The 57671-nt window shown below is 41.9% G+C and carries 55 protein-coding genes, 1 CRISPR repeat array and 1 other annotated feature (1 of these 57 running past the window's edge); of the genes, 49 read left to right on the top strand and 6 right to left on the bottom strand.

Going from position 1 to position 57671, the window contains the following annotated elements; all coding sequences use genetic code 11:
- On the top strand, window positions 1–579 hold the 3' portion of the coding sequence (locus tag UR08_RS06045) for an acyltransferase (protein WP_115752784.1). Its footprint begins 237 nt before the window's first position; the window shows 579 of its 816 coding nt (coding positions 238–816); the start codon falls outside the window, past its left edge; the stop codon is at window positions 577–579.
- A gap of 36 nt (window positions 580–615) precedes the next feature.
- On the opposite strand, the gene UR08_RS06040 is transcribed toward UR08_RS06045, so the two are convergent.
- Complete coding sequence (locus UR08_RS06040; RefSeq protein WP_115752783.1) at window positions 616–2325, bottom strand: Rqc2 family fibronectin-binding protein; 1710 nt, start codon at window positions 2323–2325, stop codon at window positions 616–618.
- Between the two features lie 132 nt (window positions 2326–2457).
- Between UR08_RS06040 and UR08_RS06035 the strand changes: the two genes are divergently transcribed.
- From UR08_RS06035 to UR08_RS05975, 13 genes are all read left to right on the top strand, one after another.
- A complete protein-coding gene (locus tag UR08_RS06035; RefSeq protein WP_115752782.1) occupies window positions 2458–3333 on the top strand; it encodes a YicC/YloC family endoribonuclease in 876 nt (291 codons plus the stop codon).
- 24 nt (window positions 3334–3357) lie between these two features.
- Window positions 3358–3972 carry a guanylate kinase gene (gmk, locus tag UR08_RS06030; RefSeq protein WP_115752781.1) on the top strand — a complete coding sequence of 205 codons (615 nt, stop codon included), beginning with the start codon at window positions 3358–3360 and terminating at the stop codon, window positions 3970–3972.
- Window positions 3973–3976: 4 nt separating this feature from the next.
- Entirely contained in the window at window positions 3977–4180 is a 204-nt protein-coding gene (gene rpoZ / locus UR08_RS06025) for a DNA-directed RNA polymerase subunit omega (protein WP_115753733.1), read from the top strand.
- A 128-nt stretch (window positions 4181–4308) separates the two neighbouring features.
- A complete protein-coding gene (gene coaBC / locus UR08_RS06020) occupies window positions 4309–5511 on the top strand; it encodes a bifunctional phosphopantothenoylcysteine decarboxylase/phosphopantothenate--cysteine ligase CoaBC (RefSeq protein WP_115752780.1) in 1203 nt (400 codons plus the stop codon).
- Window positions 5512–7905, top strand: a complete 2394-nt coding sequence (gene priA, locus UR08_RS06015; protein ID WP_115752779.1) for a primosomal protein N' — start codon at window positions 5512–5514, stop codon at window positions 7903–7905.
- Between the two features lie 9 nt (window positions 7906–7914).
- Window positions 7915–8856, top strand: a complete 942-nt coding sequence (gene fmt / locus UR08_RS06010) for a methionyl-tRNA formyltransferase (RefSeq protein WP_115752778.1) — start codon at window positions 7915–7917, stop codon at window positions 8854–8856.
- The gene (rsmB, locus tag UR08_RS06005) at window positions 8857–10182 is read left to right on the top strand and encodes a 16S rRNA (cytosine(967)-C(5))-methyltransferase RsmB (RefSeq protein WP_115752777.1); all 1326 of its coding nucleotides are present in this window, start codon (window positions 8857–8859) and stop codon (window positions 10180–10182) included.
- 21 nt (window positions 10183–10203) lie between these two features.
- On the top strand, window positions 10204–10962 hold the full coding sequence (locus tag UR08_RS06000) for a Stp1/IreP family PP2C-type Ser/Thr phosphatase (RefSeq protein ID WP_115752776.1): 759 nt from the start codon (window positions 10204–10206) through the stop codon (window positions 10960–10962).
- Window positions 10959–12983, top strand: coding sequence for a Stk1 family PASTA domain-containing Ser/Thr kinase (gene pknB / locus UR08_RS05995; protein ID WP_115752775.1), 2025 nt, complete (start codon window positions 10959–10961; stop codon window positions 12981–12983). The genes UR08_RS06000 and pknB overlap by 4 nt, the downstream gene beginning before the upstream one ends.
- The gene (gene rsgA / locus UR08_RS05990) at window positions 12940–13881 is read left to right on the top strand and encodes a ribosome small subunit-dependent GTPase A (RefSeq protein WP_115752774.1); all 942 of its coding nucleotides are present in this window, start codon (window positions 12940–12942) and stop codon (window positions 13879–13881) included. Before pknB ends, rsgA begins: the two co-directional genes overlap by 44 nt.
- 2 nt (window positions 13882–13883) lie before the next feature.
- Window positions 13884–14540, top strand: coding sequence for a ribulose-phosphate 3-epimerase (rpe, locus tag UR08_RS05985; RefSeq protein WP_115753732.1), 657 nt, complete (start codon window positions 13884–13886; stop codon window positions 14538–14540).
- A gap of 53 nt (window positions 14541–14593) precedes the next feature.
- Window positions 14594–15235 carry a thiamine diphosphokinase gene (locus UR08_RS05980; RefSeq protein WP_115752773.1) on the top strand — a complete coding sequence of 214 codons (642 nt, stop codon included), beginning with the start codon at window positions 14594–14596 and terminating at the stop codon, window positions 15233–15235.
- 21 nt (window positions 15236–15256) lie between these two features.
- Complete coding sequence (locus tag UR08_RS05975) at window positions 15257–15592, top strand: hypothetical protein (RefSeq protein ID WP_115752772.1); 336 nt, start codon at window positions 15257–15259, stop codon at window positions 15590–15592.
- Between the two features lie 128 nt (window positions 15593–15720).
- Here the strand turns inward: UR08_RS05975 and rpmB are convergent, their stop codons facing one another.
- Window positions 15721–15909 (bottom strand): 50S ribosomal protein L28, encoded by a 189-nt coding sequence (rpmB, locus tag UR08_RS05970; protein ID WP_036096174.1) that lies wholly within the window; start codon window positions 15907–15909, stop codon window positions 15721–15723.
- 296 nt (window positions 15910–16205) lie between these two features.
- On the opposite strand from rpmB, the gene UR08_RS05965 reads away from it, so the two are divergent.
- The 17 genes from UR08_RS05965 to UR08_RS05885 all read left to right on the top strand — a co-directional run bounded on the left by UR08_RS05965 (window position 16206) and on the right by UR08_RS05885 (window position 33570).
- A complete protein-coding gene (locus tag UR08_RS05965; protein WP_036070467.1) occupies window positions 16206–16571 on the top strand; it encodes an Asp23/Gls24 family envelope stress response protein in 366 nt (121 codons plus the stop codon).
- Window positions 16572–16629: 58 nt separating this feature from the next.
- On the top strand, window positions 16630–18246 hold the full coding sequence (locus UR08_RS05960) for a DAK2 domain-containing protein (RefSeq protein ID WP_115753731.1): 1617 nt from the start codon (window positions 16630–16632) through the stop codon (window positions 18244–18246).
- A 38-nt stretch (window positions 18247–18284) separates the two neighbouring features.
- Window positions 18285–18947, top strand: coding sequence for an L-serine ammonia-lyase, iron-sulfur-dependent subunit beta (gene sdaAB, locus UR08_RS05955; RefSeq protein WP_115752771.1), 663 nt, complete (start codon window positions 18285–18287; stop codon window positions 18945–18947).
- Window positions 18948–18965: 18 nt separating this feature from the next.
- Window positions 18966–19856, top strand: coding sequence for an L-serine ammonia-lyase, iron-sulfur-dependent, subunit alpha (gene sdaAA / locus UR08_RS05950; protein WP_115752770.1), 891 nt, complete (start codon window positions 18966–18968; stop codon window positions 19854–19856).
- Entirely contained in the window at window positions 19846–21897 is a 2052-nt protein-coding gene (recG, locus tag UR08_RS05945) for an ATP-dependent DNA helicase RecG (protein ID WP_115752769.1), read from the top strand. The genes sdaAA and recG overlap by 11 nt, the downstream gene beginning before the upstream one ends.
- A 169-nt stretch (window positions 21898–22066) precedes the next feature.
- Window positions 22067–22657 (top strand): transcription factor FapR, encoded by a 591-nt coding sequence (fapR, locus tag UR08_RS05940; RefSeq protein ID WP_115752768.1) that lies wholly within the window; start codon window positions 22067–22069, stop codon window positions 22655–22657.
- Window positions 22654–23661: a phosphate acyltransferase PlsX gene (gene plsX / locus UR08_RS05935; RefSeq protein WP_115752767.1), complete on the top strand. Its 1008-nt coding sequence runs from the start codon at window positions 22654–22656 to the stop codon at window positions 23659–23661. The genes fapR and plsX overlap by 4 nt, the downstream gene beginning before the upstream one ends.
- A complete protein-coding gene (fabD, locus tag UR08_RS05930; protein WP_115752766.1) occupies window positions 23658–24593 on the top strand; it encodes an ACP S-malonyltransferase in 936 nt (311 codons plus the stop codon). The genes plsX and fabD overlap by 4 nt, the downstream gene beginning before the upstream one ends.
- The gene (gene fabG, locus UR08_RS05925) at window positions 24594–25340 is read left to right on the top strand and encodes a 3-oxoacyl-[acyl-carrier-protein] reductase (RefSeq protein WP_115752765.1); all 747 of its coding nucleotides are present in this window, start codon (window positions 24594–24596) and stop codon (window positions 25338–25340) included. It abuts the gene before it with no gap.
- Between the two features lie 61 nt (window positions 25341–25401).
- Window positions 25402–25641 carry an acyl carrier protein gene (locus UR08_RS05920; RefSeq protein WP_115752764.1) on the top strand — a complete coding sequence of 80 codons (240 nt, stop codon included), beginning with the start codon at window positions 25402–25404 and terminating at the stop codon, window positions 25639–25641.
- 172 nt (window positions 25642–25813) lie between these two features.
- Window positions 25814–26503, top strand: a complete 690-nt coding sequence (gene rnc, locus UR08_RS05915) for a ribonuclease III (RefSeq protein ID WP_115752763.1) — start codon at window positions 25814–25816, stop codon at window positions 26501–26503.
- 21 nt (window positions 26504–26524) lie between these two features.
- A complete protein-coding gene (gene smc / locus UR08_RS05910) occupies window positions 26525–30085 on the top strand; it encodes a chromosome segregation protein SMC (RefSeq protein WP_115752762.1) in 3561 nt (1186 codons plus the stop codon).
- Between the two features lie 14 nt (window positions 30086–30099).
- Entirely contained in the window at window positions 30100–31095 is a 996-nt protein-coding gene (ftsY, locus tag UR08_RS05905; RefSeq protein ID WP_115752761.1) for a signal recognition particle-docking protein FtsY, read from the top strand.
- A 112-nt stretch (window positions 31096–31207) separates the two neighbouring features.
- Window positions 31208–31540, top strand: coding sequence for a putative DNA-binding protein (locus UR08_RS05900; RefSeq protein ID WP_115752760.1), 333 nt, complete (start codon window positions 31208–31210; stop codon window positions 31538–31540).
- A gap of 12 nt (window positions 31541–31552) precedes the next feature.
- On the top strand, window positions 31553–32911 hold the full coding sequence (gene ffh, locus UR08_RS05895) for a signal recognition particle protein (RefSeq protein ID WP_115752759.1): 1359 nt from the start codon (window positions 31553–31555) through the stop codon (window positions 32909–32911).
- 140 nt (window positions 32912–33051) lie between these two features.
- The gene (gene rpsP, locus UR08_RS05890) at window positions 33052–33324 is read left to right on the top strand and encodes a 30S ribosomal protein S16 (protein ID WP_115752758.1); all 273 of its coding nucleotides are present in this window, start codon (window positions 33052–33054) and stop codon (window positions 33322–33324) included.
- Window positions 33325–33339: 15 nt separating this feature from the next.
- Window positions 33340–33570: a KH domain-containing protein gene (locus UR08_RS05885; RefSeq protein WP_115752757.1), complete on the top strand. Its 231-nt coding sequence runs from the start codon at window positions 33340–33342 to the stop codon at window positions 33568–33570.
- Between the two features lie 56 nt (window positions 33571–33626).
- Here the strand turns inward: UR08_RS05885 and UR08_RS05880 are convergent, their stop codons facing one another.
- Window positions 33627–36434, bottom strand: coding sequence for a bacterial Ig-like domain-containing protein (locus UR08_RS05880; protein ID WP_165849953.1), 2808 nt, complete (start codon window positions 36432–36434; stop codon window positions 33627–33629).
- Window positions 36435–36640: 206 nt separating this feature from the next.
- Here UR08_RS05880 and UR08_RS05875 point away from each other — a divergent pair, with 206 nt between their 5' ends.
- The 11 genes from UR08_RS05875 to UR08_RS05825 all read left to right on the top strand — a co-directional run bounded on the left by UR08_RS05875 (window position 36641) and on the right by UR08_RS05825 (window position 46734).
- Window positions 36641–37381: a gamma-glutamyl-gamma-aminobutyrate hydrolase family protein gene (locus UR08_RS05875; RefSeq protein WP_115752755.1), complete on the top strand. Its 741-nt coding sequence runs from the start codon at window positions 36641–36643 to the stop codon at window positions 37379–37381.
- Between the two features lie 51 nt (window positions 37382–37432).
- The gene (locus UR08_RS05870) at window positions 37433–37993 is read left to right on the top strand and encodes a YdcF family protein (protein ID WP_115752754.1); all 561 of its coding nucleotides are present in this window, start codon (window positions 37433–37435) and stop codon (window positions 37991–37993) included.
- 69 nt (window positions 37994–38062) lie between these two features.
- Window positions 38063–38449 carry a YlqD family protein gene (locus tag UR08_RS05865; protein WP_115752753.1) on the top strand — a complete coding sequence of 129 codons (387 nt, stop codon included), beginning with the start codon at window positions 38063–38065 and terminating at the stop codon, window positions 38447–38449.
- A gap of 9 nt (window positions 38450–38458) precedes the next feature.
- Window positions 38459–38977, top strand: a complete 519-nt coding sequence (rimM, locus tag UR08_RS05860) for a ribosome maturation factor RimM (protein ID WP_115752752.1) — start codon at window positions 38459–38461, stop codon at window positions 38975–38977.
- Complete coding sequence (trmD, locus tag UR08_RS05855; protein ID WP_115752751.1) at window positions 38977–39723, top strand: tRNA (guanosine(37)-N1)-methyltransferase TrmD; 747 nt, start codon at window positions 38977–38979, stop codon at window positions 39721–39723. Before rimM ends, trmD begins: the two co-directional genes overlap by 1 nt.
- A 139-nt stretch (window positions 39724–39862) precedes the next feature.
- The gene (gene rplS / locus UR08_RS05850; RefSeq protein ID WP_115752750.1) at window positions 39863–40207 is read left to right on the top strand and encodes a 50S ribosomal protein L19; all 345 of its coding nucleotides are present in this window, start codon (window positions 39863–39865) and stop codon (window positions 40205–40207) included.
- Between the two features lie 312 nt (window positions 40208–40519).
- A CRISPR array of direct repeats spans window positions 40520–40887; the repeat unit is 37 nt; unit sequence TGTTTTAGAGCTATGTTATTCTGAATGGTTCCAAAAC.
- Between the two features lie 319 nt (window positions 40888–41206).
- Window positions 41207–43234: a BglG family transcription antiterminator gene (locus tag UR08_RS05845; protein WP_115752749.1), complete on the top strand. Its 2028-nt coding sequence runs from the start codon at window positions 41207–41209 to the stop codon at window positions 43232–43234.
- Entirely contained in the window at window positions 43231–43512 is a 282-nt protein-coding gene (locus UR08_RS05840; RefSeq protein ID WP_115752748.1) for a PTS sugar transporter subunit IIB, read from the top strand. The genes UR08_RS05845 and UR08_RS05840 overlap by 4 nt, the downstream gene beginning before the upstream one ends.
- A 13-nt stretch (window positions 43513–43525) precedes the next feature.
- Window positions 43526–44893, top strand: coding sequence for a PTS ascorbate transporter subunit IIC (locus UR08_RS05835; RefSeq protein ID WP_115752747.1), 1368 nt, complete (start codon window positions 43526–43528; stop codon window positions 44891–44893).
- Between the two features lie 15 nt (window positions 44894–44908).
- Window positions 44909–45754, top strand: coding sequence for a transketolase (locus UR08_RS05830; RefSeq protein ID WP_115752746.1), 846 nt, complete (start codon window positions 44909–44911; stop codon window positions 45752–45754).
- A gap of 20 nt (window positions 45755–45774) precedes the next feature.
- Entirely contained in the window at window positions 45775–46734 is a 960-nt protein-coding gene (locus tag UR08_RS05825) for a transketolase family protein (protein ID WP_115752745.1), read from the top strand.
- Window positions 46735–46790: 56 nt separating this feature from the next.
- On the opposite strand, the gene UR08_RS05820 is transcribed toward UR08_RS05825, so the two are convergent.
- Entirely contained in the window at window positions 46791–48398 is a 1608-nt protein-coding gene (locus tag UR08_RS05820; protein WP_115752744.1) for a bacterial Ig-like domain-containing protein, read from the bottom strand.
- A gap of 77 nt (window positions 48399–48475) precedes the next feature.
- Window positions 48476–49180 (bottom strand): hypothetical protein, encoded by a 705-nt coding sequence (locus UR08_RS05815; RefSeq protein WP_115752743.1) that lies wholly within the window; start codon window positions 49178–49180, stop codon window positions 48476–48478.
- Window positions 49181–49603: 423 nt separating this feature from the next.
- Here UR08_RS05815 and UR08_RS05810 point away from each other — a divergent pair, with 423 nt between their 5' ends.
- The 5 genes from UR08_RS05810 to rplT all read left to right on the top strand — a co-directional run bounded on the left by UR08_RS05810 (window position 49604) and on the right by rplT (window position 54548).
- A complete protein-coding gene (locus UR08_RS05810) occupies window positions 49604–49873 on the top strand; it encodes a DUF5960 family protein (protein ID WP_115752742.1) in 270 nt (89 codons plus the stop codon).
- Window positions 49874–50129: 256 nt separating this feature from the next.
- Window positions 50130–53090, top strand: a complete 2961-nt coding sequence (locus UR08_RS05805) for a beta-glucosidase (protein WP_115752741.1) — start codon at window positions 50130–50132, stop codon at window positions 53088–53090.
- Window positions 53091–53192: 102 nt separating this feature from the next.
- Window positions 53193–53336: a sequence feature (ribosomal protein L20 leader region), on the top strand.
- 69 nt (window positions 53337–53405) lie between these two features.
- The gene (gene infC, locus UR08_RS05800; protein ID WP_115752740.1) at window positions 53406–53921 is read left to right on the top strand and encodes a translation initiation factor IF-3; all 516 of its coding nucleotides are present in this window, start codon (window positions 53406–53408) and stop codon (window positions 53919–53921) included.
- 22 nt (window positions 53922–53943) lie between these two features.
- The gene (gene rpmI / locus UR08_RS05795; RefSeq protein WP_115752739.1) at window positions 53944–54144 is read left to right on the top strand and encodes a 50S ribosomal protein L35; all 201 of its coding nucleotides are present in this window, start codon (window positions 53944–53946) and stop codon (window positions 54142–54144) included.
- Window positions 54145–54188: 44 nt separating this feature from the next.
- Window positions 54189–54548, top strand: coding sequence for a 50S ribosomal protein L20 (gene rplT / locus UR08_RS05790; RefSeq protein ID WP_115752738.1), 360 nt, complete (start codon window positions 54189–54191; stop codon window positions 54546–54548).
- Window positions 54549–54587: 39 nt separating this feature from the next.
- Here rplT and UR08_RS05785 read toward each other — a convergent pair whose 3' ends face one another.
- A complete protein-coding gene (locus UR08_RS05785) occupies window positions 54588–55343 on the bottom strand; it encodes an exodeoxyribonuclease III (protein ID WP_115752737.1) in 756 nt (251 codons plus the stop codon).
- A gap of 154 nt (window positions 55344–55497) precedes the next feature.
- Between UR08_RS05785 and pepT the strand changes: the two genes are divergently transcribed.
- Both pepT and UR08_RS05775 read left to right on the top strand, forming a co-directional pair.
- Entirely contained in the window at window positions 55498–56730 is a 1233-nt protein-coding gene (gene pepT / locus UR08_RS05780; protein ID WP_115752736.1) for a peptidase T, read from the top strand.
- Window positions 56731–56832: 102 nt separating this feature from the next.
- On the top strand, window positions 56833–57408 hold the full coding sequence (locus tag UR08_RS05775; RefSeq protein ID WP_420812315.1) for an HD domain-containing protein: 576 nt from the start codon (window positions 56833–56835) through the stop codon (window positions 57406–57408).
- Window positions 57409–57671 lie beyond the last annotated feature (263 nt).

Below are 57671 nucleotides of genomic sequence, written 5' to 3'. Positions count from 1 at the left end.
CATCATGACAATGTGCTTCATTTTGGCCGAGATAATTCTTTCAGCGGACAAACGCGGATTATTCTTTCGGAGCAAAAACATTTATTCGTAGGCGATGATAATATGTTTTCCTACGATGTGCTGTTCCGGAATGCCGATCCACATTTGATTTATGATATGGAAACGAAAAAACGGCTGAACCCTAGCCAAAGCATTTTTATCGGCGATCACGTTTGGATTGGGCAAGAAGTAAAGTTTTTAAAAGGAACGAAAATCGGATCAGGTGCGATCGCGGCAGGCTTTGCAGTTTTGACGAAGAAGTTTCCCTCTAATGCGAGCGTGGGCGGGAACCCCGCGAAAGTGCTGAAGCGCAATTTGTTTTGGACGAGACCAGCCGTCCATGCCTTTAAAGAACAAGAAACCCGAAATGCTCTTTTTCAAGAAACGGACGATTTTAGCTTCAAACGGGCTGCGGATACCTTTTCGTTTGCCAAGCTAGATGCCGAACTTGATGCCCGCAAAACCCCACAAGACCGGCTTGCCTTCTTGAAGCAACTTTCCGAAACAAAAACCAAAAATCGGTTTTTCATTGGGAAATAAAAATCCCCTGCCGCAACACTTGCGGCAGGGGATTTTTCAGACTTCACGAAGTTTCAGCACCGTATCCTCATCAGGCGTTGTAAAGTAAGTCGTTTGATTATCATAAATGACGTATCCAGGTTTAGAACCATTCGGCTTCTTGACATTTTTAACCAGTGTGGCATCAACAGGAACACTTCCTGAAAGACGTGCTTTCGAGTAGAAAGCCGCGATCATCGCCGCTTCCTTGATCGAGGTTTCATCCGGATCAGTCGACTGGATAACAACATGCGAGCCGGGCAAGTCTTTCACGTGGAACCAGAGCTCCTGGTTCCGCGCTAGTTTATTCGTTAAATACTCATTTTGCTTGTTGTTTTTCCCAACCAAGATCGAAAGTCCCGTTGAAGAACGGTATTTGTCGAGTTTTGGCGCAGCATTTTTCTTTTTCGACTGTTTGACCTTTTTCAGTCGCAAGTAGCCTTCCTCCGCTAGTTCTTGCCGAATTTCTTCAACATCTTCAGGCTCGGCCGTCTCTAACTGTGACAAAATTTCATCGAGATAAGCATTTTCTTCGTTGGTTTGCTTGATTTGTTCGTTCACGTGAGAAACCGAATTTCGAAGTTTTTGATATCGCGTGAAGTAGCGTTGCGCATTTTGTGACGGTGAAAGCTGAATATCAAGCGGAATCACGATGTCCGGCAGCTCTTCTTCGTAAAAGTTTTGAACCGTCACATCTTTCATCCCTTTTTTGACGAGATGCAGATTGCTTGTAAGCAGTTCGCCCATGATCCGATAACGGTCTGCTTTTTCCGAGTCTTCAAGCGTTTGTTCTAGCTTTTTCAGCTTTAAATCGTTTTTGGCTTTTTCCGTCGAAAGCATTCGCTCAAGATCGTGCCCCATTTGATGGACGCGGTCACGCCGTGCTTTGCCACTGTAAAAATGGTCGAGTAGCGCGCTTAGCGAAGAGAAAGTTTGGCTGTCTGAAACAGAAGTGAGCGGCATAAAATAGTAATCGCTTTTTCCAGCTCGAGTAAATTCAATTGGAGAAGCATTTTTCCCCAAGAATCGGTTGGTTTCGGCTAGAACACTTGAAAAGGCTTGAAATAAATCGCCCATTTCCCGGTAGCGAAGCTCGATTTCCCACGCGAGAAGTGGACTAAATCCAGCGAACTTTCCAACCAGTTGCTTGGAAAGATTCGCATCTAAATCAAAACTTTCCGACTCAAAATCTTCACGTGTCACTTCGAATGGATCTTTCTTGTCGCCTGTTGGAGGGAGCTTGTACGGAACTCCAGGAAGCAAGGTCCGATAGCTATTTTGAGCTGGCGAAAGGTGCTTGATGCAATCAATGATGGTCTCTTTCTCACGGTCAACGAGTGTAATATTACTGTGCCGTCCCATAATTTCAATATAGAGATCTAGATAACGCTTTTCACCGATATCATCTTTACTTAAAATTTCAAAGATGAGAATTCGTTCGTTTGGAATTTGTTTGATATTCTGAATAATAGCTCCTTCTAAATGTTTGCGGAGCAGCATGCAAAACATGGGTGGTTCTGCCGGGTTTTGCGGGATATCGCTTGTCCACTGAAGCCTTGCATAACTTGGGTGGGCAGAAATAAGAAGCCGCTTATTTTCGCGGTTTTTACGAATATAAAGAATCAGTTCATGCGGAAAGGGTTGGTGAATCTTCATGATTCGACCACTTTCGGCATTTTCGCTGATTTCTTGAGTGATTGATTTTAAGAACATTGCATCAAAAGCCATTGTTTTTTCTTCCTTTACCAAAGTAGTCTTGTTCTATTGTAGCATAAAATCGTTCACTTCACGTTTAACTAGGATTTCAGCGGTAGTTTTGCTATAATAATGGAGTGAAAAAGGATTGAGGTGGCGAAATAAATGGTCAAAAGTATGACAGGATTCGGACGTGCTTCAAAAGAAACAGAAGATTTCAAAGTAACGATTGAGTTAAAAGCAGTGAACCATCGCTATTTAGAAACGGTCTTCAGACTTCCAAGGCAATTTCATCATTTAGAGGCTTCACTGAAAAAAGTGATTACGCAAAAAGTGAAGCGAGGCAGGCTAGAATGCTTTTTTTCTTTTGAAGGAGCAAAAGTGGCTGAAAAGCACCTTGCCGTGGACTGGGAATTACTTGACCATTATGTTCGTTTTTTGAGGCAAGCTAAGGAACGCTATGCGATCCAAGAAGAAGTGGATTTGGAAGCGCTCCTCGCTGATCCGGCGTTTTTAACGGTCAGTGAATCGAGCGAAGCTGATCCCGAGCTTCCTGCCCTCATCACGTCAGTTCTAGAAAAGGCAGTGGCTCGGCTAGATGATATGCGGGCTGAAGAGGGAACGGAACTCGCGCTTTACTTTAAGGAACATTTGGTGAAGCTTGAGCGTTTGCTCGAATCAGTGAAAGAGGCCATTCCAGAGACGGAAAAAGCGTATCGTGAAAAACTGGAAGATCGGCTAGCCAAATTAGTTGGCGCAGATTTCGATGAGAAGCTTGTGCTGAGTGAGCTTGCTCTTTTGTTAGAAAAAGCGGATATCAATGAAGAAATTGAAAGATTTGCTAGCCATTTGAAGCAATTTTATAGTATACTTACGCAGGAAGGCGCGATTGGGAGAAAACTTGATTTTTTGATTCAAGAAATGAACCGAGAAGTCAATACGATGGGCTCAAAGGCGATGTCGCTTTCAATCACGCAATGTGTTGTAGAAATGAAAACAACACTTGAAAAAATCCGCGAACAAGTTCAAAATGTGGAATAGATGAAGAAATGAGGGAAACAAAGCATGGCAGAAAGAGGTCTGTTGATCGTTCTTTCGGGTCCGAGTGGTGTCGGAAAAGGCACGGTTCGCGAAGCGATTTTTAAAGATCCGGAGACAAAATTTGAATATTCGATTTCGATGACAACAAGAAAGCCACGTGAAGGGGAAAAAGAAGGCGTCGATTATTACTTTAGAAACCGCGAACAATTTGAAGTGGCGATCGAAGAAGGGCGCATGCTTGAATATGCGGAATATGTCGGTAATTATTACGGCACGCCGCTTGATTACGTCGAAGAAAAACTTGCAAGTGGTGTGGATATTTTTCTTGAAATTGAAATTAAAGGCGCCATGCAAGTGAAAAAACGTATGCCCGAAGGAATCTTCATCTTTCTTACGCCACCTGACCTTGCGGAACTTAAGAACCGTTTGATTGGTCGGGGAACGGAACCACTTGAAGTCATTAATGAGCGCATGGAAACGGCTCGTGCTGAGATTGAAATGATGGCTTCGTATGATTATGCTGTTGTAAATGATGTTGTGAGTGAAGCGGTACGCAAAATTAAAGGTATCGTTGAAACGGAACATTTAAAAACGGAACGGGTACTTCACCGTTACCAAAATATGCTGGAGGGGTTTTAAAATGATGTTATATCCATCAATTGATAATTTGCTTTTAAAGATTGATTCCAAATACTCGCTTGTAACGGTTTCTGCAAGCCGCGCTCGCGAAATGCAAGCGACAAATGATCCGGGTGTCCTACCAAGTTATGAGTCACATAAATATGTGGGCAAAGCGCTCGAAGAAATTTATGCTGGCAAACTGGTTTTAGATGACCACGAAGTATAAAAACAAAACTCCGCATGTAAATGTTGCATGTGGAGTTTTCCTTTATCTTTAAGGAATTTTGTTTCGTTTTTCTTTGGCTGAATCATGTTATAATAACAGTAAACTTTTGAGCTGTAGAGGTGAAAATCATGAACGGAAAAAATATTTTACTAGCAGTGTCTGGTGGCATTGCCGTTTATAAAGCAGTTGCATTAACGAGTAAACTTACGCAAGCGGGGGCAAATGTCAAAGTGATGATGACCCGTCACGCGCAGGAATTTGTTCCGCCGCTTTCTTTTCAAGTCCTATCCAAAAATGATGTCTATACGGATACCTTTGATGAAAAGGATTCTTCCGTTGTGGCACATATTGATTTAGCAGACTGGGCGGATCTTGTGATTGTTGCCCCAGCGACCGCAAATCTCATTGGGAAAATGGCGAATGGAATCGCCGATGATATGGTGACAACAACCCTTCTTGCAACGGAAGCTCCTGTTTGGGTAGCACCAGCCATGAACGTGCATATGATCAAGCATCCAGCTGTCGTTCGAAATATCGAGCGTTTATACCGAGACGGGGTGCGCTTTATTGAGCCAGAAGAAGGCTACCTCGCATGTGGCTATGTCGGAAGAGGGCGACTTGAAGAACCGGAAAAAATCGTTCAACACATCAACCACTTTTTTCAAGAAGAAGAGAAAAGTTTATTTGGCAAGCGAATTTTAGTGACCGCTGGCGCAACTCGCGAAAAAATCGATCCCGTGCGTTATTTAACGAATCGTTCGAGTGGAAAAATGGGCTTTCAAGTAGCTGAGCAAGCTGCACTGCGTGGGGCTCATGTGACGGTTGTGACGGCTGTAAAGGACCCACTGCTTCCAAGTCAAGTTGAAGTGGTTGCCGTTCATTCCGCAGAAGATATGTATCAAGCGGTAATGGAGCGGGCAGATAAACAAGATGCTTTTGTGATGGCAGCAGCCGTTGCAGATTATACACCAGCTCACGTATTCGACCAAAAAATGAAAAAAACACCTGGCGATCAAACCTTTGAAATGAAGCGAACAAAAGATATTTTGGCCGAAGTGGGGCAAACGAAGCGAGCAGATCAAGTGGTGATTGGCTTTGCTGCTGAAACAGAAAACGTAGCAGAAAATGCGCTTCGCAAGTTAGAAGCGAAAAAAGCGGATTATATTGTGGCGAATGATGTCTCACGTGAAGGAGCTGGCTTTGAAGGAGATACGAATATCGTGACGATTTACGGAGCAGACGGAAGCGAGGAAGCTTTGCCCCTACTAGAAAAACGTGAAGTTGCTGAAAAAATCACGGAAAAATTGGCAAGAAAATTGGGGCGTGCTTAGATGAGCCAAGTAGCAAAAGTCATCGTCGACGTTCCGGCTAGACAAGTTGATCGCCCGTTCGACTACTTGATCCCAGCTGAGCTTTCAGAAATTATTCAAGTAGGAACGCGCGTTTCTGTACCTTTCGGTAACCGAAAGGTACAGGGCTTTGTTGTTGCGATCCAGTCGGAAGCTGATACAGATAAATTAAAGGCGATTGATGCCGCGATGGATATTTTGCCGGTGCTCAATCAGGAACTACTTGAGCTTGGTGACTGGATCGCTACTGAAACGCTGTCTTTCCGAGTATCGGTTTACCAAGCCATGCTTCCTGCGGCACTACGCGCCAAATATGAGAAATATTTTATTCGGCTTGATGAAAGCGACGGAGAACTTGAAGCTTTATTTGAAGGGGCAGAGACACTCGATTTCAAAAAGGCCGAACAAAGCGAATTGCTTCCTGCGCTAAAACGTTACTTACATGACGGTGAAATCGAAATCGCTTATCAAGTAAAAAATAAAGCAGTAAAGAAAAAAGCAAAAGTAGTGGAGCGGCTTGCAAGCGTCGCAAAGATTGATGAAGCGATCGCAAGTCTTCCCAAAAATGCTAAGGCCAAAGCACGCGTTCTTCTTTTCCTTGCCGAGCAAGAAAATCCGCGTTTACCGCTTGCTGAGCTTCGAGAAAAAACAAACGCTTCGGCGAGTACAATTACGGGTCTTGAGAAAGATGGCTTTATTCAAATTACAGAACAAATTGTGGCTCGTGATCCTTATAAGGGGAGAACGTTTGAACAAAGTGAGCCGCTTCCACTAATGCCAGCTCAGCAACAAGCACTGGATGCGATTTTGGAAGCTGAAAGTGCTGAAACCTTTTTGCTACATGGGGTAACCGGAAGTGGAAAGACTGAAATTTATTTGCAATCCATCGCTCAAGTGCTTGAACGTGGAAAAGAAGCGATTGTGCTTGTTCCAGAGATTTCACTAACGCCGCAAATGGTCGAGCGATTTAAGAGCCGTTTTGGCGAGGAAGTCGCTGTTTTGCATAGTGCGCTTTCCCACGGCGAAAAATACGACGAGTGGCGTAAAATCGAACGAGGCGAAGCAAAAGTTGCAGTTGGCGCGCGTTCGGCGATTTTTGCGCCATTTGAAAATATTGGGATCATCATTATTGATGAAGAACATGAATCGAGTTATAAGCAAGAAGAAAATCCGCGCTATCATGCTCGTGATGTGGCGATTTGGCGGGCGGAGCGTTATGGTTGTCCCGTTGTGCTTGGGAGTGCAACCCCTTCGCTTGAATCTTTCGCCCGTGCGAAGAAAAACGTCTATACGTTACTTGAACTGCCAGAACGCATCAATCAACAAGTTTTACCTAAAGTAGAAGTTGTCGACATGCGGGAAGAATTGCGAAGCGAAAATCGGACAGAGTTTTCAGTAGATCTGCTTGAGAAAATAAAAGAGCGTATCGCGAAAAAAGAACAAGTTGTGCTTTTGCTCAATAAGCGCGGATACGCATCATTTGTGATGTGCCGGGATTGCGGTTTTGTGATGGAATGCCCGAACTGTGATATTTCTCTTACGTATCACCAAGCTGGAAACCGAATGAAGTGTCACTATTGTGGTCATGAAGAGCAAGTTCCTTCAAATTGTCCTTCTTGCGGAAGTGAACACATTCGTTATTTCGGAACAGGGACACAAAAAATTGAAGAAAGTCTAACCAAACTTATTCCAGAAGCAAGAATTATTCGCATGGATGTTGACACTACACGCACAAAGGGAGCACATGAAAAGCTGTTAACGCGCTTTAAAAATCAAGAAGCTGATATTTTACTAGGAACGCAGATGATTGCAAAGGGGCTTGATTTCCCGAATATCACACTAGTAGGTGTCTTAAATGCAGATACGATGCTATTTTTACCAGATTTTAGAGCTGCGGAACGAACTTTTCAATTGTTGACACAAGTAAGTGGACGAGCTGGTAGACATGAGCTTCCTGGAGAAGTCGTGGTTCAAAGCTATGCACCTGAACACTATAGCATTCAGTTTGCAAAAGAACATGATTACTTAGGGTTTTATCAACACGAAATGCGAATGCGAAAACGCGGGGCTTATCCGCCTTTTTACTATCTCACATTGATCAGTGTGAGCGATCAAAATGAACGAAAAGCGATTCAAACGATCCAAGAAATGAGTCGTTATCTACAAACGAAACTAAGCGGTGGATCATTGATACTTGGACCAGTTCCGAGCACGATCAGCCGGATCAATAATAAATATCGCTATCAGTGTATGATTAAATATAAAGTAGAACCTGAACTAAAAAAAGAACTAAAAACGCTGCTCGATCATTATCAAAAAGAACAGGCTAAAGGACTCACGATTTCAATTGATGTTCAGCCGTATGTTTTAATGTAGGAGGTCAAAATGAAACGAATCATTTTTATGGGAACGCCAGACTTTGCGGTTCCCGTTCTTGAACAGCTGTCAAATAAATATGAGGTGGTAGCAGTTGTCACGCAGCCCGACCGGCCAGTTGGACGAAAACGCGTTTTAACTCCGCCGCCTGTGAAGAAAAAAGCAGAGGAACTAGGACTTCTTGTTTTCCAACCTGAAAAATTGCGTCAATCTGAAGAACTGGAAACACTTATTGGCTTAGAAGCGGACTTGCTTGTTACTGCGGCTTACGGTCAAATTTTACCCAAGCGCTTACTTGAAGCAGAAAAATACGGCGCAATTAATGTTCATGCCTCTCTTCTTCCAGCTTACAGAGGTGGTGCACCGATTCACTACGCGGTGATGAACGGGGAAAAAGAAACGGGCGTTACGATTATGTATATGGTCGAACAGCTCGACGCTGGAGATATGATTGCACAGCGGAAAGTTCCAATCACGGATCAAGATGATACCGGTTCGATGTTCCAAAAGCTTTCTGAAGTGGGGGCCACACTTCTAATGGAAACTTTACCAGCTTTTTTTGCTGGCGAATTCACGGCTATCCCGCAACAAGAATCCGAGGTCAGTTATGCACGCAATATTACGCGTGACCAAGAAAAAATTGATTGGAACAAATCTGCACGCGATGTTTTCAATCAAATACGCGGACTTTCTCCTTTTCCAACTGCGTATACCACACTCGAAGGAAAGCCTTTCAAAATTTTGAAGGCGCATCTTTCAGAACAAACGGCAACCCTTGAACCGGGCAGTTTTGTTCTTCTTTCAAAAGCTGCATTTGGGATTGTTTGCGGTGACGGAGGAGTGCTTGCACCAGACGTGATTCAGCCGGCTGGAAAGCCCAAGATGGAAACGGCGGCATTCATGCAAGGAGCTGGAAGGCAGATTGCCGAAGAAACGAGGTTTGGTGAATAGATGAAAAAAACGACGCGTGAACTAGCGCTTGAATTGCTTTTGAAAATTGAAAAACAAGGTTCTTATAGCCATTTGTTGATTAACGAAACACTAAAAAAATATCCACTCAAGCGGGAAGACAAAGCATTACTGACAGAGCTTGTGTATGGAACGCTACAACGGCAAATTACGTTGGATTATTTTTTAGAACCTTTGCTCAAGAAAAAACCGGAAGATTGGGTGCAGATGCTTTTAAGGCTTTCGGTTTATCAACTTGAATTCCTTGATAAGATCCCAGAACACGCTATTTTGCATGAAGCTGGTGAAATTGCGAAACGAAAAGGGCATGCTGGGGTGACGAATTTCGTAAATGGCGTTTTGCGGAACCTACTTCGAAGTGGCGTGAGAAATCCTGATGCGATTCAAGATCCTGTGAAAAAGCTTGCGGTGAAAGGAAGTTTGCCTGACTTTTTAGCAAAACGCTGGATCGAACAATTTGGCGTCGCGCAAGCGGAGGAGCTTGCGGCCGCTTTTCTTGTTCCGCCCCATCAAACGGTGCGGGTGAATGAAACGGAGACGACTCGTAAGGCTCTTCTTGCGGAGCTTCAAAAAGAAGGAATTGAGGCGGAAGCTTCTCCTGAAATTGCGGAAGCGATTCGAATTAAACATGGCAGCGTTGCGGATACGGCGGCTTTTCGTACGGGTAAGTGCACGATTCAAGACGAAAGTTCAATGCTTGTGGCTTATGCGCTTGAACTTTCGGATGATTTGAATGTGCTTGATGCTTGTGCGGCACCTGGTGGGAAAACGACCCACATTGCTGAGAAAATGCACGGCACAGGAACGGTAACGGCGCTTGATATTCATCGCCACAAAACGAAATTAATTGAACAAGCAGCGGACAGGCTCAGTCTTTTAAATATTCGCGCACATGAGTTAGATGCTAGAAAAGCGAGCGAAGAGTTCGAAACAGCTAGTTTTGATCGCGTTCTCGTGGATGCACCGTGTTCCGGGTTTGGCGTGTTGCGCCGGAAACCAGATATTAAATATAGCAAGCAAGAAGAAGACATCGTTAGGCTTTCTAAAATTCAACTGGCTATTTTAGATGAAGTTAGCCAACTGGTTAAAGAAAATGGTATATTAGTTTATAGCACCTGTACGATTGACCATGAAGAAAATCGTGGGGTAGTTACAGCCTTTTTGGAGAAGCATCCAGAGTTTGAACAGCTTTCTGTTGCTGTACCAGAAACATTAAGGCACTTGAAAACGGGCGATGACTTGCAAATTTTACCAACTGATTTTGGAAGCGATGGTTTTTACGTTTCTAGTTTCAAAAGGCGTCCTTAAGAATGGAGAGAAAAGCAGATTATGCACGTAGAATTTAGAACCGACAAAGGGAAAATCAGACATCATAACGAAGATAATGGCGGAGTTTTCCACAATCAGACGGGCGATCCGATCGTGATTGTAGCTGATGGAATGGGCGGACACCGGGCTGGCGATGTGGCCTCTGAAATGGCTGTTCGCTTACTTAGTGAAGCTTGGAAAAAAACGGAGGAATTTCTATATGCGCCTGATGTGGAGGACTGGTTTCGTGAAACCATCCAACAAATCAATCAGGAAATTGTAGCTTATGCTCATGAAGAATCTGGTTTAAAAGGGATGGGGACAACGCTTGTTGCCGCTGCTTTTACGCGTAGTCAAGTTGTGATTGCGAATGTTGGCGACAGTCGCGCTTATCTTTTGAATCGTAAAGAGTTGCAGCAAATCACAGAAGATCATTCGCTTGTTAATGAGCTTCTAAGAAAAGGTGAGATTTCAAAAGAAGATGCAGAAAACCATCCGCGTAAAAATATTTTATTGCGTGCGCTCGGTGTTGAAGGAAACGTTGAAACCGATACGTTTGCGGTTCCATTTGAAGCGAGTGATATTCTCCTGCTTTGTTCGGATGGACTTAGCAATATGATTGCAGAAGCAGAGATGGAACAAGTGCTTTTGAGTGAACGTACGCTTAGTGAAAAGGCAGATGCTTTTATTGCAAAGGCAAATGCTAACGGGGGCAAAGATAACATTACAGTTCTTCTCCTAACAAGAAATCTTAAAGAGGGGGGAGAAGCGAAGAGATGATGATCGGTAAACGTTTGAATGGACGCTATAAGATTTTAAGTCCGATTGGCGGCGGCGGGATGGCAAATGTTTTTCTGGCGCATGATATGATTTTGAATCGAGATGTTGCGGTTAAAATTTTACGAATTGATTTAACTGATGAAAGCAACTTGATTCGAAGGTTCCAACGTGAAGCGCAATCAGCGACGAGCTTAGACCACCCTAACATTGTTAGCATCTATGATGTTGGCGATGAAAATGATTTGCATTATATCGTCATGGAATATGTGGATGGCATGGATTTAAAACGCTATATTCAAGAAAACCATCCGATTTCGTTTGAAAAAGCGGTTGATATTATGCGACAAATTGTATCGGCAGTTTCTGCCGCACATGAACATCACATTATTCACCGGGATATCAAGCCGCAGAACATTTTGATTGATCAAAAGGGCGTTGTGAAAATTACCGATTTTGGTATCGCAATGGCACTTTCAGAAACGTCAATTACGCAGACTAATTCGCTGCTTGGATCGGTACATTATTTATCGCCAGAGCAAGCGCGAGGTGGGATGGCGACGCAAAAATCGGATGTCTATTCACTGGGGATTGTGATGTATGAGCTCTTGAGCGGCGAGGTTCCATACGACGGGGAATCGGCCGTTTCGATTGCAATCAAGCACTTGCAAGCGCAGATTCCTTCTGTTCGGCAGACAAATCCGGATATCCCGCAAAGTCTTGAAAATATTATCATTAGAGCGACAGCGAAAGATCCATTTGCTCGCTATCAATCAGCTGAAGAAATGGAAGCGGATTTGCGGACTTGTTTGGATCCTAGTCGACTGAATGAGCCTAAATATATTTTGAAGGCGGATGATGGAGATACGAAGACTGTCCCAATTATCCCTTCGAAGATGATGGCGGGGAATTTGGATGAAACGCTTGTTCCAGAAAACGCGGAAAAACAAGCGGAACAAATTGTGTCTGATGAGAAAGCTTTGGCGGAAAAGGAAGATCCAAAGCAAAGTAAAAAGAAAAAAAGCAAGAAGAAAAAAGCTTTTTGGATCATTTTGGTGATTATTTTGCTATTTGCGGGGCTAATTACGACGCTTTGGGCACTGGGACGCGAGCCGGATGATTTAACGATGCCAAATGTGGTCGGGAAAACGGAAGCGGAAGCTTTGTCGATTTTACAAAAAGATGGTTTTTCAATCGGGCGAACGGTGGAACGAAATAGTGATTCTGTGAAGGAAGGTCGCGTGATTAGTTCTGATCCGAAAGCGGGCGAAGAAAAAGCCAAGGGAACTAAAGTTACGCTTTATATTAGTATTGGATCGAAAAAAATCTCGATGGAAGATTATCGAGACGAAAGTTATGAAGAAACGAAAGAAACGCTTGAAGAACAAGGTTTTAAATCAATTAGTAAGAACGAGGAATACAGCAGTTCTGTAGAAGCTGGCAAGATCATTTCACAAGACCCATCCGCTGGGACGGAAGTGATCGCGAAGGAAACGAGTGTGAAATTCACTGTCAGTAAAGGAGCTCCACCGATTACGCTAAAAGATTTACGTGGCTATAATCAGCGAGCACTGGACGACTATGCTTCATCGAATGGAATCACAATCAAATCAACAGAGGAATATTCGGACTCTGTAGAAAAAGGGCAAGTCATTTCTCAAAGTCCTACTGCGGGTTCTAGCGTAAATAGTGGGGCGACTGTTAACGTGATACTTTCGAAGGGACCAAAGGAAAAACAAGTCAAAAAAGTGACCAAGACTTTGCAGATTCCTTACCGCGGGAACGAAGGCAATTCAGATAGTGATTCGGATGAAGAAGAATCCGCTTCGCCTGAATCAGAACATATTGTGATCTACATCGAAGACAAAAATCACAGCATGTCTTCTCCTTACAGGGAAATGGACATCACGAAAAATGAAACAGTTAGCATTTCTTTTGAAATCGAAGAAGGTTCAAGTGCGAGCTATAAAGTGTTAAACAATGGTTCTGTCGTTAGTGAAGAAACGGTTGCTTATCCGGGCTGATCGGCTCAAAAAGGAGGTTTTCGTACTGGAAGGTCAAATTATTAAGGCGCTGAGTGGATTTTATTATGTATATAGCGATGGCAAGACTTATCAAACGAGAGCGCGAGGGAATTTTCGAAAGCGAAAGTTGACGCCGCTTGTCGGGGATGATGTGGTATTTCAAGCGGATAACACAACGGATGGCTATATTTTGGAAATCTTGCCGCGTGAAAACGAACTCGTCCGGCCACAAATAGCGAATATCGACATTGCCATTTTGGTTTTTTCCGCTACGGAACCGACTTTTTCGACAAACTTAGCCGACCGGTTTCTAGTTGCGATTGAAAAAGAAGATATTACGCCTGTTATTTGTATTAGCAAGATGGATATCGCCTCAGAAAACGAGCAAACAGCAGCTCAGCAAGCAAAAGAAGTTTATGAAGCTGTCGGTTATGAAGTCTTTTTGACGAATCAAGAAGTGGATCAAGACGCTTTGCTTGAGCTTGTAAATGGGCGAGTTGCGGTTATTGCTGGCCAGTCTGGTGTTGGAAAATCGACTTTGCTCAATCAACTGAATCCTGAATTAACGCTTTCAACGGCCGAAATTTCAAATGCGCTTGGACGCGGTAGACATACGACGCGGCACGTGGAACTTTTGCCGATTGGCGAGGGATTCATTGCAGATACGCCCGGATTTAGTTCGATCGATTACGACGATTTGTTACCCGAGAACCTGCAGTTTTGCTTTCCAGAGATTGAAGATAGGCGAAGCGGCTGTAAGTTTCGAGGTTGTCTGCATGAAAATGAACCTGCCTGCGCCGTGAAAACGGCAGTTGCGGAAAAGGAAATTGCACATTTTCGCTACGACGATTATTTGCAAATTTTGACGGAATTAAAAAACAGAAAGCCGAGGTATTGAAAATGGGAAAAATTGCACCTTCAATTTTGAGCGCTGACTTTGCTAATTTAGAACGCGACATTAAAGAAGTAGAAAATCTTGGAGCTGATTATTTACATGTGGACGTGATGGATGGTCATTTTGTTCCAAATTTGACTTTTGGTCCAGATGTAGTGAAAGCGATACGCCCGCGGACGAAACTGCCGCTTGATGTGCATTTGATGATTGAAAATCCAGATGCGTATATTCCACAATTTGCGAAAGCGGGAGCCGATGTGATTTCCGTTCATGTTGAAACTTGTACGCACCTTCACCGCACTTTGCAGCACATTCGCTCTTTCGATGTGAAAGCCTCAGCGGTCCTTAACCCAGCCACACCAATTGATACGCTTTTCCACGTGTTAGATGAACTTGACATGGTGCTCTTTATGACAGTCAATCCCGGGTTTGGCGGTCAAAGCTTTATACCAGAAGTTTTGAATAAAATTGCCGCTTTTAAAGCATATATCACAGAACGCGGTTATGACATTGATATTGAAGTAGACGGCGGCGTGAATGAGGAAACAGCTAAGCTATGCCTAGATGCTGGTGCGAATATTTTCGTTGCGGGAAGCTACATTTATGGAAATGCCGACCGCTCGATTCCGGTAGAAAAATTGCGCCAAGTTGTTGGTGATTAAGGCAAGAATGAAGGCCTGAATGAGGATTTTCTGTCGGAAAAGGGGTTGAGATTTTGAAAGCAATACACATTATGGTAGGGGGACCGGCGGAACTTGTTCCGCCGCTCGATCCTTATCTTGCGGATGCGGACTGGATTGGCATTGATGGCGGAGCGAAGCGTCTTCTTGAGTTTGGGATTCCAATGAAAAAAGCGCTTGGAGACTTTGATTCATTATCATCTGAGGAGCTTGAAGCGCTGAAACAGCAAGTTGCGGATGTAACGGAGTTTCCGGCCGAAAAGGACTTAACGGATACGGAAATTGGCTTGATTGCTGCCATGGAAGAATTGCCGGATGTAATTCGGATTTTTGGAGCTACGGGTGGTCGGATGGATCACTTGCTGGCCAATTTGATGATGCTTACGAAGCCAGAATTTGAGCAAGCGATCCCGCTTGTTGAAATGATCGATTGCTACAATTGGATGAAGATGTATGTGCCAGGTCACTATGAAATTCAGAAGCTTGAGGAAATGCGTTATGCAGCATTTATAACGATGGGGAATGTTTCGGGGCTTACGCTTTCGGGCTTTAAGTATCCACTTGATGATGCTAGTTTTCCGTTTGCAAGGGCGCTTTCAAGCAATGAATTCACGCGGGATTCTGGATCGTTTTCGTTTGATTCGGGGCTTATTTTGATGATTCAAAGTAAAGACTAACAAGAAGGAGCGAGGCTTATTTTGAAAAGTAAGTATAACTGGTCGCTTATTTTTGGTGGACTGGGAATTATTTTTAGTTTGATTGTCCAAATTTTTACTGTCCGCAATGCCTTTTCTGCAAATTACTCGGGGAATTTGAAGGTACCCATCATGATCATGACGATCGCAAGCCTCGTTTTTATCATCGGCTTTGTCGTGGGTTATTCATTTCTTGTTCAAAAGAAATTTAAAATCGCGATTCCGATTATTTTTGTGAGCGGCATTCCATCCTTTATTTTTGTCCATATTTTTGCGGGAATGTTTATGGTAATTTGTGGACTTCTTGGAAAAGCATCGGAAACAGAATTTGAACAATAAAAAATCGGGTCAAGCTAAACCGCTTCCTAGTGAATTGAATTTTCACTAGCGAAGTTTCGGCAAGCTACCCGATTTTTTATTTTGGGCAAAAGAAAAAATGCAACGAAGTTCCGCTGCATTCCTATCTTTTAAACACGTTCTACTTTTCCAGATTTAAGCGCACGAGTTGAAACCCAAACTTTTTTAGGTTTTCCGTTTACGAGGATACGCACTTTTTGCAAGTTCGCTTTCCATGTACGTTTGCTTGAATTCATCGCGTGGGAACGACGGTTACCAGAACGAGATTTACGACCTGTAATCACACATTCTTTAGCCATTATAACCCCTCCTTATACCAAACTTCTCAAGATGTTTCAGAAAGAAAATCTAAAGAGCATCTTTACGGTTATTTTCATACACTAGAATAATTTATCATAGAAATTCATTTCTTGCAAGGACTTATGCGAAATTGCTGCAAAGATTTTTTACTTGACAGTAAAGTCATGAGCTTAGCTCGGGAAGAGAGGCTTTCAATCGTTTAGGGATTATAGTAAAATAGAGGCTGACGAAGAAACTAAACGCTTTCGAAACAGACTAAATCAGTTCAGGGAACTGGTTTCAAGGAGGAAATTTAATGTCACTTGAAATAGAAACGAAGCACGGCAAAGTGGCGATTACAGATGATGTGATTGCGACGATTGCTGGCGGGGCAGCGGAAGAAAACTTTGGGATTGTCGGCATGGCAAGCCGTCATCAAATTCGTGATGGCTTAACAGAAATTTTACGACGTGAAAATTATACAAAAGGTGTTATTGTTCGTAAAGAAGAAAATGGACTCCATATTGACATGTACATTATCGTTCGATTTGGAACAAAAATCTCTGAAGTAGCACATAATGTTCAGGAACGCGTGAAATACACGCTTGAAAAAACACTTGGACTTACAGTTGACTCTGTAAATATCTTTGTTCAAGGCGTTAAAGTTTTGGACGAGGATTAAGGGAGGCTTATTGAAGTTGGATACTACTTATCAGTTAAACGGTGAAAAATGGGCGACAATGATTGCGCTTGGTGCTGAAAATTTAACGAAAAATGCAGATTTCGTGGATTCACTAAATGTGTTCCCTGTTCCAGACGGTGATACAGGTACGAATATGAATTTGTCCATGACAAGTGGCGCAGAAGAAGTCAAAGCGAACGAAAGAACGCATGCAGGAGCTGTCAGTGCGAATCTTGCAAAAGGTCTTTTGATGGGCGCGCGTGGAAATTCTGGGGTTATTTTATCTCAATTGTTTCGCGGCTTTTCAAAGGCTGTAGAAGGCAAGGAAACACTTTCTGCGGTAGACTTTGCTGGTGGCTTTGTGAAAGGCGTTGAAACGGCTTATAAAGCGGTAATGAAGCCCGTTGAAGGGACGATTCTTACCGTCGCACGTGAAGCAGCTAAGGCGGGCATTGAAGCAGCGAAAAAAGACGATGCAACGATTGAAATGGTCATGCAAGGTATTTTAGAAAAAGGAAAAGAAGCCTTACAAAAAACGCCCGATCAGCTTCCTGTTTTAAAAGAAGTTGGAGTTGTAGATAGTGGCGGCCAAGGCTTAATTATCATTTATGAAGGCTTTTACGGGGCACTCACAGGCAACATGGAAATTCCAGATTATATGCTTTCGATGAGTGAACTTGTGACTGCTGAACATCATCGTCATGTTCAAGATTTCATGTCAACGGATGACATTAAATACGGCTATTGTACCGAAATCATGGTGCGTATTAATGAAAATAAACAGGGACAAAAGCCGTTTAACGAAACAGAATTTCGCGATCATTTAAGCACGATGGGAGATTCTCTTCTGGTTGTGGCAGATGATGAAGTGGCGAAAGTCCATGTGCATACAGAACACCCAGGCGATGTGTTCAATTACGGTCAAGAATTTGGTAGCTTGATTAAAATGAAAGTTGAAAATATGCGTGAACAGCATGATGCGATTGTTGCAAAACCGGAAGAAGTGAAAACCGAGCGGGTTCCTGTCGGAGTTGTTGCCGTAGCTGCTGGTGAAGGAACAAAGCAACTCTTTGAAAGCATGGGCGCGAATGTTCTTTCCGGCGGACAAACGATGAATCCGAGCACGGAAGATATTGTGAAAGCCATTGAAGAAGTTAATGCAGAGCAAGTTTTTGTTTTGCCAAACAATAAAAACATTTTGATGGCTGCTGAGCAAGCGGCGACACTACTCGGTGAAGAAAAAGTTCAAGTCATTCCTACGAAGACGATTCCAGAAGGACTTGCGGCGATGCTTAGTTATAAGCCGCAAACAGGATTCGCTGAAAATACAGGCGCGATGACTGGGGCGATTCAAGATGTGATGAGTGGATCGGTGACAACAGCGGTTCGGGATACGACTGTTGATGGCGTTGAGATTCATAAAGATGAATTTATCGGCATGGTAGCGGGTAAAATCAAGTTCAGTGAAAAAGCTCTTCAAGAAGCGGCGAAGAAAACCCTTCAAGCTATGCTTGATGAAGATAGTGAAATTGTGACGGTGCTTTACGGAGAAGGTGCTTCTAAAGAGGATGCAGAACAACTTCAAGATGCACTTTTAGAGGCGTTTCCTGATGCTGAATTTGAAATTCACGACGGAGGGCAGCCTGTTTATCCGTACATCTTTTCAGTGGAATAAAAGGAGAAAATAAGGATCAGGGAAGGGTGATTAGAAAGATGAAATTTAATAGCGTTTTCGATGTTATCGGTCCAGTTATGATTGGGCCATCCAGTTCGCATACGGCGGGGGCCAGTCGAATTGGTTCCATTGCAAGAAGTGTGTTTGGCGAGTCACCTGCACAAGTGGATATTCATTTATATGGTTCCTTTGCGAAAACGTACAAAGGACACGGCACAGATGTGGCATTAATCGGCGGCTTACTTGGCTTTGAGCCAGATGATCCACGAATTAAAAATGCTGCGGAATTAGCAAATGAAGCGGGAATGCACATTCAATTCATCGAAGAAACGGAAGAAGCCCCTCATCCGAATACGGTTAAACTGGTCCTTAAAAATGGTATGAAACAAATGACACTCGTCGGGGCTTCGATTGGCGGAGGAAAAGTGGAAATTATCCGCTTGAATGAATTCGAACTAGAATTTACAGGGACGGCTCCGGCGCTGCTTGTCTTGCATGAAGATAAATTCGGCTTGATCGCAAGTACGACTAAAATCATTGCGAATCATGAAATCAACATTGGCGCGATGAAGGTTTCTCGGAAAGTGAAAGGTGACGATGCGCTCATGGTCATCGAAGTCGACCAACTTGTTGAACAAGATTTACTCGATGAAATTGCAAAATTAGACGGCGTTTTCCAGGTAGCGAGCATTATTATTTAATTTAGGAGGATGAAAGTTATGTTTCGTACAGTGGCAGAACTGGTCGATATCGCAGAACGTGAAAATAAAGCTGTTTCGGAAATCATGATTGAACGTGAAATGAATGTTTCCGGTAAATCCCGTGAAGAAGTTTTTGAGGCGATGGAACGGAATCTTGATGTCATGGAAGAAGCGATTAAAGAAGGCGAAGCAGGCGTTGAATCTACAACTGGATTAACTGGTGGAGACGCTGTTTTAATGAATGATTATATTGACAAAGGGCAATTTTTGTCGGGCGAAGTTTTGCTCCGCTCTGTTCAAAAAGCGATTGCGACAAATGAAGTGAATGCGGCAATGGGCGTGATTTGTGCAACCCCTACTGCAGGAAGCGCGGGTGTGGTTCCCGGCGTTTTATTTGCCGTTAAGGATAAACTCGGACTTTCGCGGGAAGAAATGGTCAACTTTCTGTTTACTGCCGGAGCTTTTGGCTACGTGGTGGCCAATAATGCTTTTATTAGCGGCGCTGCAGGCGGCTGCCAAGCAGAAGTAGGTTCAGCGAGTGCGATGGCTTCTGCTGCCGTTGTAGAAGCGGCTCATGGAACGCCAGAACAGTCTGCGCATGCAATGGCAATGACGATGAAAAATATGCTGGGACTGGTGTGCGATCCTGTGGCGGGGCTTGTAGAAGTCCCTTGCGTAAAACGAAATGCCTTAGGATCTTCACAAGCGATCATCTCGGCGGATATGGCGCTTGCTGGAATTAAAAGTCGAATCCCGTGCGATGAAGTAATCGAAGCGATGCACCGCGTGGGACTTCAAATGCCGAGCAGTTTAAGAGAAACAGCTGAAGGAGGACTTGCGGCAACGCCAACAGGGCGCATGATCCAAGCGAAAATCTTTGGTTTGTCGCCAGACGGCATTGGCGAATAATTTAAATGAAATCCCACTGACGGCACTTAAAGGAATTGGCGCGGAAACAGCTAAAGCATTTAAAGAGCTCGGCATTGCAACAATTTATGAATTGCTTTGGAATTTTCCTTACCGGTATGAAGATTACCGAATGCGTGATTTAACGGAAGTGGACAACGGGGAACGGATTACGGTATTTGGAGAAGTTTTAACGGAACCGACTGTTTCTTACTATGGCCGAAAAAAATCAAAACTATCCTTTCGTCTGTCGGCAAGTGGCCAAGTTTTAAAAATTGATTTTTTTAATCAGCCTTATTTAAAAAATAAAATTGAATTAAATAGTGAAGTGACGATTTCCGGGAAATGGGATCGGAACCGGGCACAAATCACCGCAAGTAAATTTCATGCGGGCTTAAAAGCGCAAGAAGAAAATTTTGAAGGCGTTTATCGTTTAAAAGGGAACTTGCGTAACAAGACAATTTTGAAATATACAAAGCAAGCTTTTGAACTTTACGGGAATCAAATTGAGGAAGTTATTCCTCAGGAGTTCTTGCAGGCCTATCAATTAATTTCTCGGGCGGATGCTGTTCGAATTTTGCATTTCCCAAAAAGTGAAGCGGAATTAAAACAAGCACGCAGACGCATGGTTTATGAGGAATTTTTGCTGTTTCAAATGAAGATGCAGTTTTTCCGTAAAATCGAGCGAGAGCGCTCTGGCGGCATTTCGATTGATTATGATGTCCATGAGCTGCGTCGCTATATTGATTCGCTTCCATTTCCTCTAACAAATGCGCAAAAACGAGTGGTCAATGAAATCAGTGGTGATATGAAGTCACATTTTCACATGAATCGCTTGCTTCAAGGCGACGTGGGTTCTGGGAAAACGGTTGTCGCAAGCATCGCGATGTTTGCAGCCGCCTCAAGTGGCTTCCAAAGCGCTTTAATGGTACCAACTGAGATTTTGGCAGAGCAACATGCGGATTCACTTTTTGAACTCCTTGAGCCTTTTAATATCACGGTTGGGCTTTTGACAAGTAGTGTGAAAGGTAAAAAGAGACGCGAACTTTTGGCTATGCTTGAAGCGGGCGAACTCGATGTGCTGATTGGAACGCATGCGCTCATTCAAGATGATGTTATTTTTAAGAGACTTGGGCTTGTCATCACAGATGAGCAGCACCGCTTTGGTGTAAATCAGCGTCGTTTTTTGCGTGAAAAAGGAGAATATCCCGATGTGCTTTTCATGACGGCAACGCCAATCCCACGAACGCTCGCGATTACGGCTTTCGGGGAAATGGATGTGTCGATCATTGATGAGCTTCCGGCAGGTCGAAAAGAAATTGAGACCTTTTGGGTGAAACACGAGATGCTTGACCGAGTGATTTCGTTTATGGAAAAGGAAATTGAACAAGGTCGACAAGTTTATGTGATTTGTCCGCTGATCGAGGAATCTGAGAAGTTAGATGTTCAAAATGCGGTTGATTTTTACAATATTTTGCTTGGGAAATGGAAAGGGAAGTACACACCTGGACTCATGCACGGCAGATTACTTCCAGTAGAAAAAGAGGAACTGATGCGCGAGTTTAACGACGGAGCGATCGACTGTTTGGTTTCAACGACTGTTGTTGAGGTTGGCGTGAACGTGCCGAATGCGACGATGATGGTGATTTATGACGCGGATAGGTTTGGCTTATCGCAGTTGCATCAGTTGCGCGGACGAGTCGGGCGTGGCAGTCATCAATCTTACTGCATTTTAATTGCCGATCCCAAAACAGAAGTCGGGAAAGAACGAATGACAATCATGACGGAAACTAACGATGGCTTTGCATTAAGTGAGCGCGATTTGGAGCTTCGTGGGCCTGGTGACTTTTTCGGGAAAAAGCAAAGCGGTATTCCTGAATTTAAAGTGGCGGATATGGTGCACGATTACCGGGTACTCGAGCTAGCACGTCAAGATGCGGCCAAGATGATTTTTGAAGAAGATTTTATGAATGAACCCAGATTTACGCAGCTACGAAATTTACTGGAATCATTGGGCGTTTTCAGTGAGGAAAAATTGGACTAAAAACAGAAAAAACTTGCAAGCTGCTCACTTTTTATATAACATATTAGCGTAAACTTAAAATGCAACAAGATTGGATGGGAGAATCATTTGGTTTTTCCTATCCCGTTTTTTTAGCTTAAATTTAGTAGTAGGTATTAGGAGCATCAATCAAAAGAGATGAGGAATTCGAATGAAAAAGTATCCGAAGAAGGAGCGACAAGCCAAATTACAGGAAGTCATCGAAGCGAATCCGTTTATTACCGATGACGAACTGGCAAAGACATTTAACGTAAGCGTACAAACGGTTCGGCTTGATCGCGTGGCTCTTTCGATTCCCGAACTACGAGAACGAATTAAACATGTTGCGAGTGAAAATTTTACCGACTCTGTTAAAAGTTTGCCGCTTGAAGAAGTGATCGGTGAGATTATTGACATCAAGCTTGGTGAAAGTGCCATTTCGATTTTTGATGTGAAAGAAGAACATGTTTTCAAGCGAAATAACATCGCGCGGGGACACCATTTGTTTGCACAGGCAAATTCACTTGCGACAGCGGTCATTCCAAACGAACTTGCACTGACTACACAAGCTACAGTCCGATTTGTTCGTCAAGTCAAGCTTCATGAGCGAGTGGTCTCAAAAGCACTCGTTAGGAAGCGAACGGGTGAACGGACGATCACTATTGTGGATGTGCGCAGTTATGTTGGCGATGAAATCGTGTTAAAAGGCAAGTTTGAAATGTATCATGCCACAGAAAAAGTAAAAAGGACTGACGAAAAATGAAAATAGCAATTGATGCCATGGGCGGTGACAATGCACCAAAAGAAATCGTTTTAGGAGTCATGGAAGCCGCTAAACAATTTAAAGATGTTGAGTTTATTCTATTTGGAAAAGAAGAAGCAATTTTAGAACATTTGACAGACAAAACGCGTGTCACAATTGTACATACAGATGAAAAAATCGAAAGTGATGATGAACCGGTTCGTGCCGTAAAACGCAAGAAAAATGCATCAATGGTCCTTGCGGCAACGGCGGTTAAAGACGGAGAAGCGGATGCCTGCATTTCTGCTGGAAATACGGGGGCGCTTATGTCGACCGGTTTATTTGTTATCGGAAGAATTAAAGGAATCGAACGCCCTGCGCTTGCACCAACGCTTCCAACGATTAGCGGCAAAGGTTTTGTTATGCTTGATCTCGGGGCAAACTCGGATGCAAAAGCGGAGCATTTACTCCAGTTTGGCTTGATGGGCTCGATCTATGCGGAAAAAGTGCGGAAAATTGATCGACCTCGCATTGGGCTATTAAACATTGGGACGGAAGAAACCAAAGGAAACGAATTGACTAAAAAAGCGTTTGAACTGATGAAAGAACAAACGGCTTATCATTTTGTCGGAAATATCGAATCGAGAGATTTGCTCATGGACGTAGCAGATGTGGTTGTAACAGATGGCTTTACTGGCAACATGGTGCTAAAAAGCTTAGAAGGAACAGGAGCTGCCTTTTTCTCGATGCTTAAAATGAGCTTGATGAATAGCTTTAAGAATAAACTCGCGGCGGGTGTGCTGAAAAAAGATTTACTCGCACTCCGAGCTAAGATGGATTACAGCGAATACGGAGGCGCTTGTCTTTTCGGCGTACAAGCTCCTGTCATTAAAGCGCATGGCTCTTCAAACGCACACGGGATTTTTACAACTATCCGTCAAGCACGTGATATGATTCAAAAACAAATGGTCGAAACCATCAAATCAGAAATTGACCAAGGAAAATTAGGAGGAGAAACAATATGAACAAGCTAGCCTTTGTGTTTCCTGGCCAAGGTTCTCAAAAAGTGGGAATGGGGCAGGATGTTAGCGAAAAATACCCAGAAGCAAAAGCTGTTTTTGACCAAGCAGACGAGAAACTCGGGTTTTCACTTACGGAATTAATTTCGGCTGGTCCGCAAGAATTGCTGACAAAATCTGAAAATGCACAGCCTGCACTCGTTGCGACAAGCGCTGCAATTTTGCGTGTGTTAGAAGAAGCAGGAATCAAAGCGGATTATGCCATCGGACACAGTCTTGGCGAATATAGCGCACTTGTTGCGGCCGATTTTTTAACAGCGGCTGATGCTGTTTATCTTGTCCATCAACGCGGGAAATTGATGGAAGCGGCTGTTCCAGATGGGGCTGGTGCAATGGCAGCTGTTCTTGGACTGGATGCGGAAACGATTGAAAGTGTGACAGAGGCGATTTCTCTCCCTGTTCAAATTGCCAACTATAATTGTCCCGGCCAAATTGTGATTTCTGGATCGAAAGAAGGCATCGAGCAAGCGACGGAAGATCTTAAAGAAAAAGGAGCTAAACGCGTGATGCCGCTTGCTGTTAGCGGACCGTTCCATTCGGAATTAATGAAGCCGGCAGCTGAAAAATTTGCAGATGTCCTCAAAACCGTTACGATCCAAGATGGGGCGATCCCCGTTATCAACAATGTGGATGCAGCGCTTTTGACAGACAAAGCAGAACTGGAAGATAAACTCGTTCGGCAAATTTATTCGCCAGTTCGATTTGAACAATCCATTCGTGAACTGATTGCGCAAGGTGTGGATACGTTTGTTGAAATCGGAGCTGGGAAAGTAGCGTCTGGTCTCATCAAAAAAATTGATCGCGATGTGAAAGTCTTGAACGCATCCGATGTAGCAAGCCTTGAAGAAGTGATTGCGGAACTTAAAGGAGGAAACTAAATGGGCAAACTTAGCGGGAAAGTGGCAGTTGTTACAGGTGGCTCGCGTGGAATCGGACGTGAAATCGTATTGAAGCTTGCCGAAGAAGGCGCGAATATCTTTTTTAACTACGGTGGCCGGGCTGATGCAGCGAAAGAAACACTGGATCTGATTAGCGAATTTGGTATCGAAGCTGAAGCGATGAAAGCAGATGTTTCGAGCCCAGAAGATGTGGATGCTTTCTTTAAAGAAGTAGTGAGCCGTTTTGGCCGGATCGACATCTTGGTAAATAATGCGGGGATCACACGGGATAATCTATTGATGCGCATGAAAGAAGAAGAATGGGATGATGTGATCAACATCAATCTAAAAGGAACCTTCCTTTGTACAAAAGCAGTGAGTCGCACGATGATGAAACAACGCGCTGGCAAAATCTTGAATATGGCCTCCGTTGTAGGGATTGTCGGGAATGCCGGCCAAGCCAACTATGTAGCGAGCAAATCGGGCGTTATCGGACTAACGAAAACAACAGCACGCGAAATGGCTCCACGCGGTATTAATGTTAATGCCGTTGCACCAGGATTTATCCAAACAGATATGACAGATGAACTGGATGAAAAAACAAAAGAAATGATGTTAGATCAGATTCCGCTCCATGCTTACGGAAAGACAGAAGACATTGCAAATGCCGTGTTGTTCCTTGTAAGTGATGAAGCAAGTTATATTACGGGGCAAGTGCTTTCCGTAGATGGCGGCATGAACATGTAAATTAACTGTTTACGCGCGGAATGTTTTCTTATATAATACTTGAAGGGAGGTGAAGTTAACCATGACAGAACAAGAAGTATTGGAAAAAGTTACAGAGATCGTTGTCGACCGTTTAGGAGTTGAAGCGTCTAAAGTAACTTTGGAAGCTTCCTTCAAAGACGATCTAGGAGCTGATTCTCTAGACGTTGTTGAACTTGTAATGGAACTTGAAGACCAATTTGATATGGAAATCTCTGATGACGACGCTGAAAAACTTTCAACAGTTGGTGACGCAGTGAAGTACATAGAGGCACACCAATAATTTCAGCGAAAAGATAAATGAGGGTGTCAGATTGCTCCCCCCAGCACTTAAGCGAAGGAGAAGCAATTTGGCAGCCTCTTTTTCTACAGAGAAGAGGTTTATTTTCTAAGCAGCTTTTAGAGCGAGCTGTTTAGAAAATGAACTTGATTAAGAAAAGGAGAGGAACAAGTTCATGAATAACTGGGATGAATTGCAAGAAAGTGTGGGTTTTACCTTTAAAGATATTACGTTGTTACAAACGGCGTTTACCCATTCTTCCTATGTCAACGAACACCGTAAAGAACATTTAAAAGACAATGAAAGATTAGAATTTCTAGGTGATGCGGTACTTGAATTAACCGTATCTGATTATTTATTTAAAAAGTATCCGGACATGGCAGAAGGCCAAATGACCAAAATGCGCGCAGCGATCGTTTGCGAACCATCACTTGTTGAATTTGCAGATAGCGTCCATTTTTCCAAATATGTTCAACTTGGAAAAGGAGAAGAAAAAGCAGGCGGTAGAAATCGTCCAGCGCTTCTTGCGGATGTGTTTGAAGCCTTTATTGGCGCGCTCTATCTTGATAACGGGCTCGCAAAAGTGATTCAATTTTTAGAGCGCGTAGTTTTTCCGAAGATTGATACAGGTGTCTTTATGGAGACGGTCGACTATAAAACACAACTCCAAGAAATTGTGCAACGCGATCGTGATGTGCTGATCCAATATGATATTTTAGGTGAAAGTGGGCCAGCACACAGCCGTGCATTTGAAGCACAAGTAGTTGTGAATGGACAAGTTCTTGGAAAAGGAACAGGACGAACCAAAAAACAAGCCGAACAAAATGCAGCCGAGTTTGCAGTTCGGCAAATGATGCGGAACTAGGAACGGAAGGAGAGAAGCAGTTTGCTGTTAAAACGACTGGAAATGAACGGATTTAAATCTTTTGCGGATAAAGTGGCAATCGATTTTGTTCCTGGCATGACAGCGGTTGTCGGACCGAACGGAAGTGGGAAAAGTAACATTACAGAAGCGATCCGCTGGGTTTTGGGCGAGCAATCTGCAAAAAGCCTTCGTGGTGGACGAATGGGTGATGTTATTTTTGCTGGAAGCGACACGCGGAAACCGATTAATTTTGCTGAAGTGTCACTTGTGCTTGCAAATGATGATCATTACTTACCGCTCGATTACAGCGAAGTAGTTGTCACAAGACGAATTTACCGAAATGGGGACAGTGAATTTTTAATCAATAAGCAAACTTGTCGCTTGAAAGATATCGTAGATTTATTTATGGATTCCGGTCTTGGAAGAGAATCAATGTCGATCATTTCACAAGGGAAAATTGATGAAATTTTAAATAGTAAACCTGAAGAACGGCGCTCCATTTTTGAAGAAGCAGCCGGCGTTTTAAAATACAAAAATCGCAAGAAACAAGCGGAGAACAAACTTGTTGAAACAGAAGAAAACTTAAATCGGGTAGAAGATATTTTGCACGAACTGGACGGACAGCTCGAACCGCTTGAAATTCAGGCTTCGATTGCGAAAGATTACCTCTACCAGCAAGAAGAGCTTGAAAAGTATGAAGTGGGCTTGATTGCTTTTGAGTTAGAGGCAATTGCAAGAAAATTAGAGGGAAGCCGCACCAAATTTATGGAGAATCAAGCGGCTCTCGTTGAACTTAGAAAAGAAATAGCGAACCTTGAAGGGGACGCTTTCTCGGGAAAAGAAAAAATCACCGAAACCGATGAAACGCTTGAAAAAATGCGAAATGACTTGTTGCATGAAACGGAGCGACTGGAACAACTTGAAGGCGAACGAAACCTTGTGCTTGAAAGGAAAAAGCATGGTAGTGAAAATGCGAGCATTCAGCAAGATACGCTCGCGCAGGCGCTTGAAAAAATTGCATCACTAGAAACCGAAAAAGAGAAATTGCTGACTGGAAAACGTGAAAAAGAAGCGGCTTATGAAGTTTCAGTACGCGAGCAAAAAGAATTGCTTGAAAAACTAAAACATTATGATGCGCTTTCAGAAGAAGCGATTGAAAACCAGAAAAGTGATTTATTCGAGTTGAAATATCAAGAAACGACGATTCGTAATGATATTGGCTATGTGGAGCGCGAAATTGCGCAACAGGAAGCTAAAACGGCACGACTCGATCATGAAAACCGAGAACATTTGAAAACGCGTGAAGAGCAAGCGAAGCGAACTGAAAAGATGCGCGAAGAACTTGACGAGATTCACCTGGAAATTGAAGAACAACTTGGAATCTATCAAGATGTGAAACAAGTTGTGGAACAAAAGACGAACGAATTTGAACGTGCGGAACGTGAACTTTATCGGCATTATGAAAAAGTTCAGCAAACTAAATCGCGTAAAGAAACGCTTGGCGAACTGGCAGAAGATTATGCAGGCTTTTTCCAAGGCGTTCGTGAAGTATTAAAAGCCAAAGAAACGCTTGGCGGCATTCACGGGGCATTAGTTGAACTCATTCAAATCCCAGCCGATTACAGGAAAGCAATGGAAATCGCGCTGTCAGCAAGTGCGCAGCATGTGGTCGTTGAAAGCGATCAAGCGGCGCGTGAAGCGATTCAATATTTGAAGAAGACGCATGCTGGACGCGCGACATTTTTACCTCTTTCGACGATTCAGCCACGTCATATTCCAGAAGCAACTCGTGGTGCGCTTCGAAACGAACCTGCTTTTATTAACCTTGCAAGTGAAGTAGTCACTTATGATGAAAAGTTTGCTCCGGTCATTTTAAATACCCTTGGAACAACGATTCTTGCCAAAGATTTGCGTGGGGCTTCAAGACTTGCGAAACTCGTAAATTACCGTTTCCGCGTGGTGACGCTTGACGGCGACGTAGTTAACGCTGGGGGCTCGATGACAGGGGGAGCAACGAAACAAGGTAAGTCCTCAATCATCAGCCGGAAAAATGAACTGGATGAACTGGCAAAAGTGCTTGCGGCGCTTGAAAGAGAAACGGCGCAATACGAAGAAACCGTGAAAAAAGCCAAAGAAGTTCTGGCCAATAAGCGAAGTGAGCTCGAAGAAACGCGGCAAATCGGTGAAAACTTGCGGATGCGCGAACACGAAGTGAAAAGCAAGCATGAACGCGAGCTAGAGGCGTTTGAGCGGATCAACAAACAACTCTCGCTGTACGATGCAGAAAAGAAATCTGGTGAAGAAGAAATGACAGCTCTCAAGAAACGCAAGGAAGAGCTTCTTTCGAATCAGTTGAAATTAGGTGAAGAAATCGAAAGTCTTGACCAGAAGATTCAGCAAACGACAGAAGAAAGCAAAGCAGCAAGCAGCCGAAAGAAAGCCGATGAAAAAGTTCTTTCCGCGCTTCAAGTGAAGATGGCGGCACAAAAAGAACAACTACAAACGGCGACAAATGACGTCGAACGCATTGAAGCGGCTCTTTTTGAACAATATCAAGAAAAAGAAGCAGCCGAATCGAAAATCCAAGCATTACAAGATAACTTGACGAACGTTTCCACTTCAGTAGAGGAAACCAGTCGTGAAATTGAAAAACTACGGGCGCAAAAAGAAGAGACTGCCCTTAAAATTCAAACGCTAAGTGAAGAACGTTCGGAACTGCAAAAAGAAGTGAAGCAACTCGAAGAAAAACTCACGGAAGAAAACAATAAAGCAAGTTTCTATCTTGAGCAGAAAAACCAAGCTGAAATTGAAATTGGCCGTGCAGAAGTGGATGCGAAAAACCGAGCGGACCGCTTGCTTGAAACGTACGGAGTCTCTCTAGAAGAAGCACAAGAACGCGAAGTACCAGATATGCCAGAAGAAGAACTTCGAGGTAAGGTGCGCCTCTTGAAGCGCTCTATTGAAGAACTGGGGACTGTCAATTTAGGAGCAATCGAAGAATTCGACAGGATTAGTGAACGCTTTGATTTCTTAAAAGGTCAGCAAGAAGACTTGTTAAATGCTAAAGAAACGCTATTCCAAGTGATGGGTGAGATGGATGAAGAAGTGAAAAAACGCTTTGGTGAAAGCTTTGAAGCGATTAAACATGAATTTTCTGCTGTATTTCCTGAGCTTTTTGGAGGCGGAAAGGCAGAACTTGTTCTTTTAAATCCAGAAGACTTGTTAACCACTGGAATTGATATCGTCGCACAGCCGCCAGGGAAAAAACTACAAAATCTCTCGCTTCGTTCAGGCGGAGAGCGTGCATTAACAGCAATCGCCCTCTTGTTTGCGATCATTCGCGTTCGACCTGTACCGTTTTGTATTCTGGACGAAGTAGAAGCGGCACTTGATGAAGCCAACGTGGTTCGTTTCAGTCGCTATTTAAAGCAATTTGAACAGTCAACACAATTCATCGTGATTACGCACCGCAAAGGCACGATGGAAGAAGCCGATGTACTTTACGGGGTAACGATGCAAGAATCTGGCGTTTCAAAACTGGTCTCTGTTAGACTAGAAGAAACAGCCGAACTGATCAAGTAAAGGAGAACAATGCGATGACTTTTTTCAAAAAACTAAAAGAAAAAATGACAGGGCAACAAAACGAAGAAAAATCCGAGAAATATAAAGAAGGCTTAACGAAAACAAGAAGTAGCTTTTCTGGCAAGCTCAATGAAATCATGGCGCGTTACCGCAAAGTGGATGAAGACTTCTTTGAAGATGTAGAAGAAGCACTTATCGGAGCCGATGTCGGTTTTGAAACCGTGATGGACTTGATTGATGAACTCAAACAAGAAGTGAAGCTACGAAACATTAGTGATCCAAAAGAGGTGGAAGGCGTCATCGTTGAAAAGCTTGTTGCCATCTATGAAGGCGCAGGGGACGCGGAGCCAGCTTTAAATATCCAAGAAAATGGTCTTACCGTGATTTTGTTCGTGGGTGTAAACGGCGTTGGAAAAACGACGACGATTGGAAAGCTCGCTCACCAATTTAAATCTGAAGGTAAAAAAGTCGTTTTGGCGGCGGGAGATACTTTCCGGGCGGGAGCAATCGACCAACTAGAAGTTTGGAGCGAACGCGCTGGTGTTGACATCATTAAACACGCAGAAGGCGGTGACCCCGCAGCAGTTGTGTTTGATGCTGTTCAATCAGCCAAAGCAAAGGGAGCCGATATTCTACTTTGTGATACGGCTGGACGCTTGCAAAACAAAGTCAACTTAATGAATGAACTAGAAAAAGTAAAACGCGTGATTGCACGTGAAATTCCAGATGCTCCGCACGAAGTGTTGCTCGTTTTAGATGCTACAACAGGGCAAAATGCTTTTGTTCAAGCGAAACAATTTAAAGAAGCAACTGACGTTTCGGGGATTGTGCTGACGAAACTCGACGGGACAGCGAAAGGTGGAATCGTGATCGCGATTCGAAACGAATTAGAAATTCCAGTGAAATTCGTTGGTCTTGGTGAAAAAATTGATGACCTTGAGCCTTTTGATGCGACAGATTATGTCTATGGCTTATTCGCCGATTTAATCGACCAAAAAGCAGAAAAATAAAAGAGAGACTAGAACAAAAGGGAAGCATTCATTTCTCAAGCTGTTCTAGTCTTTTTCTAGTTGACATTCTTTGACTAAACACGTAATCTAGAACAAGGAAGAGGTGTTTCGTTTGTTTGATAAGACTACCCGAATGAACATGCTGTTCGATTTTTACGAAGGTTTGTTAACGGAAAAGCAAAAAGCCTATCTTTCTCTTTATTATCTTGATGATTTTTCACTTGGAGAAATCGCTGAAGAATTTGAAGTTAGCAGGCAAGCCGTGTATGATAACATCAAACGGACAGAAGAAAGCCTTGAAAACTATGAAGAAAAGCTAGGAATGTTAAAGAAATATACTGAACGTGAGCAAGTGCTTCGTAAACTTGAAGAAGCTTATCAAAAAGCGGGTTTACAAAGTGATGAAGTGGAAGCCTTGTTGAACGAGTTAAAATTGATTGATTAGGAGGCCGATTTTATGGCATTTGAAGGATTAGCTGGAAGACTTCAAGAAACAATGAATAAAATTCGCGGCAAAGGGAAGGTGACGGAAGCGGACGTAAAAGAAATGATGCGCGAAGTCCGACTTGCACTTCTTGAAGCCGATGTAAACTTTAAAGTCGTTAAAAACTTTATTAAAACGGTTAGTGAACGAGCTGTAGGCTCCGATGTCATGAAGAGTCTAACGCCTGGACAACAAGTTATTAAAATCGTCCAAGAAGAACTTACCAACTTAATGGGCGGCGAAGAAAGCAAGCTTGAAGTAGCGGACAAGCCGCCAACGGTTGTGATGATGGTCGGTTTACAAGGGGCCGGTAAAACAACGACAACTGGTAAACTTGCGAATTTGCTACGGAAAAAATACAATCGTAAACCTTTACTCGTGGCGGCTGACGTGTATCGTCCTGCTGCGATTAAACAACTGGAAACACTCGGTAAACAGTTAAACATGCCCGTTTTCTCTCTGGGCGATCAAGTGAGTCCCGTTGAGATTGCTAAACAAGCGATTGAAAAAGCAAAAGAAGAACACCTTGACTACGTCTTAATTGATACGGCTGGGCGACTTCATGTTGACGAAGAGCTAATGGATGAGCTCAAGAAGGTAAAAGAAGTGGCTTCTCCATCTGAAATTTTGCTTGTCGTGGATTCCATGACGGGGCAAGATGCGGTTAATGTGGCTGAAAGCTTCAATGAACAACTTGGCTTAACGGGTGTTGTCCTGACGAAACTTGATGGTGATACTCGTGGCGGGGCCGCTTTATCCATCCGTGCCGTAACAGGAAAACCAATTAAATTTGTCGGAACAGGTGAAAAGATGGAAGCCCTCGAAAGCTTCCACCCAGACCGGATGGCTTCGCGAATTCTTGGCATGGGAGATGTCCTGTCGCTGATTGAAAAAGCGCAAACGGATGTTGACCAAGAAAAAATGCGCGAAATGGAACAAAAAATTCGAGAAAATTCGATGACATTTGATGACTTTCTTGATCAATTACAACAAGTGAAACAAATGGGGCCGCTTGATGAGCTGCTCAAGATGATTCCAGGTGCAAACAAAATGAAGGGGATGGACAACCTTCAAATGGACGATAAGCAACTTGGACATATTGAGGCGATCATTAAATCCATGACAAAAATGGAAAAAGATAATCCCGATATCATCAATGCAGGTCGTAGGAAGCGTATTGCACGCGGAAGTGGGCGACCGATTCAAGAAGTCAATCGGCTGCTTAAGCAATTCAATGAAATGAAGAAAATGATGAAACAAATGTCAGGCGGTATGGGCGGAAAAGGGAAGAAGAAGAAAAATCCATTCGGCAACTTCAAACTTCCGTTCTAGCCAGTAGAAAGGCGAAGCAAACGAGCTTCGTTTTTCTTTTGAACAAAAAATTTAGTCTGTAAAGAAAAAAAACTTTACAAACAAATCCTTTACTGGTAATATATATACTTGTGTAAGACTTTATGGAGGTGTAATTAAAAATGGCAGTTAAAATTCGTTTAAAACGCATGGGTTCAAATAAGAAACCTTTTTACCGTATCGTAGTTGCTGATTCACGTTTCCCACGTGACGGTCGTTCGATCGAAACAGTTGGGACATACAATCCACTTGTAGATCCAGCAGAAGTTAAAATTGATGAAGAATCCGTTTTGAAATGGATGCACAATGGTGCAAAACCTTCAGACACAGTTCGTCACTTGTTGTCTGACAAAGGAATCATGGAAAAATTCCATAATCAAAAACTTGGGAAATAAGGAGGCTAGTTGCGAATGGAAGATTTAATTCTCGCCATCGTTAAGCCGCTTGTTGACCATCCGGATGACGTTTCGCTCCACGCTGAGGAATCAGATTCCACTTACTTCTATCAATTGTCCGTGAACAAAGAAGATATGGGACGAGTGATCGGAAAGCAAGGGCGCATCGCTAAAGCTATTCGAACGCTAGTTTATGCAGCTGGTCAAAAGGCTGATAAAAAAGTTCGTCTTGAAATCATCGACTAAGTTCACCAAAAAGCCGCTGTTCTTCTAAATATTTAGAAGAACAGCGGCTTTTTATTTTAAAGTGGGGAGTTACTCAAATTCCATTCAATTATACTTTGATAAATTTGCTTAGCTTTCGCTGCACCAGGCGGGACCTTAAGGAAGAGTCCTTGATTTTTTGCCCAAAGAACATCGTAGAAATCGGCCGTATTACTTTTACCATCGAAAACGATGGTCGAATTTTTCTCGCTGATGATTTGTTCAGAAGAAGCATTTCTTTTAAAGATAAGGATATTAGTTAAAACATCTTTTTGTTTGGTCTTAAATGGAGAAACTTGCCTAACCGTAACTTGCCAATTGTTATTCCAGTTTTTACTGCGCCGTCTCGTATCTTCTACTACTATTTTCCAATTGGGGTCTTCACGGGATATTTCGCTTGTAAAGCTTTGAATCCAGCCGTTTTGAAAAGCTAATGTATTTGGCACATCATAAAATTGTAAAGCTCCAGAAAAAATAGGCCCAAAATCAAGTGGGTCGGGGCTTTTTAGTGTGAGTTGATCCCCGTTATAATCTGTACCTGTAATCGAAGGTGTACTACTTAGCTTTGTACCTACGATATGCATTGCATCAGTGGAGTTGACTTTCACATTGAAATTTAAGGCAATAGAGTTATTTTGAGAGAGTTTTAACCAGTTTGGGTCAAAATTTCGCTTATCTACACATATCGTTCGAGATTTAGAATCATAAAGTGAATCCCAAGGTACTTGCTTCTTATCTCCATTCGGTCCAGTTAGAGTAAGTAAATCACTCAATTTAGTAGGCTCAACACCAATCGGAAGTGGAATTCTCCACTTGGCTTGACCTGCGCGGAAACCGGAATTAGCCGTTTGATTTTGGAGCTCGTACTGGAGTGTTAATGAATCTCCTAACAAAATTCGTTGGTCTTCTTTTGTTGCCGTTTGATTGCTTGCTTTAAGAGAAAAATTTATAGTTGGTGCTGGAAGTCGGTCGACAGAAATAATCGCTTTTTGTTCAATATCTTGGTTTTGATAGAAAACCGTATATTTCCCAAGTTTGTGTGTATTTACAGTACCATTAACTTGAATAGCTTTAGGATCAAAAGAAATAGCAGATCCATCTGGTTTTTTAGCGGAAACAAAATTATCCTTTGGATTCCAAGTTTGTCCAATTTTGATGGATGAATTTTTCACCTTTAATTCACTTTGATTCAGAAGAACAGTATGAGTTATCATATTGGACTGAATCGTTGATGTGTTTTCCGCTGATAGTTCTGCCTGATTCGTTACAGTGGAGTTAGGAGGTGTGTTTGCTTTTACTCTAACTTTGAAGTTGACCGTGCCTTTCTGGTTTTTACTAATAATCCCCTGTAGAGATCCCTTAGAAGAAACTTCCATTCCAGAAAACAATGGACTAGTTCCAGCGATATCTTTTACGGTCTCACCATCTAACTTTGTGCTGTTTGGGACATATTCTGTACCTTCTGGCAGAGTTGTACTGAGAAGAGAATGGCTAGAAGCAAGATTTCCCAGATTGTTGAAGGTCAAGGTATACTCAATTTCTTTTCTTTGATAAACCCCTGCACCTGATGTGGGATTCGCTTGCATAGAAAGTGTAAGGTGGGTATTAAAGTATGGATAAAATGGGGAAGCTAAATCATAGGTACCATAAGCACCAAGCTTCGGACCTACAGCTTTTACTTCGCCTGTTCCCATATCAATTTTTGAAAAGCTTCCTCTTCCATAAACGCCACTACCAAGTAGCATCTCACCATTGGATAAGAAAGCAATACCGCTGTATCCGTAGTTGCTATCTACAGTAAAAGGGATTTTTAATTGAAGGGTTTTTAGAACCTTTGCACTTTGGATATCTATTTTTTGTAAATACTGATCTGTTAAAATGCCATTGGCTTTTTTGTAAGAAACCTTCCAAAGCGTTCCATCTCCATCAAAGGCCATATCGCCAGTCATTGTTAACTTACTTTGATCGTTTGGAGTAGGGAAAACAATATTTTTTACTTGGAGTAACTTTTTGGTTTTAACATCAACTAAAATCAGTTGGATGGCTTGATCTGGACTAGTGATCATTGCAACATAGACCCCGCTTTTAGAAATTCCGCCACCAACAAAAGATTTGCAAGGTGTTTTACCAACAACTGTTTTCGTGTAGGTGCCATCTCCTTTAACTTCATATAAAGAAAATTCAGAACCAATATGATCCAGAATATAAAGCTTATTGTTATACCAGCCTAATTGATTTTTTAAATTTTTAATGGGAATTTCACCATTTAAAACTATTTTATTTTGAATCATCGCTTGATTATCGAAGGCTTGAAGATAACCATTACTAATCGAATAAATTTCTGGAAGAGATAAATCCAGTGGTTTTACTTTTTTATCTTGAAAAGTAGAATCACTTTGTTTGGCATTATAAATTTGTGGTTCTTGAACTTTAAAAGTTACCGGTTTGGATTCTACTGTTTTTTCGTTTCGTGTCGCAAATAGTTTGAACGAAAATTCACCTTTTCTGTGTGCTTTTAATTGAATGGTTATTGTTTTCTGCTTAGTTTGTTCCCAGTCAATAACTAGTTGATGATTGATTTTATCGAAAGTCACTGCGGCTTGAGAACTGTGTACTGGTATGTATTCAAATGAATTGGGAATTGGCAAATAGACTTTTTGCTCACCGGGTTGTTTATCAACGACTTGAAGCGAGAATATTTCATTTTGATCAACCTTTGTTTTGAACGAAGCTAGCTGCAAATCATCAACTTGTCTATTTTCTGCAAATAAATGCGGAATGAAAAATAAGCCTGTACCAAGGACCAACAAGATTGGGAGTAGTTTTAACCAATTCTTTGCTGTCAAAGTTATCTCCTCCATTTTTGTTAATTTACAAGTTTAGTATAGTACTTTCAATTTGAATGAACACGAAACTAAGTTACACAAAAGGGGTTAGTTGGTGACGAATTTTGGAAAGAACGTTAAAATTTATCATTTCGTCTTTTCAGGCAACTTGAGAGCCTTTTTAGAGGAAATAAGTTACAATAAGTGAATGAAATGGGGGTAATGAAATGAAACCTGTTATAGGAATCACTGGAAATGCACTTTTCAAAGGAGCCGATATTTTTTATGGACATCGCGTAACCTATACACAGCAAAGATATGTGGAAGCCATCCAAAAGGTAGGCGGCTTGCCACTTGTTATCCCAATTAGCGATCCTGAAAGCGCAAAACAAGCGATGGGCATGGTTGACGGACTTTTGATGACAGGCGGACAAGATATTACGCCGCAACTTTACGGAGAAGAGCCGCTTCCAGAAATTGGCAACTATTTCCCACCGCGAGATCAATCGGAAATCGCACTCGTTGACGAAGCCATGCACCTTGGGAAACCCATTTTAGCCATTTGCCGCGGCATGCAGCTCGTTAATGTTGCGCTTGGCGGATCGCTTTATCAAGATGGTTCGCAAGTCAAAGCACCCGGCTTATTGCAACATTTACAAAACGTAGATGAACAACTCGGTTCGCATACGATCGATATTGACCCAGACAGTTTGCTTGCAACCGTGCATTCGGTTGAAAAGCGTGTCAATAGCTTGCACCACCAATATGTAAAACAAGTGGCTGAAAAACTGAAAGTCACAAGTCGAAGCAAAGATGGTATGATTGAATCCGTTGAAGGAAAAAATACAGGGAACTGGCTTCTTGGCGTGCAGTGGCACCCGGAATTGATGTACGGCAAAGACCCGGAAAGCGAAGCCCTCTTTGCCCTTTTTGTCGAAGAAACGAAGAAGAATCAAGCGAAAAGATAAGCGTACTAAGAGCTTGTCTTTTTCTGTGAAAACGGGGAGGAAGACTTAAAAATGAAAAAATTTTTCTTAGCACTTCTCCTGATGCCTGCTGTCTATTTATTTTTCCTTGTAGTGCTGATGTATTGCGGTTCGCGTGCGCGTCCAAGCCACCATCCAGATACCCTTCTTGTCCTCGGAGCCAAAGTGGAAGGTAGCCCTGCTTACCCGAGTGCCATGCTCAAGGAGCGTCTAGATCAAGCCGTTCGCGTTTATAATGCCCATCCAGAAAGCAAAGTCGTCGTAAGCGGAGGCCAAGGGGCAAATGAAAGCGAACCGGAAGCGGTCGTCATGAAACGCTATCTCATTTCGCAAGGCATTCCAGAGGCACGCATCCGCGTCGAGCCTAAGTCAAGTCGAACAAGGGAAAACCTGCTGTTTTCACAAAAAAGTTTCCCTTCTCGTGATCTTGTGATTATTACGAGTGATTACCATATGTTTCGGGCTTTGCTACTTGCCAAACGGCTGAATATCCGCGCTTCTGGGAGTGCTGCCAAATCGAAATCGCGAAAACGCTATAAGAATTATGTAAAAGAAATGTTCGCGATTAGCTACTGCTTTTTCTGTGATCGATAAAAAAGGTTTATAATCCCGCTTGGAACTGATAGAATAAAAATATAAACTCGTGTTCGTGGGAGGAAAGCTATGCAAATCGTTCAGAAAATTACGGTGAAGCAAGTGTTAACTGAAAAGAGTCGTGCTGAGTTACTTACTTATTATAGCGAACAGCGCAAACTGCTTGAAAAGGAACGCGAACAGCTTTTGTTTGAGCAAAAGAAAGTCGAACACAAAAATAGATATCAAAAAGAGCAAGTGAGCGATTACTTTGAGCAAGAAATGCAGGTGCGCAAAGAAAAAATGAAGTTAGTTGATTTTCAAATGGAACAACTTGGCATTCTTCCACTTGGTAGCGAGATTCGCGAACGTGAAATGGAAGCGCTCATTGAAATTTCAGTTGGTGATAAATGGGATGAATCCCTTTTCGATAAAACGATTGTTGTGACAGACGGCATCGTGACAGAGATACGGTAGAGGTGAACTATGGAAAAGATGTACAATGTAGGAAAAATTGTGAACACACATGGCTTGATGGGAGAGGTACGGGTTATCTCACGGACAGATTTTAAGGAATCTCGTTATAAACCGGGAAGCCAATTATTTTTATTTCGTAAAAATGAAAAAGAACCGGTTGCACTTGTCGTTAAATCGCACCGGACGCATAAAAACTTTGATTTGTTGACGTTTGAAGGTTATACCGGTATCAATCAAGTGGAAAACATGAAAGAAGGCGTCTTGAAAGTAGCGGAGAAAGATTTGGATGCGCTTGAAGAGAATGCGTTTTATTTTCATGAAATCATCGGCTGTACGGTTTATCAAACAGATGGAACGGAGCTTGGGAAAATCACTGAAATATTGACGCCAGGGGCAAATGATGTTTGGGTTGTGAAACCAGCGAAAGGAAAAGACCAACTCATTCCGTATATTGCAGATGTTGTGAAAAAAATCGACGTTCAGAAAAAAGAAATTGTGATCGAACCGATGGAGGGACTACTTGACTGATGAAAATTGATATTTTATCGATCTTTCCGGAGATGTTCAGAGGAATTTTATCAGAATCGATTTTAAAAAAAGCGATCGAGAAACAAATTGTCGATATTGAGGTCACAGATTTCAGGCAATTCGCGGAAGGAAAGCACCAGGTGGTGGACGACTATCCGTATGGTGGCGGGGCAGGGATGCTTTTAAAAGCTCAGCCACTTTTTGATGCGGTTGAATCTGTTAAATTGCCGGAAAAATCACCGCGTGTAATTTTGATGGATCCGGCTGGAAAGCCTTTTAATCAAAAGCTTGCAGAAGAATTTGCGGAAGAAGAACAATTGATTTTTATTTGCGGGCACTATGAAGGTTATGATGAACGAATTCGTGAGCATCTCGTAACGGATGAAGTTTCCCTTGGCGATTATATTTTAACTGGCGGTGAAATTGGAGCGATGGCGATGACTGATAGCATCGTTCGGCTGCTTCCAGGAGCGCTTGGCAATGCTAGCTCGGCAGTTCATGATTCGTTTTCAAGTGGATTACTTGAGCATCCTCATTATACGCGACCAGCTGAATTTCGCGGCATGAAAGTGCCGGATGTGCTTCTTAGCGGCAATCATGCAGAAATTGAAAAGTGGCGCCAAAAAGAATCGCTAAGACGCACTTGGATGCGGCGCCCGGATTTACTTGAAGCTTACTCGCTTAGCAAAGAAGAAGCAGTGTGGCTCGAAGAACTGAAAAACGAAACAGAAAAGGAAGAATCCTAGTTTCTTGCAAGAAAAAAGCCTTTACAGATAAACGAGATTGTGGTAACCTATATGAGTGTCTGGAGTAATCCAGAATGAAAACGATATTCCGCTTCGTTCATGATAAACGTAAGAATATTTGGTTGGAGGAGAGAATAAGATGAATAAACTTATCGAAGAAATCACTAAAGATCAGCTAAAAACTGATATTCCGGCATTCCGTCCTGGTGACACAGTTCGTGTTCATGCGAAAGTTGTCGAAGGTACGCGTGAACGTATCCAAATTTTCGAAGGTGTTGTAATCAAACGCCGCGGATCTGGAATCAGCGAAACATTCACAGTTCGCAAAATTTCTTACGGTGTAGGCGTGGAACGTACATACCCTGTACACACTCCTCGTATCGCTAAACTAGAAGTTATTCGTCGCGGTAAAGTTCGTCGTGCGAAACTTTACTACTTGCGTAACCTACGCGGTAAAGCGGCTCGTATTAAAGAAATTCGTTAATCAATTAACGGCAAAACCCCTTGATTTCTCAAGGGGTTTTTTGTTTGGTTTGTGTTGGGATAACGGCTGAGAATAAATTTTTCTTATTTTAGTGGTAGAAAAGGTATGAAACTTTGGGTGAAATGAAAAATAGAGTAACCGAAAGTTTTAAAGCTGTGCTATACTAAGTGGGAGATAGTAATCGTTTAGATAGCTTGAGACTTTTAGTGGATAATCGAATCATTTTGAAAAGATAGAAGAGGGATCATCAGAATTAAAGCCTTTGCTAGGGGCGAGTAGCGCGATTACGAAATGTCGGAAAAAACTTTCCGAGGTTTTAGAGCTATGTTATTCTGAATGGTTCCAAAACCAGTATTTCGTTGTATACACATTAACAACTGTTTTAGAGCTATGTTATTCTGAATGGTTCCAAAACCGACAAGATTCCGCATTGACCCGACCACGTGTTTTAGAGCTATGTTATTCTGAATGGTTCCAAAACGTTTAGTAATGATGAAATTGCAACCATGCTGTTTTAGAGCTATGTTATTCTGAATGGTTCCAAAACATAGTATTCTTTTTGAGATTCAGGAATCATGTTTTAGAGCTATGTTATTCTGAATGGTTCCAAAACTGACCAATCTAGGGTTGATTTCTTTAGCTCCGTTTTAGAGCTATGTTATTCTGAATGGTTCCAACAAGCCGCACTAAATAGCATAGAATAAGCAAGCGTTATGAATAAGAGAAGCTATTTCCAAAAGTAATCTTCTATGAAGAAGAGGGAGAATTTCATATCGCTTCAAGAAAAAAACTAAATCAAAACTTAGACAAAAGCTGTTGCCAAACTTGGCAACAGCTTTTTTGTGTGCTTTCAAGTCCACTATCCGCTATCTTACTTGTTATGATAGAAATTGTGCTACAGGTTCGGTACAACAATTACAATTTTTGCATGCTGATTTGTACCAAAGACATCGTGATGTGAAAACGTTTTCTTACTATAATAAATTTAGGAGGTAATGGATGATGTCGCGCTACAAGTTAAGCAAACTTATTCCAGTAAGTCATATTCGCATAGAGGAAGCGGCTAGTTTAACCGGGCTACCAGAAGAGAAACTTTTGCAATTTTTAGAGGAATTTAACCACTATCTCCCTAAATCACTGCTCGAACAAACTCACGGGAGGCTTACGATTTCGGAAGAAGCTAAATCCTATTTTCCTGACTTCTTGGTGCAACTGAAAGATCGTCCGCTTTATTTTGAGGAAAGTGAACGCATGAAGTTGATTTATTTGATGACATTTTCTTGCTATCAGGAGTTGTCAGTTTTTTATTACCAAAGTGTTCTTAAAGTCAGTAAAAATACGATTTTGTCCGATATCAAAAAACTGCGTAAGTTGCTAGCTGCGTCTAACATTGAACTCGCTTATGACCGCAAACAAGGCTTTTTCTTAGTCGGCGCTGAGTGGGAAATCCGCAAGCAAGCCTTTCATTGGGTTAATGCGTTAATGGAGCGCGCGGAGCTAAAGTGGCTGCTTTTTACTTGGATTTATGCACACGATTTCGAGGCGTATACCAAAGTGCGAGATAGGCTAGAACAAGCGACAGAGCTTCACACAATTAGTATGATTCCGAGCCGCCTCGAAGGCTTTTACATTTTGATTTGCCTTTTGAAAGAACGAAGCGGCAAAGGGGAGCTTAACTTTGACGAAAGGCTCACGAAGCGAATTCAGCAAACTGCAGTTTATCAAATTGCCTCGGAACTCTGGGATACAGAAAATGAGGAAGAAACGCAATTTTTGACGATTTTGCTTCTAACTTTGACACAAGGACAGCTTGAAGAATCCGTTTTTGATTTTTTGCTAGATTGCGCAAATAGAATGCTCCAAGAATTGGAAAGAAGCGCCGCCGTGCATTTTGAAGAATACCGCAAATTGTTACTGGATACGTTTAGTCACCTCGTTCCCGCATATTTTCGCGTTTACTACGGCCTCGAAATGGAAGAGCCCTTTTTGTATAAAGTTGAAAATGATTACCCTGAAATTTATGCGCTGACAGAAAGAGCTCTCGTTCCGCTAGAAAAGCTAGTAGGTAGGCCTATTCCAAAAGGAGAGAAAGCATACTTCGCGTTACTCTTTGGGGCGGCGATTCAAAATCAAGAAGAAAAAGAACAAAGCGAGCAACTTCACGCACTGATTATTTGTCCGAATGGGATCAGCACTTCCATGATTATGGAAGCCGAATTAAAGAGACTATTCCCGACCATTACATTCCACACGCAGTTCACGCCGGAAAAGCTCGAACAAATTCCAACAAGCTCCTATCAGTTGATTTTTTCTAGCGTAAAAATAGAGGCGGCTAAACCCGTATTTAAAATTCGCCCAATCATGGATCCAGTAGAGAAACATCAGCTCGTAAAAGCGGTGCAAGAAACGTTTCTTATCCCGGGAATGACGCTTGTGACGCCTGAAGAAATCATCCAAACGCTACTCCCTTATTTTGATTTGAAGAAAGGAGTGACAAAAGAGAAGATAGCGAAAATACTTGGCCGTAAAATGATGAAAGTCGCAAGTAGCAAGGAGGACTCAAGACCGATGTTAACGGAGTTATTAACCGAAGATCACATCCAAGTAACGGATGAAAAATGGAGCTGGGAAGAAGCCATTACAGAAGCCGCTCGCCCGCTACTCCCTGAATATATCGAAGAAAAATATATCCAAGCCATGATTCAAAAAGTGAACGATTATGGCGCATTTATTCATATCGGAAAAGGCGTGGCACTACCGCATGCGAGACCAGATGAAGGCGTGAAAAAAATGGGGATGGCACTGCTTAAAACTAAGGAACCCGTTCTGCTTTTAAACGATGCAGCTCATCCTATTTCCATCTTTATTTGCTTAGCTGCTGTCGATAATGAAGCGCATCTGCGTGCACTCGCGAGCTTAACTAAAATTTTATCCGATAAAAAAAGTTTAGATAAATTGCTTCAAGCAGAAACAAAAACTGAAATCATCCAAATTATGAAAGAAAAAGAAGGAGAGGAAGAAGAATGAAATTTGCAGCTGTTTGCGGATCCGGTCTAGGATCAAGCTTCATGGTAGAAATGAACATCAATTCTGTATTAAACGATTTAGGCGTTTCAGATGTAGAAGTCGCGCATTACGATATGGGAAGTGCTTCGCCTGAACTCGCCGATGTATTTTTTGTTGCCAAAGATTTAGAAGATAGTGCAGCTCACTTGGGAGAAGTAGTGGTGCTAGATAGCATTATTGATCTCGACGAATTGCGTGAAAAAGTTAAACAAGTTTGTCAGGAAAAAGGACTACTATAAGGAGGGAAAACTCATGTCAGGATTTTTAAAAGTAATCATCGATGTTGCCAGCACACCTGCCATTTTAGTTGCCTTAATTGCCGTTTTAGGACTTGCCTTACAGAAAAAGCATTTCTCAGATATTATCCGTGGAGGCATTAAAACCTTTGTTGGCTTTCTTGTTGTAACAGCTGGAGCGGGAGTCATCCAAACTTCGCTAGAACCTTTCGGAAAGATGTTTCAACACGCCTTCCACGTAACAGGCGTAGTCCCGAATAACGAAGCGATCGTTGCAGTCGCTCTGACCACTTTTGGGACAAAAACAGCCTTGATCATGCTTCTTGGAATGGCCTTTAATATACTTATTGCTCGAATCACACGTTACAAATATATCTACTTAACAGGTCACGCAACACTTTACATGGCTTGTATGCTTGCCGTCATTGTAACTTCGATCGACATGAATGATGTGCTTGCGATCATCGCAGGTGGCCTAGCACTTGGCCTTGCCAACACGATTTTTCCAGCGATTGCCCAGCCATTTACGCGGAAAATCACTCAAAATGACAATATTGCGTTAGGACACACCGGCGATTTCGGTTATGCCGTAAGTGGACTTGTAGGGCAATTAACGAGTCGTCGCAATAAAAATATCAAATCAACCGAAGACATTAATTTTCCAAAAGGATTGGCTTTTTTACGTGACTCAACCGTTAGCATCACCATCACAATGGGCGTATTCTACATTTTAGTCGCCTTATTTGCAGGCCAAAGTTATGTAACAAAACTTGGTGGTGGAACGAACTACATCGTTTACGCTTTGCAACAAGCAGGGAGCTTTGCAGCAGGTGTGTTCGTCATCTTAGCCGGGGTTCGTTTGATCTTAGCAGAAATCGTTCCAGCCTTTAAAGGGATCTCCGAACGCCTTGTACCAAATTCCAAACCAGCACTTGATTGTCCGATCGTGTTCCCATATGCGCCGAATGCCGTTTTGATCGGCTTCCTTTCAAGCTTTGTCGGCGGAATCGTGAGCCTAGGCCTAATGATTCTCATGGGGACAACCGTTGTCATTCCAGGTGTTGTTCCACACTTCTTCTGTGGAGCAACAGCAGGCGTTTACGGAAATGCAAGTGGTGGCGTGAAAGGCGCTGTTTTAGGCTCCTTCACTCAAGGAATCTTGATTAGCTTCATGCCGATTTTCTTACTGCCAATCATGAGCGGCATCGGCTTTTCCGGTTCGACTTTCTCGGATACAGACTATGGCGTTACCGGAATTCTGCTTGGGAACGTCTCGAAAGTGGCAGGCTCATGGGGCTTTATCGCCACATTAATTCTCATTCTCGCGATCATGCTGTTACTCACTTGGAAAGGGAAAAAATCCAAAATTGCGAGTGAAAAATAAAGGAGTGGATAGAAAATGATCAGTACGAAACCCGACTTAAATACTTTTGCGGCAAGAATCAGAAAAGATGTGCTTTCCATGCTACTAAAAAGAGGCTACGGACATGTTGGCGGGTCCTTGTCCATTGTTGAACTGCTTGCCGTCCTTTACGGAAAACAAATGAACTACCGGCCTGATGAACCGCACTGGGAAAAACGAGATTACTTAGTGCTTTCAAAAGGGCATTCTGGACCGGGCGTATATAGCGCACTGGCCAATAGCGGCTTCTTCCCAAAAAGCTGGCTCGAGACCTTAAATGATGGCGGAACGCGTTTACCTTCCCATTTAGATCGGAATAAAACACCCGGCGTTGACGCGACAACAGGTTCGCTCGGTCAGGGCACTTCCATCGCAACAGGAATCGCAGCTGGACTTGCGAAAGAAGGTGCGAAAGATCAATACGTTTATCTGATTACTGGCGACGGAGAACTAAATGAAGGACAATGCTGGGAGGCTTTTCAATATTTAGCCCATGCCGCACTTAGCAACTGCATCGTTTTCATTGATGAAAATAAAGGTCAAAATGATGGCAAAAGTGAAGCGATTATTCGTCATTTTGATCTGGCAGAAAAAATGCGAGCATTTGGGTTTTATACACAAAAAGTGGACGGCAAAAATCTAGCGATGATCGATGATGCAATTGAAATCGCTAAAAATCAGAAACAGCAGGCTAATTGTATTGTGCTTGATACCGTAAAAGGCCAAGGCGTTCCATTTTTTGAAAATTATGCGGGAGTTCACTCCGTTAAATTTAATTCGCCTGAAATCATTGAAGCAACCGAATCAGCCATTCGTGAACTAGAAAAACAAATCGACGAGTAAAAGAGGAGGAGAAAGTTAATATGACCATAGAATTATCCACGAAAAAAGAATACGGAGCTGAATTACGAAACGTTGTCGCGAACCGTTTAGAAAAATTGATGGAAAAAAACGATCGAATCATCGCACTTGATGCCGATTTGAGTGCAGCTAGCAATTGGAATAAACTTGCGGTAACTCATCCCGATCAATTTATCAATGTAGGTGTTTCAGAAGCCAATATGGTTGGCATGGCATCAGGCCTTAGCATCGCGGGCTTTACACCCTTTATCCATTCATTTGGACCATTCGTAACAAGACGAGTATTTGACCAGCTTTATCTCTCGGGCGGTTATGCCAAAACAACCATCAACATTTACGGTTCCGATCCAGGTTTTGCGGTTGGACCAAACGGAGGCACACACACAACCCTTGAAGACGTTGCTTTAATGCGCAGTATTCCTTATTCCGTTGTTTGCGACGCGTGTGATGCTGCACAAATGGACTGGATCATTGCCGAGTTTTCGAGGCGCGAAGGAATCCATTACGTACGCGGGAACCGCAAGAGCGTTCATGACATTTACCCAGCTGATACCCAGTTTGAACTAGGAAAAGGTAACGTATTGCGCAAAGGAACAGATGGGCTACTAGTTGCTTCCGGACAACTCGTTTACGAAGCCTTGGAAGTCGCGAATCGTTTGGAAAAAACGGGAGTTTCGCTTACAGTAATTGATATGTTTACGATCAAGCCGCTAGATGAAGCCTTGCTACTAAAAGAATGCCAAGGAAAGAAATTTGTGGTCACTCTAGAAAACCATTCGATTACAGGTGGCCTTGGGAGTGCTGTTGCAGAAGTCATGGCAGAACATCAATTGGCAATCCCACTAAAACGAATCGGCGTTTCCGAGCGATTTGGTGAAGTTGGGACGCCAGACTATCTACAAGAAGCCTTTGGATTAACAACAGAAGCCATTGAAGAAAAAATAGAAGATTTCATTTGTTAAATCATCTATGAACATAAAAAGCTTAGGAAGGAATTTTATTTCCTTCCTAAGCTTTTTTAAATAGGTGCATTCACGAGTGTCCAGCGAATTTCTCCCGTATAAGTAGTAGCCTTTGCTTCTCCTGGCAAGACTTTTAAAAGTGGACCAGCTTCTTTACTCCATCCGACATCATAATTTCGTTGGTTTTGTTTACTTGTACCGTCATAAACATCAACTTGTCTTTTGGCACTTATTAATTGGTCAGGTTGTCCAGACTTACGGAATATCAAACTATTAGAAAGCTTGTCTCCAGAAGGACTAGTGAAAGGAGAAGTGAGTTGGGCTGTTACCCGCCAATTAACCTTAATGGGACGAGTATCTTCCACTTCTATTTTCCAGTTCACATCTGCACGTGTGCTTTCCGTCACTTTGCTAGAAATTTTTTGATTAGCAAAGCTCATAATTTTTGGTACTTGGATAAATTTTAAAGTTCCGGTTAGCACTGTTACCGTAATCGTCTTTGAAGTTGGCCCATTTTGATAAGTAATCGTATATTTTCCAGCTCTTGAAGTGTTCACGCTTCCTTTTGCCATTGACTGATTAAAATCGATAGTTTTACCGGTCCGATCCTTAGCTGATAGAAAATTATCTTCAGGACTCCAAGTCTCACCGACATAAATTGTAGAGTCCTTTGCTGCGATACTTGATAGATCTGCATTATATTGGTAAGTAACACACTGCTCTTTATTTGTGATTTTTCCTTTCCCATTTTTAGGTAAATTGTTTTCGTCTAAATAATAAGGTCCTGTCTTTGCTTGGATGTTCATCAATTTAAAAGCAGGCGTCGTTGCATCGTAGGCGGTGTTAATATCTCCAGTAATGAGTTTAGGGTTAGAACTTCCATTAGAGAAGTTTAATAGCGCTCCTTTGCTATCAACATATTGCACTTTTATATTGGCTGGAAGTGGCTCCACATGGTCAGACTTCGAATTATCAATTTCCTTTTGGTTTCCATATTGACTAAATTCTACATAATAACCGTGGTTGGAAGACCATTGACCGAGGGAATCCGGCAAATCATTCCAAAATTTTGTTCCGTTTTGAGCAAATTGGAGGATATTTTCGACTCCATGCCCGTTATTAGGTTCGCCAGCATTAAAGTTGCTGTAAACTCCCTTAACGGGACCATTAACCGGATCCGATTTCTTAGTGTTATAAAAAACTGTACCAGCTTCGGGACCTGCTGCCCAGTACCACTGATTAATATCTTTCCAGTCCTTTTGATCGGGATTTAAAGTTGTGACGTCTTTAGAAAAATGCGTGTTAGGAATGCTTACATCATCTAGGATTTTTCTACCATTCATATGAACGAGCCTTGTTCCGCCAAGTAGTCCAGGTTCTTTGGCGATAGAATTAAAAATAAAGTCATGTTCACTTGATGAGTTGATGGTTGCCAGATAACCAGATAACCCGCGATAGTTTAGTTTTTTTGCTTCGTTATAGGCATCTTCCCAAGGTATCGCATTGGGAACAAATACATAATAGTGTGGAGTTCCTTGATCGTCTATCCAATTAGAAATAGATTCTTGCTCCACGGCGATTTTTAAATTTCCACCTGTTGTGGCGTTTTCTCTATACTGAAACTCAAGGTTAGCAAGAAAAGAGATTATAGCATCTGCTTGCATACCAGTAGAGTTCGTAATGGAAATGGCATTTCCTGCTTGTGTATATACAGCGCCAGTGGGTAAATTAACTGATTTTTTTAGAAGTTCTGTCCTGCAGGTAAAGTGATGTTGATACTTTTATAACCTTTATAGTTTTGTGACAATATAATATCGTTAAGTTTGAAAATTGAATTATTTGCCGGAGATCTTGCGGTTTTAAAGCTAAAAGACATATCTGGATTGGCAAGAACCTGCTTAATTCTCTTGGCTTCTTCTTTATTCGAACCTATCGCACTTCGAGACATACTACTATCAGGCGTTATTTTTCTCGAGTCTGCCTGGTCACTTTTCTTTAAATCTTTAGAACTGGTAGAGCGAGGATTGGCCACATGAATAATTAAAGGCTTGGAGTACGCTGTTTGATTCCCACGAATTGTGTAAGCTTTAAAAGTATAAGTTCCTGCAACTTCAAATTGGAGACGAACAATGTTGTTATGATTCGTTCCTTTTTTCAAATCTAAAACAATTTGTTGGTTTACTTGATCAGTAGTAGCGGAGGCGTCTCCTGCTTTAATGCCCTTGAATGAAACAGCTTTTGGAAGGGGGATAATAACTTTGGTATCTTGAGTATTTAAATCTTGGATATGAAGATCAACGACTTCACTCACCGAATAATTGGTTTTGCTAGTTGATAGAGTGAGGTCTTTCACGGTGTTGTCATCTGCAAACAGTGTGGGGATTGTGAGGAGAAAACAAATTCCCACTAAACTAATAAATAAGATCATCCATTTTTTGAGATTCATGATGTTACATTCCTTTCTCATCTTACTTTTTAACTAGTGCAGGAGGTAATATACCTTTATACTAGTGAATTTACAAGATTTATTCGCGATACAACGTATCAAATTTTAAATAAAAATGATTAATTAGCAAGCAAGATAAAAAGTAAACGATTATAGAAAATGAAAGAAGTGATTTTATATGAAAAATAAATAACATAGAAAATATAACCTCAAGAAGAGAAGCATGTTAATTCTGTCCTTTTTATTTGTAGATAAACGAAGTCATGTCAATAGTTTATAAACTAATTCTTTACTAATTTTGATAGAAGCCCCTTTGTATCGTTCGAAAAATGTTCACAAATTTACTAGATTAATTACCAATGTTGCAAAAAGGAACGTTTGTTCTTATAATAAAAGAAAGGATTCTAGAAGAAGGTGATTGCGGTGGTAGATCCAAAGGGAGCTCAGTTTGAATTTCAAAGTCATGAAGTTGATGATTTTGAAAAAGACTTTGTAAAGCTTGTGGATACAACACTTCCGCTTTTTGCAATCAAAGATAAGTTACTTCACCTAATGGAAGTGAACGGACGTCCACAATTTAAAATACCAAGCTTTACAACGCGTGATGGAAAAGAACATATTTTTTATTTTGATGTGTTGCCCATAACGAAAAGCAGAAGAGTGAAAGTATACCGATACAAAGGGTATAGTTAATAAGTTACGACATTGTTGCAAACAACTAGGAAATAACAATTTTGGAAGATTAGCGAGTGTATACTCGCTAATCTTTTTTTATGGCAGAACTTTTAGTAGTTCTTTCTAAATCAAAATCTCCTTACAAAAAATGAAATAAATTGAACAAGTTTTGAAATTAAAATTGAAAGCGCTTTTATTATTGGTACGTTATTAACGTGAAGTAAAAAATGTGCTCTATATCTAGAAGTTTAGGACAAAATAGAAGGGAGAAATCATGAAAAAATTTTTGAAATGGTTAGCTGTTATCTTTACTGCATTGATCTCAGTTGTTATTGTTGCTGCCGCTGTACTTTCGCTTGTATTTTCTAATGTAATTGAAAATACGCTTCCGACTTATTTTAAAGTAAAGTCTGAACAACCGGATCAAGTTAAAGAAAAGACGAAAAAAGAAGGTCGCAAGTTAGCTAAACAAATAGAAGAGGAAGGAGTCGTCTTGTTAAAAAATGACGCCAATACTTTGCCATTAAGCAAGAAAAACAAAAAAGTGAATGTATTTGGTTGGGCTGCGTCTGATTGGCTTGGAGGCGGTTCCGGATCAGGAACCGTTGATAAAATGAAGCTCGGTTTTCTGAGTGCTTTAACAAGATATGGTGTATCTTATAATCCTGATATTATCAATATGTATCATGATTTTCGTGAAGAACGTGATGCCAATATGCTTAAATCGTATGACTACGAAAGCTACCGGCTATATGAGCCAAAATGGAATGATACCAATTATTATTCTAAAAAGATGCTTGAAAAAGCGAAGAAGTATTCCGATACGGCTATTTTTGTCGTTGGAAGGATTGCCGGTGAAAGTAGCGATGCACCGAAGAAGCAATACAAGGTGACGGAAAAAGAGGGAAAAATGGTTACGGATGAATCACGCACTTATTTGAACTTGTCAAAAGAAGAAGAAGGGATGCTTACTTATTTAGGAAAAACATATAAGCATGTTGTCGTGCTTGTCAATTCGACAAATACCATGGCACTTGGTGAGTTTGAAACGATTCCAGGAATTGATGCCGTTATGCAAGTTGGATCAACAGGAGAATATTCAGCTGAAGCATTACCTCGACTGTTATATGGAGATGCTTCGCCGTCTGGAAAAACAACGGATACATACGCCTATGATTTAGCGACGAACGCGTCTTATGCCAATAGTGGGTTAGATGGAATTGGTGCTTATCAAAACGCAAAAGGACTCTATCCAAATGATGGGAAAACGATCAATGGCAACACAGGACGAAATGATGCGCTTTACAATCAAGTCTCTTATTTAGACTACGCAGAAGGCATTTATCTAGGCTATCGCTTTTATGAAACAGCCGATGTGGAAAATTACTGGCAAGGTGTTCATAATAAACACGGGGATGGCTATAAAGGCGTTGTTCAGTACCCGTTTGGCTTCGGTTTATCCTATACAAAATTTGAATGGGAGGTAGAAAGCTTCACACCACAAGCCCCTGATAGGCTAACAAAAAATGGGAAAATTTCAGCTAAAGTCAAAGTCAAAAACATAGGTAATCGAGCTGGAAAAGATGTCGTCGAGATGTATTTTACGCCGCCATATCAAGCAGGAGAAATTGAGAAGGCTTCCACTAACTTGGCTGCATTTGCTAAAACAAAAGAACTTCAGCCGGGTGAGAGTCAAACCGTGAAGCTCACGTTTAATGTTCGAGATATGACATCCTATGATGACCGAGATTTAAATAAAAATCATTTCAAAGGATACGAACTGGATCCAGGCAAATATACGGTGAAGATTATGAAAGATGCGCACACGGTGAGTGAGGCGCATCACTCAGTAATGACTTATGATCTGGCTAGAAACATCCAGTACCAAACAGATCCTAAAACCGGTCAGAAGGTGGAAAATCAATTTGTTGGCACAAACTTAGCGGACGGGATAGCCATTGATGGAACGGATACAAACGAAAAAATCAAGTATATGACACGTGCTGATTTTAAAAACACCTTTCCAAAGACAAATAGCAAGCAACGAGAAATTTCGCAAAAGCTAAAAGATGCCAATCTCTACACGAAAGAAATGGCGGAAAACTGGCGCAAAGGTAAAGGAAAAGCTAAAAAGGTGATTTTTTGCCGAGATAACGGACTTCAAGTATATGCCAATAATCAAATCACGAAATTAGGATTAGCACTTGGCCAAAATTATGAAGATAAACGCTGGGATCAGTTACTAAATCAAATGAGCAAAGACGAAATGGTGAATCTGGTCTTGCATGGTTATGTGCATACAGAACCAGTGAAGTCGATCGGTAAGCCAACGCGGGCCGATATGGATGGGCCATCTCAAGTTAACAGTTTCAACTTTGGAGAGCGTGGAACAGGCTTTCCTAATGCGACAGTTCTTGCACAGACTTGGAACGAAAAATTGGCTCATCGAATGGGACAACAAGCTGCAAAAGAAGCAAATGATATTGGGGTTTCTGGTTGGTATGCACCAGGTGCAAATCTTCACCGTTCACCACTTGGAGGAAGAAACTATGAGTATTACTCGGAGGATGGCTTTTTATCGGGAACATTTGCCTCAAATGTTATCAAAGGCGCGAAAGAAGGTGGCCTATACACGTATTTGAAGCATTTGGCGCTTTACGAGCAAGAAAGCAATCGCGATTCCATTTATACTTGGACTACCGAACAAGCTTTGCGCGAAAACTATCTGAAACCATATCAGTTAGCCATTCAAAATGGGGCAACAGGTGTTATGACTTCTTATAATCGAATCGGTTCTGTTTGGGCAGGCGGGAGCGAGGCACTATTGACCAATGTTTTACGGAAAGAATGGGGATTCCGCGGCACCGTCATCACGGATTATAGCGATCATCAAAAATTCATGAACATGGATCAACTTTTACGTGCAGGAGGGGATTTGTGGATGGATGGAGCTCCTCGAAACGGAACCTTCAAAATGGAAACGAGTTCGAATGAGTTTGATCAAGCCTTGCGGAAATCAACGAAGCATATTCTTTATACTTGGCTGAATGCTGGCGCAGAAAATAAAGCGTATAATCGAACAGCGCAATCGCCTATTAAGCTAGCCACTATTTCGGGCCGCTTCCCTTACATCCAAGTGATTGCAAGTTTGGCTATACTCATCGTTGTTTTTGGGTGGGGACTTTGGATCTGGAAGAAAATAAAAAAATGGCGCAAGAATAAAGGAAAGAATTGAGACTTGAAAGGAAACGATAAAAGTGAAGAAGCGGGAGAAAAAGTCTTACTTGACTAACTTGACAGTAAGGTAAGAGCATGATATAGTGATTAAGGTTAATTAACAAGAAAGAAGAAGCAACCCGCTTCTCGCCTCGTTAACGGATGTTTTCAGGCAAAAAGTTCAATGATTCGTCACGCCTGAACTGGTTGTGACTTTGAATGTGCGGGTTTGCGTCGTTTAGCAAATCCGTTTTTTTATTGTCTGCCAGTAAGGTAGACACCTACTTGCTCTTTTCTGACTTGTTCGACCAATAAAACACGGAGGTGGCTCAAAATTAGCAAAGACATGATGGTAAATAATGGGATTCGTGCACGTGAACTCAGATTGATTGATCAAAACGGCGAACAGCTTGGCGTTAAAACAAAAGTTGAAGCGCTAGGAATAGCTGAAAAAGCGAACCTTGATCTTGTGCTTGTTGCTCCAAACGCGAAACCCCCAGTGGCACGTATTATGGACTACGGGAAATATCGTTTTGAACAGCAAAAGAAAGAAAAAGAAGCCCGTAAAAACCAAAAAGTCATCGTGATGAAAGAAGTTCGTCTTAGTCCAACGATCGATGAACATGATTTCAATACGAAGCTACGTAATGCACGCAAATTCCTTTCTAAAGGCGATAAGGTAAAATGTTCGATTCGCTTTAAGGGACGTGCAATCACCCACAAAGAAATCGGTCAAAAGGTGCTTGACCGTTTTGCTGACGAGTGTAAAGATTTAAGCACAGTTGAGCAAAAAGCGAAAATGGACGGACGTTCAATGTTCTTAGTCCTAGCACCACTTCAAGAAAAGTAATAGTTTTGAGGAGGAAATATTCATGCCAAAAATGAAAACTCACCGCGGTTCCGCTAAACGTTTCAAGAGAACAGGATCTGGAAAATTAAAACGCAGACACGCTTTTGTAAGCCATATGTTTGCTAACAAATCGAAAAAACAAAAACGTAAACTACGTAAAGCGGCAATGGTATCAGCTGGCGATTTCAAACGTATTCGCCAAATGGTCGCTAAAATGAAATAAGTAAGCTCGAACTAATTTTTGTAAAATCTAGGAGGTAGACAATTATGCCACGCGTAAAAGGCGGAACAGTAACTCGCAAACGTCGTAAAAAAGTCATTAAATTAGCCAAAGGATATTATGGCTCGAAACATACATTATTCAAAGTCGCTAACCAAGCGGTAATGAAATCTTATCAATATGCTTACAGAGATCGTCGTCAAAAGAAACGTGATTTCCGTAAACTTTGGATTACACGTATCAATGCAGCTGCTCGTTTGAATGATCTTTCTTACAGCAAATTGATGCATGGCCTTAAATTAGCAGGTATTGAAGTAAACCGTAAAATGCTTGCTGAATTAGCTGTGAATGATGAAGCTGCTTTCACGTCTCTAGCAGATGCAGCTAAAAAAGAATTGGCTAAATAAGACATAAAAAAGCTGACGCCACGCGCGTCAGCTTTTTTGTTAGAATTTGATATCAAGTTCAACTGGACAATGATCCGATCCGAGCACATCTGAATGGATCTTAGCATCAACAAGTGAAGCTTGCAACCGGTTTGAAACAACAAAATAATCAATCCGCCATCCCACATTCCTGCTTCTGGCATTCATGCGATAAGACCACCAAGAATAAGCATCTGTCTTGTCCGGATAAAAGTACCGAAAGCTATCCGTAAATCCGGCCGCGAGAATATCTGAAAACTTGGCACGCTCCTCATCTGAAAACCCAGCATTCTTGCGATTCGTTTTCGGGTTTTTAAGGTCAATTTCTTCGTGCGCAACATTCAAATCACCACAGAAAATAACCGGTTTTTCGTTATCAAGACTTTTAACATACTGTAAAAAAGCTTCTTCCCAGCTCATACGGTAGGGAAGACGTTTCAATTCACTTTGTGAGTTTGGCGTATAAACCGTCAGTAAATAAAAATCAGCATATTCGAGAGTAATCAACCGACCTTCATTATCATGTTCCTCCAAGCCTAACCCATACTGGACCCGAAGTGGTTCTTTTTTTGTGAAAATAGCCGTTCCCGAATAGCCTTTCTTTTCAGCATAATTCCAATAAGAAAAATAACCAGGAGTATCAAGTTCAATTTGACCTTCTTGCAGTTTGGTTTCCTGCAAGCAAAATACATCCGCATCAACTTCGTGAAAATAGTCTAAAAACCCCTTTTTCACAGCAGCTCGCAGCCCGTTTACATTCCAAGAAATTAGTTTCATCTTTAGCACTCCTTTTTGCAGTAAAATCTTTGCTTTTCTAATTATACCTTAATTTAAGAATTGAAAATAAGCAACGAATCGCACATAATATTAGAAATTTTAAAGCTCGCGGCATATAATAGAAGAGGAAAATAAACCGAAGGAAGTGTAAGTGATGAAAGAAGAACTGATCAAACGCTTTACTACATATGTAAAAGTAAACACCCAATCGAACGAAGAAAGTACCACTTGCCCGACAACAGAAGGACAGCTTGAACTCGGCAAAATCCTTGTAAATGAATTAAAAGAAATTGGCATGAGTGAAGTGACCGTAGATGAAAATGGTTATGTGATGGCGACGCTTCCCGCAAATACGGATAAAAAAATACCAGTTATCGGCTTTTTAGCACACCTTGACACAGCAACAGATTTTACGGGGGAAAACGTGAGTCCGCAAATCCGTGAAAATTATGATGGTGGCGACATTGTGTTAAATGAAGCACTTAATGTGGTCTTATCGCCTAAACAATTTCCAGAATTAGCTGGGTATAAAGGCCAAACTTTGATTACGACAGACGGTACAACACTTCTTGGTGCAGATGATAAATCAGGCATCACAGAAATCATGGTTGCGATGCACCACCTCATCAACCATCCAGAAATCAAGCACGGCAAAATCCGTGTTGCATTCACGCCAGATGAAGAAATCGGTCGCGGGCCAGCCCTCTTCGATGTTGAAGCATTTGGAGCAGACTACGCGTACACGATGGACGGCGGTCCGCGTGGCCAATTGGAATATGAAAGCTTTAATGCAGCTGCAGCCAAGATCACATTCAAAGGTAACAGCGTGCATCCAGGAACTGCCAAGGATAAAATGGTCAACGCATCCAAGCTTGCAATGGAATTCAATGCTGCACTTCCAGCCCAAGAAGCTCCAGAATACACAGAAGGCTATGAAGGCTTTTATCACTTGATTTCGCTCAATGGTGATGTCGAACAAGCTAAAGCCTATTATATTATCCGCGATTTTGATTCATTAAAATTTGCAGAACGAAAAGCCAAAGTGGCCGATATCATTTCAAAAATGCAAGAAAAATACGGCAAAGAAAATATTGTCTTAGAACTAAACGATCAGTATTACAACATGCGAGAAAAAATTGAACCAGTTAAAGAAATTGTGGACATCGCACATGAAGCTATGGAAAAACTGGATATCGAACCACTTGTTGAGCCCATCCGAGGCGGAACAGACGGCTCGCAATTATCCTTCAAAGGACTGCCAACACCAAATATCTTCGCTGGTGGAGAAAATATGCATGGCAAGTTTGAATATGTATCTGTTGAAAATATGGAACTTGCAACTAAAGTAATCATCGAAATGGTACAACTTTTCGAACAACGTGGTTGATAATAAACAGAACATGAAGCCCCTTGACTAAACCGGTGAAGGGGCTTTTTAATTGATAGGGGGCAGAAGATGAATCAGATTATTGCAAAGGCGGAAACTTGGATGCAAGAAGTTTTTCGTTCAGAAAAAACAGGCCATGATTTTGAACATTTAAAGCGAGTTGTAGAAACTGCAACGAAAATCCAATCCACAGAAGGTGGAGATTTATTTTTTATTCAACTAGCTGCGCTTTTTCACGACTATTCTGATGAAAAATTGACAAAAGATGTTAGCCGAGCTAGAGGTGAGCTGAAAAGCTGGATGGAAAATGAAAATCTTGAAAAGAATTTTGTTCGGAGAATTCTACGTGCTATTGACGCCGTATCTTATAGAAATGGAGAAAACAAAATTCAAGCTCAAAGTATTGAAGAAAAAATCATCCAAGATGCTGATAGATTAGATGCCATGGGAGCAATCGGCATCATACGAGCTTTTACATATGGAGCTTCTAAAAACAGACAGCCGCTTGATTATTTGAAAACAAATCCTAATTCTACTTTGCAGCATTTTGATGATAAATTACTTCGTTTAAAAGAATTGATGCAAACAGAAACTGGCAAAAGGTTAGCGGAGGAGCGCCACGCCTTCATGCTTTTATTCATTGAAGAATTAAAAAAGGAACAGGCCATAAAATCATAAACAAACTTCTTGTAATTGACTAAGAAATAAGCTATAATTAAAAAGCTTTCTTGAGGAGAGCAAAAATGTTTTAAAAAAAACTGTTGACGAAGCTTTGGTAAAATGTTATGCTATTAAAGCTGTCACTTCAGCAAATGACCTTTGAAAACTGAACAAAAAGAAGACGAAAAAGCGATGAAACAGTATGTTTCACCAATCAATTCGCAGGGCAGGAAATCGAGAGCGATTTCCAAAACAAAACTAGTAAATAAGCTAGCAAAGTC

This window comes from Listeria kieliensis, assembly GCF_003369925.1.
Classification (GTDB): Bacteria; Bacillota; Bacilli; order Lactobacillales; family Listeriaceae; genus Listeria; species Listeria kieliensis_A.
Note: the sequence above shows the minus strand (reverse complement) of the source record. Positions and strands in the feature narration are given on the sequence as shown.

Bases quoted from the DNA above. Each gene is read 5' to 3' on its own strand.
- UR08_RS05825 (WP_115752745.1), top strand. From the start codon at position 45,775: ATGACCATAGAATTATCCACGAAAAAAGAATACGGAGCTGAATTACGA.
- rplS (WP_115752750.1), top strand. From the start codon at position 39,863: ATGAATAAACTTATCGAAGAAATCACTAAAGATCAGCTAAAAACTGAT.
- UR08_RS05845 (WP_115752749.1), top strand. From the start codon at position 41,207: ATGATGTCGCGCTACAAGTTAAGCAAACTTATTCCAGTAAGTCATATT.
- UR08_RS05920 (WP_115752764.1), top strand. From the start codon at position 25,402: ATGACAGAACAAGAAGTATTGGAAAAAGTTACAGAGATCGTTGTCGAC.
- UR08_RS05830 (WP_115752746.1), top strand. From the start codon at position 44,909: ATGATCAGTACGAAACCCGACTTAAATACTTTTGCGGCAAGAATCAGA.
- ftsY (WP_115752761.1), top strand. From the start codon at position 30,100: ATGACTTTTTTCAAAAAACTAAAAGAAAAAATGACAGGGCAACAAAAC.
- gmk (WP_115752781.1), top strand. From the start codon at position 3,358: ATGGCAGAAAGAGGTCTGTTGATCGTTCTTTCGGGTCCGAGTGGTGTC.
- rplT (WP_115752738.1), top strand. From the start codon at position 54,189: ATGCCACGCGTAAAAGGCGGAACAGTAACTCGCAAACGTCGTAAAAAA.
- UR08_RS05775 (WP_420812315.1), top strand. From the start codon at position 56,833: ATGCAAGAAGTTTTTCGTTCAGAAAAAACAGGCCATGATTTTGAACAT.
- rpsP (WP_115752758.1), top strand. From the start codon at position 33,052: ATGGCAGTTAAAATTCGTTTAAAACGCATGGGTTCAAATAAGAAACCT.
- fapR (WP_115752768.1), top strand. From the start codon at position 22,067: ATGAAAAAGTATCCGAAGAAGGAGCGACAAGCCAAATTACAGGAAGTC.
- pknB (WP_115752775.1), top strand. From the start codon at position 10,959: ATGATGATCGGTAAACGTTTGAATGGACGCTATAAGATTTTAAGTCCG.
- pepT (WP_115752736.1), top strand. From the start codon at position 55,498: ATGAAAGAAGAACTGATCAAACGCTTTACTACATATGTAAAAGTAAAC.
- rsgA (WP_115752774.1), top strand. From the start codon at position 12,940: ATGGTTCTGTCGTTAGTGAAGAAACGGTTGCTTATCCGGGCTGATCGG.
- UR08_RS06000 (WP_115752776.1), top strand. From the start codon at position 10,204: ATGCACGTAGAATTTAGAACCGACAAAGGGAAAATCAGACATCATAAC.
- UR08_RS05805 (WP_115752741.1), top strand. From the start codon at position 50,130: ATGAAAAAATTTTTGAAATGGTTAGCTGTTATCTTTACTGCATTGATC.
- UR08_RS05870 (WP_115752754.1), top strand. From the start codon at position 37,433: ATGAAAAAATTTTTCTTAGCACTTCTCCTGATGCCTGCTGTCTATTTA.
- rimM (WP_115752752.1), top strand. From the start codon at position 38,459: ATGGAAAAGATGTACAATGTAGGAAAAATTGTGAACACACATGGCTTG.
- UR08_RS05815 (WP_115752743.1), bottom strand. From the start codon at position 49,180: ATGAATCTCAAAAAATGGATGATCTTATTTATTAGTTTAGTGGGAATT.
- rpoZ (WP_115753733.1), top strand. From the start codon at position 3,977: ATGTTATATCCATCAATTGATAATTTGCTTTTAAAGATTGATTCCAAA.
- priA (WP_115752779.1), top strand. From the start codon at position 5,512: ATGAGCCAAGTAGCAAAAGTCATCGTCGACGTTCCGGCTAGACAAGTT.
- UR08_RS05965 (WP_036070467.1), top strand. From the start codon at position 16,206: ATGTCACTTGAAATAGAAACGAAGCACGGCAAAGTGGCGATTACAGAT.
- trmD (WP_115752751.1), top strand. From the start codon at position 38,977: ATGAAAATTGATATTTTATCGATCTTTCCGGAGATGTTCAGAGGAATT.
- fmt (WP_115752778.1), top strand. From the start codon at position 7,915: ATGAAACGAATCATTTTTATGGGAACGCCAGACTTTGCGGTTCCCGTT.
- sdaAA (WP_115752770.1), top strand. From the start codon at position 18,966: ATGTTTCGTACAGTGGCAGAACTGGTCGATATCGCAGAACGTGAAAAT.
- rpe (WP_115753732.1), top strand. From the start codon at position 13,884: ATGGGAAAAATTGCACCTTCAATTTTGAGCGCTGACTTTGCTAATTTA.
- rsmB (WP_115752777.1), top strand. From the start codon at position 8,857: ATGAAAAAAACGACGCGTGAACTAGCGCTTGAATTGCTTTTGAAAATT.
- UR08_RS05960 (WP_115753731.1), top strand. From the start codon at position 16,630: ATGATTGCGCTTGGTGCTGAAAATTTAACGAAAAATGCAGATTTCGTG.
- fabD (WP_115752766.1), top strand. From the start codon at position 23,658: ATGAACAAGCTAGCCTTTGTGTTTCCTGGCCAAGGTTCTCAAAAAGTG.
- UR08_RS05840 (WP_115752748.1), top strand. From the start codon at position 43,231: ATGAAATTTGCAGCTGTTTGCGGATCCGGTCTAGGATCAAGCTTCATG.
- rnc (WP_115752763.1), top strand. From the start codon at position 25,814: ATGAATAACTGGGATGAATTGCAAGAAAGTGTGGGTTTTACCTTTAAA.
- rpmB (WP_036096174.1), bottom strand. From the start codon at position 15,909: ATGGCTAAAGAATGTGTGATTACAGGTCGTAAATCTCGTTCTGGTAAC.
- UR08_RS05820 (WP_115752744.1), bottom strand. From the start codon at position 48,398: ATGCAAGCAGATGCTATAATCTCTTTTCTTGCTAACCTTGAGTTTCAG.
- UR08_RS05885 (WP_115752757.1), top strand. From the start codon at position 33,340: ATGGAAGATTTAATTCTCGCCATCGTTAAGCCGCTTGTTGACCATCCG.
- UR08_RS05785 (WP_115752737.1), bottom strand. From the start codon at position 55,343: ATGAAACTAATTTCTTGGAATGTAAACGGGCTGCGAGCTGCTGTGAAA.
- rpmI (WP_115752739.1), top strand. From the start codon at position 53,944: ATGCCAAAAATGAAAACTCACCGCGGTTCCGCTAAACGTTTCAAGAGA.
- UR08_RS05865 (WP_115752753.1), top strand. From the start codon at position 38,063: ATGCAAATCGTTCAGAAAATTACGGTGAAGCAAGTGTTAACTGAAAAG.
- sdaAB (WP_115752771.1), top strand. From the start codon at position 18,285: ATGAAATTTAATAGCGTTTTCGATGTTATCGGTCCAGTTATGATTGGG.
- fabG (WP_115752765.1), top strand. From the start codon at position 24,594: ATGGGCAAACTTAGCGGGAAAGTGGCAGTTGTTACAGGTGGCTCGCGT.
- plsX (WP_115752767.1), top strand. From the start codon at position 22,654: ATGAAAATAGCAATTGATGCCATGGGCGGTGACAATGCACCAAAAGAA.
- ffh (WP_115752759.1), top strand. From the start codon at position 31,553: ATGGCATTTGAAGGATTAGCTGGAAGACTTCAAGAAACAATGAATAAA.
- UR08_RS05835 (WP_115752747.1), top strand. From the start codon at position 43,526: ATGTCAGGATTTTTAAAAGTAATCATCGATGTTGCCAGCACACCTGCC.
- UR08_RS06035 (WP_115752782.1), top strand. From the start codon at position 2,458: ATGGTCAAAAGTATGACAGGATTCGGACGTGCTTCAAAAGAAACAGAA.
- UR08_RS06040 (WP_115752783.1), bottom strand. From the start codon at position 2,325: ATGGCTTTTGATGCAATGTTCTTAAAATCAATCACTCAAGAAATCAGC.
- UR08_RS05875 (WP_115752755.1), top strand. From the start codon at position 36,641: ATGAAACCTGTTATAGGAATCACTGGAAATGCACTTTTCAAAGGAGCC.
- coaBC (WP_115752780.1), top strand. From the start codon at position 4,309: ATGAACGGAAAAAATATTTTACTAGCAGTGTCTGGTGGCATTGCCGTT.